Raw genomic sequence first — 40,508 nt, forward strand, 5'->3', positions numbered from 1 at the left:
TGCCGTTCGACTTGCATGTGTAAGGCATGCCGCCAGCGTTCAATCTGAGCCAGGATCAAACTCTTCAGTTTAATCTCTGTTACTTTGCCGTTTTACCGGCACCGTCATTGCTGACGGGTCGCTCACTCAAAAAACTGACAGGCCACTACTTGCGTAGCGCCTATTTCATTATTTCTTGTGAACATTTGATATTTTAAGTATTACGCTGCTTACGCAGCGCTGCACTTACATCAAATGCCCACACTTATCGACTGTTAATTGTTAAAGAACTGTATTCGGTTACTGCTTTCGCACTATCGACAAAGCGTTGTGTTTGTCAGCTGCGAAGAAGGAAGAGTATGAAGCGTTTAGATCGTTTCGTCAACCTTCTTTTTTCACCCTGCTTTACTCGGCATTTGCATGCGTCGTTCAGCGAGGGGGCGAATTATAGCCAAGGTGCCGCGGCTCCGCAAGGACCATTTATGGCATGACGAACGATTTCACCAGGATCAGCTCGCCAGCGGCCCGCATCGGCACCTGGAAGCTCTGCAGCTTTTCACGCGGCGTGCCTTCATTGGTGATGATCGAAATGCGGGCGACGGTCAGCATGGAGGTATTCTCGCCACTGCCGTAGTAATTGACATAGGCGTGATAGTTGCCCTTCAGGGGCGCCGCGCTGGAAAAGATTTCCGGCCCATAGCCGGTCGTCACGTCCACATCCAGCGCGCCGCCATCTTTCAAGACGCGGTTGCCATACCAGGCGTGGCCACCGTCCGGCGTGACCACATGCAGATCGAGGTCGGTGCCGGCGCTGTCCCAGGACAGCACGATACGCAAGCGCGCCTGCGTCTTGCCCTGGTAGCTGTCGACAAACTGGGTGCGTGCACGGCTCCTGCCGTCGGGCGAACGCACTTCCACGCTGTTCGAACCGCTGCCGAAACCATACGGCCGCCCATAGCTGCCGTCCTCGCCCACTTCCATCGGCATCGCCACGCCATTGACCACCAGGGTAGCGGGCTTGCCCTTGACGGCGCCTGCGATGCGCCCCCGTATCTGCGCCGTCTCGGCCTGGCCCGGCTGCAGGTTGACCGACGAGGCGGGATAATTGACCGCCTGCGTATAGTCCTCGCGCGCGCCGGCCGAATTGCGCCAGCCGCCCTTCGGTGCATCGATCGTGACCTGGGCCTGCGCCCAGAGTGGCAATAACATTAGCGGAATCGAGCAACGGATATAAAAACTCACAGGGCCTCCAGGTTAAGATCGACGAGCCGGCGGGCCAGCCGCTCGACATATTCCTCGTCCTGCCCGCTCGGATGGCGGCGCAGGCCTAGGTGTAAATATTCATGGGCCAAGGTGATGCGGTCTTCGCGCGTGGCCAGCGGCCGCATGAAGATGCGGTTGCGCGACTGCTCCGAATACGGCGCGCCGCTGGACAGGGCGCAGACCAGCGGCGCTTGCGGCGGCGCTTCGTAGCCGGCTTCGCGCAGCAGCACGCGCTGCCAGCGCGGCACGGACCGCGCCAGCCAATCCTCGTTCTGCGCCAGGCGCCGGCAACGCACACCGGTATTGCCAACGGTGCTCAGCGCGCCGCCGGGATAGGCCGCCGCCAGCAATTCATCATAGCGCTTGCCTTGCCTGGCCTGGCGCACCGCCTCGCTCCACGCCATCGTGCCCTCGGACGGCAAGTTGCCGTGATAGCGCACGGTGACGCCGTCGACAATCAACTGGTCCGTCCAGCGCGCAATGGCCAGCGCCGCCGGCGTGGCAGGGCTGGGACTGACGCGCTGGGTCGCGCTGCTGTCGGCAATCTGCTGGCAGCCTGCCACGGTTGCCGCGTTCTGCTGCAAATACGTACGCGCGGCAATCGCCAGCGCCTTGGCCGCTTCCGGCTCACTGGCACTCGCTTCGCGGTCGAGCACCCGTGCCACATATTCATTGACGCCGAAGCGGCCGCGCAACCGCGGGCGGCCACCCTTCTCCTGCAACAGCATCAACTCGCCCGTGCTGCGCAAGGCGAGGTTCTGGCCATTTTCGAATTGCACGTGGTAGCGGCCATTGAGCGGACCGGATGCCGCCACGCCACGCTCGCCGCGCACGGCACGGATCGGATAGCGCGTGAAGTAATCGACCACCACGCAGCCGCCATCGTCGGCCGCGCCCACGGGCGGCAAGCTGGCGGCCAGCTTGGGCGCCCACTGCTCGAACACATTGCTGCTGCCGCCCGCGCCGCCAAACCAGATGGGCGTGCCATCGGCCAGCCAGCCGGCCCCGCCGCCGATACGTTCCTCTGCCCGGCGCTGCGCGTGCCAGGAATACGTCTTCACGCGCAGCTGGCTGCCGAACCAGCGCGCCGTGCCGGCACCGCGCCCGTCCAGCACCACGCGCAGCAGGGCCGCTTCGGCGTCCGCGCGGCTGGCGGCCGGTATGCTGTCCAGCGCGCGCAGCAGGCTATCCAACCGAACCAGCCGCCCCGGCGTAAGCTGCGCGGGATCGGACAACCAGGCAAAGTCGCCCGCCGGCGCACTGCCCAGGCGGCCCGTCCAGTACTGGCGCCACGACGCCTTCGCTATCATCAAACGCCCGGGCGAGAAAAATGGGCCGCAGGACTGCGCCAGCGCCGCATCACGGCCGATGCTCTGGCCCGCATCGCAGCAATACACTTCGTCCGGATCGCGGCCGCCGCAGCGGTAGTCCGGCATCGCCACCTTGTTATCGGCCGCGTATACATACACAAACAGCTTCCACAGGCTGGCCAGCGGCACTTGCCGCGCACCGTCGAAGGACGGCGAGAGCGGCGACGCGGCGCCGCCCTGGCGCAGCTGCCGCACTTCGATCTTGCCATCGCGCCACCAGGCCACATCCAGCGATTTTGCCGATGGCTGCGCCCACGCTGGCGCGGCCAGTAGCAGCGTTGCCAACAAGGCGGGAATTGCCACGCGCATCACTCGACCTTCAGTGCGCGCGTGGTCTTGCCGCCGCCCTCGAACGCTTTCTGCTCCGGCTGGTACATGCGGTAAAAGCGCGCAGGCGGCAGCACATAGCTGCCCTTTTGCGCAAAGCGCAGCAAATGGCGCACCGTCACGTCGCCGGCCAAAGGCTCGATGGGCACCGCATAGCCGTCGCGGCGCTCGGTGTGGCGCGCGCGTTCCAGCGCGGCCGGCTTGTCGCCCGCCATGACCATGCCCCAGGTGGTCGATTCGACCATGGCGCCCGGTGGCAGCGTCACTTCCAGCAAACCAAAACGGTGCTTCGCGCCCGGCGCCGCCTTGAGCGTGATTTCATCGAGGTACAGCGCGTCCGTGCTCAGCGCCTCGCCCGGCTTGACCAGCTCCGTCGTGTAGCCGCCTTTGCCTTGCTTCATGCGCAGGATGCGCCGCTCGACGGCAACCGGCAAGGTTTGCGCTTCGGCCGCGTGGCTGTCGTACTGCAGCACGGCCACCGTGCCCGCAGGTGCCGGCGCAGCGAGACGCAGTTTGTCAGGCTGGCCCTTGGCATCGCTCCAGCGCCAGACCGGCTGGCCGCTGCGGCTTTCCCGTTTTTGCCATGCGCCGTCCGGTGCGACGACAGGCCCCTTGCCGAACGATGCGCCACCCAGCTTCTTTTGCACCCACAGCAACGTCATCGCGCGGTCCAGGGTCGGCATCTCGGCGCGCACGCCGGCCAGCACCGCGTCGGCCTGCGATGGCGGCACTTCGCCGGCCAGCATCAGCAAGGCTTGCGCTACCGGCGCCCTGGACTCGCGCAATACCTGCCAGGCGCTGGCCACCTGCAGCTGCAGCCCATGCGGCAAGGCGATGCCATTCTGGCTGGCGACCAGCGCCACCAGGCCCAGCCCCATCGCCTGCGCCTCGCGGTCAAGGGCACCGCCCAGCAGCAGGCTGCCGCTGTCGCCCGCCTGGCGCGGCTTGCCGCCCAAAGTGGCGCTCGCGCTGTCGTCCACCAGGCCGGCTGCCAGCGTCTGCGTGGGCAGGCCCATCTCGCGCGCCATCCACAGCACCAGCGCGCGGTCGCTCATCGCATCTTTCAAGCCATGTTCGCTGTAGACGGCCAGCAGCTTGTTCCAGTGTTCGGGCGGCAGCTCGATGCGCAGCGCGCGCGACGCGTACCAGTCCGCGTAATACGCGTACGCCGTCATCAATGCATTGCCATCCGTGGCGTTGCCCCACCAGCCGAAGACGGCGCTCGGCCCCGCCATGGACACCAGGCGCAGGCGCTGCGCCGTCAGCAGCGTTTGCAGGCGTTCGCCTGCCGCGCCGGCGTCCGGCCCCAGGCTTTGCGTGGCCAGCGCCAGCGGAATCAAGCGGCTCGCCGTCTGCTCCACGCAGCCATACGGATAGTCGATCAGGTCGTCGGCAATGCGCGCGAACTGGCTGGCGGCCCCCTGCGCAAACGATACGCGGATATTGCGCGCGTCCGCCGGCAGCTTGAGCGGAATATCACCCGTGGCGCCGTCGAGCGGCAGCACCAGGGTGCGCGGACTGCTCCAGGCGGCGGGCAAGGTTTGCATGGCGGTGTCGAGCGCGTCGACCAGTTTGCCATTCTGCTTCAGCTCCAGGCGCAACGGCCCGCTGCCTGCGGCCAGCGGGAACTCCACGTAGTTGACGCCCGGCCTGGCCGACAGTTTTTCCGTCTTCGCTTGCGTGCCGCCTGCGCCGCCCGAGAGCACCACGTCGAGCGCCTGCTCCTTGCCGGTCTGGTTGAACACGGCCACCGAGGCACGCGGCGCATCGCCGGCGCGCATCCAGTCCGGCGCCGTCCACTTCGCATAGAAATGCTTGTCCGAGCGCAGATAGGCGGTGCGCTGGCCCACGCGCCCCTGCTCGTCCATCGCCCGGCCAGTGATGCGCCAGCGGGTCAGCGCGTCGGGCATGGTGAAGCTCACGCGCGCCTGGCCATTGGCATCGGTCTTCAGCGATGGCGCCCAGTACGCCGTATCGATATTGTCGCGGCGCGGACGCTCGAGCACCTTGACGCCGCGCTCGTTGTAATTGTGGCGCGCGGGCGCGCCGGCAGTACGCCCCTGCGCCATGTCGTAGCTGATGAAGGACAGGCTGGCCGTCGTGCGCACATTGTTGCGGCGCGGATGGTAGAAGAAGTCGCCGATGTCCGGCGCGATTTCCGGCTGCAGCACATAGATCATTTCATCGACCACGCCCAGCGCCACCATCGTGCTCAGAGGCTTGCCGTCCAGGGTGGCCGTGACGTCCAGGGTCACCTTCTCGCCCGGCTGGTAGACCTCCTTGTCGCTCTTGAACTGCAGCGCGATGCGCGGCTCGATCACTTGCAGGCCGGCGTTCTCGAACACGAAATCGCCATTGCGCGTGTACGCCACGGAGAACGTCATGTTGGGGCCATGCTCCTCCTTGACCGGGATGCGCACGCGCCACTGCCGCGGCGCCACCTGCTTCGCCTGGTACCAGGTGGCGGCGCCCGCCATCAAGCCATATTGCTCCACCTTGTCGCGCTCGAGCGTCAACAGCGCCTGGTCCACCTTGTCGGAGAAGGTGACCAAGGCCTCGGCGGTGTCACCCGGGCGATAGCGGGCGCGGTCCAGCACGATCTCGATGCTGCCCGGCGTCGTCTGCACGCCATCGCCCGACACCCAGTGGCTGGCGGCGGCCAGCAGGTTGCCGCGCTCGTCGCGCAGCGCCAGCCGGTACGAACCCGACGCGGGGAATGTCACGTCCCAGCCCTTGGCGTTCGGATCGAACGCACCTTCGGTCCTGCTCTGTTTTTCCAGCTGCACCATCTCCCAGCGCACGGGCTTGGCCGCGCCCTGACCATCGGCCACCAGGTCGAAATGCACGGCCTGGCCCGGATCGGAAAACTGGCGCGTGGCCTTCAGCTGGTAGCTGCTGCTCGAGCGCTCGATCATCAGTTCGCGCGTCGCCTTGACGCGGTAGGCCGCGCCATCGGTCGCCAGCACGGTCAGGATGTAGCGCGAGGGATCGGCCGCGGGCGGCAAGGTGAAGTCCACATTGCCGCTGCCGTCGCTCGTCACCTCCTCGGTCTTCAAGGCCACGGGGAACAGGCCGCTGTAACGCAACTCGCCCTCGACCATGGTGTTTTGCTGGCCGCGCAGCGACAAGGTCATCTTCGCGTTTTTCACCGGCTTGCCATCGGGGTAGCGCAGCGCGATGCTGCCCTTGACCGCTTCGCCCGTCTTGAATTCCGGTTTCGCTGGCTGGACGTTGATTTCAAAGTGCGGCTTGACGTATTCGGCCACGCGGAAGGCCGCGCCATAGGCGCCGTCCTTGTAATTGAAGCGCAGTTCATAGCCGCCGGCGGTGGCTTCCACGGGCAGGCGGAAGCGCGTGTCGGCGCCCGTGTCGCTAGATAACTGCAGCGTCTGCGTCAGCAGCGGCGTGCCGTTCGGATTGAGCACGGTCAAGCTTAGCGGAGCACCAGCCGCCGCCTGCGAGTTGCGCGCCGACGTGAATTCGCGGCCCACAAACTTGACGTTGACTTCATCGCCTGGCCGGTACAGGGGCCGGTCCGTCACCGCATAAATCTTGGTGTTGTAGATCTCGCTGTCGTAGTAAAAATTCTCGGACACGAACACGCCGCCGGCGCGGTCCTGGCCCAGCACATACGTATGTTCGGGGCTGCCGCGCTCGAGCGAGGCGACGCCGTCGGCGCCCGTAATGGCCGACTGCAGCACGCCCGTGCCGTCGGTCCACGCCACGCTGGCGCCGGCCACGGCGGCGCTGTTGTCGCGCCGCGCCGTCCACACCAGCATCTGGCCGGACGATACCTTGGTGACGGCCACCGTATCCGACACGAACACCAGGGTGGTGGCGCGGTGTTCGCCGATGATCGCTTCGATCAGGTACAAACCCGGCTTGCGCTTGCCCAGCGGGATCATCACATTGCCGGCGCCGGCGACGATGAAGTCGCTGCTCGAGCCATCGAGCTTGACGCCTTTCGGCGGCGCGATGGCCTTGGCCTGCCAGATCGGATAGCGGAAGCTGTCGACCAGCTCCATGCCCTTGATCGGCTTGTATTGCGGATGGTTGGCGAACACGGTGCGCCGGCGGATCGCGTCATTCGTCGCCAGCTGCGGCTGTTCCTTGGTTACCGCGCGGCGCGCCTCGCCGGAAAACAGCTTGCGCCAGGCCAGGCGCGACTGCTTCCACCAGCTATCCCACAGAAAGCTCAAGGTGTTGGCCAGGCCCTCGCCCTGGTAATTGCCCTCCACCTGGATGCGGTGCAGATTGCGCTGTTTTTTCAGGAACTCCATCGGTTCGGGCACGCGGTAGACGACGATGTCCGCGCCGGAATACGCTTCCAGGTTCATGCGCCCCATGTCGCGGCCCGGCACCTCGAGCCGCACACGCGACTCGTCGCCGCTGCCGTAGCTGGCATCCGACAGCAAAAAGAAAGGTTCGCCCTTGAAGGTGGCGTAGTTGCTGGGCTCGCGCTCCTGCGCCGAGGCGCCATGCGTGAGCAGCAGCGCCAGCACGCCGGCAAATAACAGCTTCATGAGAAGCTTCATGACAAGAACGCCAGCCGGAACACACCGGCGAAATTCGGATTGTTGACCACAGGTTGCCACCGCGTGTCCTTCCAGCTCGTGAGTTCTTTGATATCGACGGTCCGCAAACCATTGTCGTCGGGGGTGACGGTGCCGGTGTGGTAGGCGATGCGCGCCCCCATCCAGACCATCAGGTGCTGTTCATCGCCCTGGTCGAAGAACAGCAGGTCGCCGGGCAGCGCCTGGCTGATTTCGCGGGCGATGAAGCGGCTGTTGTGCTGCACCAGCGCCAGCGCCGTGACGAAGTGGCCGACACTGCCGCCCGTCTGCACCCAGCGGTTGCGCAGGGCCGCCTGGGCCCCGTTCAGTTCCAGCTCGGGCGGCAGGCGCCGGTCGCTGACGATGCCGTTTGCGCGCAGCCACTTCGCGTCATGCACGGTGAGCGCTTCGTTGACGGCAAAGCGCACGAGGCCGGCGCAATCGCGGTGCGTCCAGCGCGGCGACGGTCCCCGTTCGATCTGTGCGTTGACGATGCGCAGCATCCAGGCCTGGAACGCGCGGCTCTGGGCCTGCGACAGCTGCACTTGCGGCTCGGCAGCCGCGCGCAGGGCCCACGCCCGGGGCGCCGCCACGGTGGCGGCGCAGGCCGCCAGCCAGCGCAAGGCGGCACGGCGCGCATGCCGCACCGTCATCGTGCAGTCTCCTGCCATTCCAGCGTTTCCCATGACGTGCCGCTGGCTGGCTGCCGCTTGAGCACCATGCGCAGCGGCGGATATTTTTTCAAGGCGTTCAGGCGCGGCACCAGGTGTTCGTTGGCGGCCGCGCGCAGTACCGGTTCGTTATTGGCCGGCAGGGTATCGAAGGCTTCCAGCTGGATCAGCCGGGCCAGCGACGCGGGCGCGATCAGGCCGATGGTATGCGCGCCATCGGGCAGCAGGTCGCTGGCCGCCGGGGCCTGCTTGCGGCGCACGGCCAGCACCTGGTCCACCAGCTTGCCATCGGCCGAGAAGACAACGGTATTGCCGGCCACGGCCAGCGCCGGCGTGGACTGGCCCAGGGCAGTGGCGACGCTGCGCTCCCAGCGTACGAACCCTCCTTTAGCATCCTTGCCGCTCGTCTTGCGCACGGGGTCCTTGCCGCCGATGGCTGCCTCGAACAGGCTTCCATAGACAGCGTCATCCCCGGCCTGCGCACTGCGCGTGGCGACAAACACCGGCGTATGCAGGCGCGACGTCCCGTACCAGCAGGCGGCGGCCGGGCCTTGCAAGTGCCCGGCCAGCGGCGCCACCGGCTCGGAGGTGTTGCTCCCCAGGCGCTTGAGCACGGGCTGCAGCGCGGTCCAGTCCACCGGCACGCTGAAGCAGGCGCTGGGACTGTGCGGCAGCACGGGCCACAGGGCGCTGCTGTCGTAGCCGCCGTTTTTTAGCTTGTCGGCATTGAGCAGCACCTTGGACTGCCAGGCGCCCTGTTGAAAATCGAAGCGCAGTGCTTCGAGCGCGCCGAAGAACGGCTGGTAGCCGAACGACAGGAAGTCCGCCTTGACGGCGATGCTGTGGCCCTCGGGCGCGGCGCCGTCGAGATGGAATTGCGCATGGAAGACGTTCTGCTTGGCCGCTTCCGGCGCCAGCAGGCTGGCCACGGTTTTCTCGGCCGTGCCATCGCCCTTCTTGCCGTCGGCGCCGCCGTACAGCATGCCCGGATGGGACAGGATGACCAGGCGCTGGCCATGCGCGGCAAACAGCAAGGTGCGCTGGTAGGCGTAATTGAGCGCATACACGGGCACCTGGCCGCCATCGACGCGCAAGCTGCCGGCCACGCGCATCTGCTTATCCTTCAAGGCGATCTTGCCCGCTTCCTCCAGCAGGCGCGTCAGCTGGCTGCGCGATACGGCGATGGCGAAATGCTTGAGCGAGCCGTCGGCGTCGCGCCACAGGGCCACTTCCGCGGGCTGGTCCAGCACCATACGCAGCAGCTGGTCGCCCCATCCCAGCGCATGTTCGTAGGCGATGCGGCGCAGGCTGCCCTTGAGTCCCAGGCGGTCTTCGCTTTGCTCGTAATAGAACAGGAAGTCCTCGCGCAGCACGTCGCGCGCCAGCGGCACCGTCAGCAAGTCGCGCGGCAAGGCCGATAGGCTTTTCGTCCGGACCAGCGCGTCGGGCCGGGACAAATCCAGCTTCAGGCCGTTGACCGGTCCCATCGCGCCCCAGCCGAAGACCCGGTAAGCGACCAGCGCGGCGGCCACCACTGCCACGCCGCCCAGCGCCCCGAGCAGGACTTTCTTGTTGAGTACTTTTTTCGCCAGCACCATGTATCCTTTTTACCCTGCCGAAGCATTGACAAGTTAGTAATTATTAACAAATGGTAACATGGCATTTGTGGCCGCAGCGCACAGCTGACGCGACAGCGTAAAATAGCGGTTTCGCCGTTTCAATCGCCTCCCATGACCATCCTGCTCTCCACTTTGAACGCCCGCTACACCCACGCCTCGCTGGGCTTGCGCTACCTGCTGGCCAATATGGGGCCGCTGCAGGCACAGACGCGGCTGCAGGAATTCGTCATCGGCACGAAAACCACGGAACTGGTCGAACGCATCCTGGCGAACAAGCCCCGCATCATCGGTTTTGGCGTGTATATATGGAACGTCGAGGAAACAACAAAGCTGGTGGCCATGCTCAAGCGCGTGGCGCCCGAAGTCGTCATCGTGCTGGGCGGGCCGGAAGTGTCGCATGAGGCGGGCGAGCAAGAAATCGTCAAGCTGGCCGACTACCTGATCACGGGCTGGGGCGACGTCACCTTCCCCAAGCTGTGCGGCGAGATCCTCCACGGCCCCAAGCCGCTGATGAAGATCCACGCAGGCGTGCAGGCGCCGCTGGCGGAACTGCAGCTGCCCTACTCCTTGTATACGGACGACGATATCCGCCACCGCACGATTTACGTGGAAGCGTCGCGCGGCTGCCCGTTCAAGTGCGAATTCTGCCTGTCCGCGCTGGACAAGACGGCCTGGCCCTTTGCCCTGGAGAATTTCCTGGCCGAAATGGAATCCCTGCATGCGCGCGGCGCCCGCCTGTTCAAGTTCGTCGACCGCACCTTCAACCTGAACATCAAGACCAGCCTGAAGATCATGCAGTTCTTCCTGGACAAGATCGAGGCAAATCCGGACGACCCGATCTACGCCCACTTCGAGCTGGTGCCCGACCACCTGCCCGACGCCTTGAAAGAAGGCATCAGCAAATTCCCGCCCGGCGCGCTGCAGTTCGAGATCGGCATCCAGAGTTTCAATCCGGACGTGCAGTCGCTGGTCAGCCGCAAGCAGGATAATCAAAAGGCGGCCGACAACATCCGCTGGCTGTGCGAAGAATCGAACGCCCACCTGCACGTGGACTTGATCGCCGGCTTGCCGGGCGAGGATGAAGCGAGCTTCGCGGCCGGCTTCAACAAGCTGGTGGCCCTGAAGCCGCATGAAATCCAGTTCGGCATCCTGAAGCGGCTGCGCGGCACGCCCATCATCCGCCACACGGAAAACTATGGCATGGTGTTCGACCCGCACCCGCCGTACACCATCCTGGCAAACAAGCAGCTCGATTTCATGAGCATGCAGCGCCTCGTGCGCTTCGCCCGCTACTGGGACCTGGTGGCCAACTCGGGCCGCTTTGCCAATACGGTGCAATGGATGCTGGGCGAGGCGCCATTTGAAAATTTCATGGACTTTTCGAACTGGCTGTACGCCCACACGGACGCCACCCACCGCATCGCCATGGAGCGCCTGGCCAAGCTGGTGGCGCAATGGCTGCAGACGCGCGGCATGAGCGCACTTGAAGCCAATGCCCTCGTGTCCAGCGACTATGCGGGCGGCGCGCAGGCGGCCGCGCACGCCAAGCCAAGCGAAGTGAGTACTAGCAATGCCAAGGTGCGCCCGGACGTCGCCCTGCCGCAGCGGCAGGCGCGCCACCTGGCATCCTGACGGGCCGGCGATTGAACAGCGGTGGCGGTCTGCGCCATTCTCCCTTAAACTGGCACGATGCCGACTGTACAATCGCCGAAACTGACCCTCTCCCAGACCAGCTCCCAACAGGGAGCCCTTGTCACTGCCAGCGGCACCTGGCAGGTGCATGCGCTGGCGCATGACAATGCCATCAAGGCCATCGATGCCCAGCTCAAGCCCCTGCAGGACGCCGCCGCCGTGCAATGGGACCTGTCGCAGATCGACAGCATGGACCATATCGGCGCCCAGCTGTTCTGGAATGCCTGGGGCAAGCGGCGTCCCGCGCAGCTGACCCTGGCGCCGTCGCTGGAAGAGTTTTTCCGGCGCATCGAAGAGACGGGCCCCCTGGAAACGCCGCCCTCGCGCGCCAACCGCCTCACGCCCGTGATGAAGCTGGGCATGGCCATCTTGCTGTTTTTCGAACATTTGAAGGGTTTCATTGCCCTCGTGGGCCAGGTGACGCAGGATATCGGCCGCTTCGCGCGCCATCCCATGCGCGGGCCGTGGCGTGAAATTTCCGCCAACATCTTCCATGCGGGCTTCCAGGCGCTGGGCATCACGGCCCTCGTGGGCTTTCTGATCGGCGTCGTGCTGTCCTACTTGTCCGCCCAGCAACTACGCGCGTTTGGCGGCGACATCTACCTGGTCAACCTGCTGGGCATGAGCATCATCCGCGAACTGGGGCCCTTGCTGGCCGCCATCCTCGTGGCGGGCCGCTCGGGCTCCTCCATCACGGCGCAGCTGGGCGTCATGCGCGTCACGGAAGAGCTCGACGCCATGCTGGTGATGGGCATTTCGCACGGTTTCCGCCTGATCATGCCAAAAGTGCTGGCCCTGGCCATTTCCATGCCCCTGCTCGTCATCTGGACGGACACGGCCGCGCTAATCGGCGGCATGGTGGCGGCCAAGGTGGAACTGAACCTGTCGGCGCGCTACTTCATCCAGAAGCTGCCCGACGCCGTACCGCTGGCCAACTACATGATCGGCCTGGGCAAGGGCGCCATCTTCGGCATGCTGATCGCCCTCGTCTCCTGCCATTTCGGCCTGCGCATCAAGGCCAACACGGAAAGCCTGGGACGCGGCACCACCACCGCCGTCGTCACGGCCATCACCGTGGTAATCCTGGCCGACGCCGTGTTTGCCATCGTCTTCAATGGAGTGGGATATTGATGGCGGACAACGATATCGCTTGCGGCACGGGCAAGGAAGGCCAGTTCAACCTGCACGGCAGCGCGCCCGTGGTGGAAATCACCAATCTGTGGACCAAGTTCGGCCGCACCGTCGTGCACCAGGACTTGAACCTGGAAATCGAACGGGGCGAAATCCTCTCCATCGTAGGCGGCTCCGGCACGGGCAAGACGGTGCTGCTGCGCCAGATGCTGGGCCTGGAACACCCGGCGCGCGGCTGCGTCAAGGTCTTTGGCGAGGATATCAACCAGGCCAGCTCCGACCAGCTGCAGCAATTGCGCAACCACTGGGGCATGCTGTTCCAGCAAGGCGCCCTGTATTCGGCCCTGACCGTGTTCGACAACGTGGCCCAGCCCATGCGCGAATTGCGCGTGCTGCCCGAGGCGCTGATACGCGACGCGGTACTATTAAAGATGAACATGGTGGGACTGGGTCCGGAACATGCGCTGAAAATGCCGTCGGACCTGTCGGGCGGCATGATCAAGCGCGTGGCCCTGGCGCGCGCCCTGGCGCTGGAACCGAAGCTGCTGTTCCTCGACGAGCCGACGGCGGGCCTGGACCCGGACTTGTCGGAAAGTTTCGTGTCCCTGATCCAGTCGCTGCACCGCGAGCTGGGCTTGACGGTGGTGATGGTCACGCATGACCTCGACACCCTGTTTGCCCTGTCCACGCGCATCGCCGTGCTGGCGGCAAAACACGTGATCGCCATCGGCCCCACGCGCGAGGTGATCGAAGTCGACCACCCGTTCATCAAGCAATTTTTCCTCGGCGACCGCGGCAAGCGCGCACTGGCCGTCCTCGATGAAAAACCGGCGGCAGACGGCAAGGCGGCGCAGCCAGGCGACGACGCCGGCACAGACAAGAAAGCGGAGAAGTAATGGAAAACAGATCACACGCCCTGATGACGGGATTTTTTACACTCACTTTGCTGGTGGCCGCCATTCTGTTCGGCGTCTGGTTCAACCGCGACCGCGTGGAAAGAGTCCCGTACCTGCTCGCCACCACCCTGTCCGTGCCGGGCCTCAATCCGCAGGCGACCGTGCGCTACCGTGGCCTGGAAGTGGGCAAGGTCGACGCCATCGATTTCGACACGCAAAAGGCGGGGCAGATCCTCGTGCACATCAGCGTGGCGCCCGATACCCCCGTCACCAACACCACTTTTGCCACCCTGGGCTACCAGGGCGTGACGGGCATCGCCTACATCCAGCTCGACGATGAGCACGTGGGTTCGACATTGCTGGGTACCAGCAAGGACAAGCCTTCGCTGATTCCCCTGCGCGCGGGCTTGCTGGACCAGCTGGAAAAGCGAGGCAAGCGCATCCTCGACCAGGCCGAGCAGATCACCAACAAGGTCAACAACCTGCTCAGCCCCGACAACCAGGCAGCCATGCTGGGCGCCTTCAATGAAGTGGGCAAGGCGGCCAAGGCCTTTGGCGCCATTCCGCAGCAGCTGGAACCGACCTTGACGCAATTGCCCCAGCTGACGGAACAGACGCGCCAGACCTTGACGGCCGTCAGCACGGCCAGCAAGAACGTGTCGGACTTGACGGCCACGTGGAAAAAGCTGGGCACCGATATCCAGGCGCCCGGCGGCGTGCTCGAAAAGGTCAACGGCACGGTCGACAGGGTGGGCAATTCGGTGGAAACGGTGGCCAATGGCGTGTCCCTGGAAGTCTTGCCGCAAGTCATAGAACTGAGCGGCGAGGCGCGTTCCTCGATGCGCGCCCTGAAAACCACCATGAGCACGCTCAACGAACAGCCGCAGAGCATCTTGTTCGGCGCCCCAGACATTCCGCCCGGCCCGGGCGAGCCCGGTTTTTCGGCGCCGGGCAAATAAGGAGAACACAGCATGCATATCCCTCGCAATCTCAGCGCACTGATGCTGGCCGGCGCTTTCCTGCTGGGCGGCTGCGCCAGCCGCGGCCCCGTCCCCACTTTTTATGATTTCGGCCCGGCCGCGCCCCAGGCGGCGGCACAGACGGCCGCGCCCGCCGTGCCCGTGCTGGTGATCGCCGACGCCAACGGCCCTTCCTGGCTGGACAGCCAGCGCATGTACTACCGCCTGCTGTACGCCGATGCGCAGCAATCGCGGCCGTACGCCTACAACCGCTGGAACACGCCGCCGCTGCAGCTGCTGAGCCAGCGCCTGAAGACGCGCGTGGCGCAAAGCGGCGTGAAAGTGCTGTCGACCACGGACGCGGCCGCCGGCATGCCCCTGCTGCGCATCGACGTCGATGATTTTTCGCAAAACTTCGATACGCAGACGCAAAGCAGCGGCCATGTGTCGCTGCGCGCCTCGCTGTTCCGCGGCCACCGCCTGATCGACCAGAAAACCTTCAGCCGCAGCGGCCCGTCCGCCAGCGCCGATGCGCAAGGGGGCGCGCAGGCGCTGGCGGCTGCCTCGGACGCCATCGCCGCCGACCTGCTGGCCTGGCTGGGCACGCTGACCATCCCGAAAGAGTGACCGCGACCGAATGACCGCCTCCGCAGCCCCTGCCAGCCCGCCCGCGCCACTGCCGCCCGCACGCCCGTCGCCCGTGTCGCGCGCGACCCTGCTCGCCTACGTCTTCCTGATCGTGTACGCCAGCTGGTTCCCGTTCACGGGCTGGCACAGCAACGGCTTGTCGCCGCTGACCTTCCTGGAAAACACGCGCATGCCCCGCTACTGGACGGGCTTTGACGTGGGCATCAACATCGTCGGCTACATCCCGCTGGGCGCGCTGATCGTGTATTCGCTGTTTCCAAGGATGACGGGTTTCCTCGCCGTCGTCGTCGCCAGCCTGTGCGGCGTCTTCATTTCCGGCAGCATGGAGGCGGTGCAAACCTATCTGCCCAGCCGCGTGTCGTCGAATCTCGACTTTTATACGAATTCGGCGGGCTGCCTCATCGGCTCCATCATCGGCGCCTTGACGGCGCGCAAGCTGCTGGACCACAGCCACTTGCTGCGCCTGCGCCAGCGCTGGTTTGCCCAGCATGCGAGCCAGGGCCTGGTGCTGGTGGCCCTGTGGCCGCTGGCGCAAATCTATCCGCAAGGCTATCTGTTCGGCCTGGGCCAGCTGCTGCCCATCCTGTCGGACTGGGCTTCCACCCTGATGGGCATGGAAATCGACCTGGCCACGTATCTGCGTCCCGACACGATATTAACGGTTGAGCAATACTGGCTATCGGAAACCATCATCACGGCCTGCGGCATGACGGGCGCCGTGCTCACCTTGCTATGCCTGCTACGCCGCGCCGCGCCCCGTGCCGTGCTGATGCTGGTCCTGATCGCCGCGGCCCTGATCGTGCGCTCGATGGCCAGCGCGCTGCTGTTTTCGCCGCAAAACGCCTTCGTCTGGATCACGCCGGGCGCCCAGGGCGGCTTCCTGATCGGCCTGATCATGCTGGGCGGCCTGGCCTTCGCGCCCCACGTGGCGCAGCGCCGCATCGCGGCCGCCACCTTGCTGCTAAGCCTGGTAATGGTGAATACGACGCCCATCAATCCGTATTTCATGTCCACCTTGCAAGGCTGGGTACAAGGCAAGTTCCTCAACTTCAATGGCGCGGCGCAATTCCTGGCCCTGCTGTGGCCTTTCATGGCCCTGTGGTTCCTGTGCCTGCCCTCGCACCGGCTGAACCGGCAGGACGATGTGCAGCGCCAGCGTCGCGAAGACCACCCATAAGCGCTATCATGGCGCATTGATGAATCAGCAGGAGCATAGTATGAGCGACGCACCGTATTTTGAACGCCACGTTTTTTTCTGCATGAACAAACGTGAAGACGGCCGCAACAGCTGCGGCGACCATGGCGCGGAAGCGGCGCAAAAGCATTGCAAGCGCCGCATCAAGGAGCTCGACATGAATGGCGCGGGCAAGATCCGCATCAACCAGGCCGGCTGCATGGACCGCTGCGAAGAAGGCCCGCTGCTGGTGATCTACCCGGAAGCGACCTGGTACACCTATGTCGACACCAGCGATATCGATGAAATCATCGATACGCACCTGGTGGGCGGCAAGGTTGTCGAACGCCTGAAAATCTAAGCTCCATATTTAATCTTAATTTAAGCGTAAGCCACCAGTATGAGCATCATGAACAGAAACTCGGAAAAATTTACCCTCGCCGGCCATGCAGGCAGCATGGAAGGCTTGCTCGATTTCCCGGCAGACACCCCGCGCGGCATCGCCCTCGTTGCCCATCCGCACCCGCTGTACGGCGGCACGATGGATAACAAGGTCACGCAAACCCTGGCGCGCGCGTTTGTCGCCCTCGGTTACGTGGTGGCGCGCATCAACTTCCGCGGCGTGGGCGCCTCGGAAGGCGTGCACGACCATGGCGCGGGCGAGACGGACGACATGCAATTGCTGTATGAACACATGCGCGGCCTGTACCCGGGCTTGCCCGTGGCCTTGTCCGGTTTCTCGTTCGGTACCTTCGTGCAATCGAAACTGCAGGAACGCCTGGCCGCCGCCGGCACGCCCGTCGAGCGCCTGGCGCTGATCGGCAGCGCGGCCGGCAAGTGGGCCATGGCCGACATCCCGGCCGACACCATTCTGATCCACGGCGAACTGGACGACACCATTCCCCTGTCCGCCGTCTTCGACTGGGCCCGTCCACAAGACATCCCCGTGATCGTGATCCCCGGCGCCGACCACTTTTTCCACCGCAAACTCAATCACATCAAGAACCTCGTGATTGCGCTGTGGCATGGTGACAAACCCGCAATCGCAGCCGATGATCATTGAAGTGTGGGCTTACTAGCGCTTCCACGGCTATAATTGATCCGTTTTTTCCACGCGGCCATGTAAGTAGCAACGACATGGCCCTCAGCCTTCATCTTTTTCTCGCAGACCAGCCTCCATGAAAAAACTTTTAGCGGCACTGGCCTCCAGTGTACTTTTCCTATCCGCCGCCTTCGCCCAGAGCGTTCCAGCCCCGACCATCGCCGCCAAGTCCTGGCTGCTGCTCGACGCCACCAGTGGCCAGATCATTGCTTCGCAAGATCCGGACGCGCGCATCGAACCGGCATCGTTGACCAAGATCATGACGGCTTACCTGACGTTTGCCGCCATCCGCGAAAAGAAACTGGCGCTGGACCAAAAAGTGAATGTCTCCGTGCGCGCCTGGAAAGTCGATTCGAGCAGCTCGAAGATGTTCATCGACCCGGCCACGCCCGTGTCGATCGACGACTTGCTGCATGGCCTGATGATTCAGTCGGGTAACGATGCCGCCGTGGCGCTGGCTGAAGCCGTTGCCGGCGATGAGGGCACTTTCGTCGTGCTGATGAACCGAGAAGCGCAGCGCATGGGCCTGAAAAACACGCGTTTTGCCAATCCGCATGGTTTGCCTAGCCCGGAAAACTATTCCACCGCGCAAGATCTGTCCGTGCTGGCCCAGCGCGTGATCGCCGACTACCCGGAATTCTACAAAATCGATTCCATCAAGAGTTTCACTTACAATAAGATCACCCAGCCTAACCGCAACCGCCTGCTGTGGCTGGACCCTACCGTGGATGGCATGAAGACGGGCCACACGGAAGCGGCCGGCTATTGCATGATCGCCTCGGCCCGCCGTCCAGGCGGCACGGGCGAGCGCCGCCTGATCTCCGTGGTACTGGGCACCACGTCCGACCAGGCCCGCACGCAGGAAAGCCAGAAGCTGCTGAACTGGGGCTTCCAGAACTTCGATACGGTCAAGCTGTACTCGAAAGGCCAGGCCGTGGCCACGCCGGAAGTGTGGAAAGGCTCGAAAGGCACCGTGAAAATCGGTTTCGCGCGCGACGTGCTCGTCACCGTACCAAAAGGCACGGCTGCCAAGATGAAACCTGTGCTGGAACGCAAGGACCCGCTGGTCGCGCCACTGGCTGAAAACGCCCCCGTGGGCAAGCTGAAAATGATGGTCGACGACAAAGTGCTGCTGGAACTGCCCGTCGTGGCCCTGGAAACCATCAACCAGGCAACCATCTTCGGCCGCGCTTGGGATTCGATGCGTCTGTGGATGAAATAAGCAGTTAGCACTCCCATCAAAAATGCCCGCATCGCTGCGGGCATTTTTTTCGTCTTGCGCTACGCCACATTACTTCAGCGGCGCATCCTTCAGATGCGGCTTGCGCGCCACGGGCGGGAAGGTGCCCGGACGGCCTGCCGCAAACGTCGCTTCCGTCTGCGATGCTTCCACCGGCACGGACAGCTTGCGCACCTTGGCCACCTGCGCCGCCGTTACCGGTGTGCCGCGGTTGCCCCAGCTGGTCTGGATGAAGGTCACCACCTGCGCAGTCTGCTCATCGTTGAAGATGTCCGCATACGGCGCCATCGTCAGCGCCGACGGCGCCGTGCGCGTGGCGGGCACGGCGCCGCCCGACAGCACGATGTTGATGGCCGAGGTCGGGTCATTCGTCTGCAGCACGGCATTGCCGGCCAGCGCAGGGAAAGCCTTGTCGTAGCCCTTGCCGTCGGAACGGTGGCAGCCGGCACAGCGGTCCAGGTACAGCTGGGCCCCCGTGGAATTGACGATGCCGCTGAACAATTGCTTGCCCAGCTTGTCGTCCGCCACGAAGGCGGGTGTGGCCGGATTCGATGGCGGCAACGATTTCAGGTATTTCGCCATGGCCGCCAGGTCGCCATCCGTCATGTGCTGCATGGAATGGGCCACCACGTCGTTCATGGCGCCAAACGACGCCGTATGGCTGTTGCGGCCCGTCTTCAGGAATTCGGCGATCTCCGCCGCGCTCCAGCGCGCCAAACCGCCGCCATGCTCATTGCGCAGCGAGGGCACGGACCAGCCGTCGATCACGCCGCCGCCCGCCAGGAAGGTGGTATTCCCCTCGTCCGTCAGCGATTTTTCCTGCATGCCCACGCCGCGCGCCGTATGGCAGGCGCCGCAGTGGCCCAGGCCCTGCACCAGGTAGGCGCCGCGCAGCAATTGCGCATCGCCCGTCGCCGGTACCTTGTACGGCTGCGGCGTGGGCGCGAAGGCCCAGCGCCAGATGGTCAGGGGGAAACGCATCGACAGGGGCCAGGGAATGTCGGCCGCCTTGTTCGGCGTCGGGTCCGCCTTCACGCCATGCATGAAATAAGCGTACAGCGCCTGCATGTCCGCTTCGCTCAAACGCGAGTACGAGGGATACGGCATGGCCGGATACACGGTGTAGCCGTGCTTGGTCACGCCGGTGCGCATCAGCTTGTCGAAATCGGCAAAGCTCCAGTCGCCGATGCCGGCCTTTTTATCGGGCGTGATATTCGTGGAATATACCTTGCCGATCGGCGTTTCCATGCCCAGGCCGCCCGCGAACGGATGGCCCTTCGTGCCGGCCGTATGGCAGGCGATGCAGTCGCCCGCGCGGGCCAGGTATTCGCCCTGGCGTATCAGCTGGGCGTTCGGGACGGTGGCGGCGGTGGCCGGGGTGGCAGACCAGGCGGTGCTCGAGGCAAGCGCCAGCAGCAGCGCGCCCACGGTATGGGTGAATGTGTTGTTCATCTTCTTGTTCTTTATCAGGCGACCAGGGGACGGGGATCTTTCAGGTATTGCTCGCGGATGGCCTTGGCCGACCAGTAGGTCAGCGCGCAAGCGAGGCCCGTCGGGTTGTAGCCGATGCCGACCGGGAACACGCTGGAGCCGACGGCAAACACGTTGTGCACGTCCCAGCTCTGCAGGTAACGGTTGACGACGCTGGTCTTGCGGTCCGCGCCCATGGCCGTGCCGCCCGCCCAGTGCGTGGTCTGGTAGTTGCGCAAGTCCAGGTGGTCGCCCACGTTCTTGACGGACACCTTGATCGATTCCGGATTCATGGCTTCGGCCACCTTCATCATCTTGTCCGTGACGAAACGGCTCATCTTGATGTCGTTTTCCTTCCAGTCGAAGGTAAAGCGCAGCAATTGCTGGCCATACTTGTCCGTGTAGGTGGGATCGAGGTCGACATAGCAGTCGCGGTAGGTCATGTTGGCGCCGTGGCAATCGAAGGACACCGTGTTCAGGTAGCTCTTCTTGACGGCCTTTTTCCAGGCCGAACCCCAGGCGGGCGTGCCGTCGGGCGTGGCGATGCCGGAAATGGGCTTGGAGCCGGCCGGGTTGCACCAGGCGGGCGAACCGCCCACAAAGCCCAGCGGGCCATGGTCGAAATTGTCACCATTCCAGTCATCGAGCGCGACGCCGGTGCCGCCGGCGCCGATGAAGGGGTTGGTGTTCGTGTCTTCCTTGAAGAAGGTCTGGATGGTGGACATCATCTGGTAGGCGATGTTGCGCCCCACCACGCCTTCATTGCTGACGGGGTCATACGGCTTGCCGATGCCCGACAGCAGGAACAGGTGCGCATTGTTGTAGGCAAAGGCGCTGGCGATGACCAGGTCGGCAGGCTGCTCGACGGCCTTGCCGTCCGCATTGATATAGGTCACGCCCGTTGCGCGCGCTTTGCCAACTTTGCTGCCGTCGAGGTTGATGCGCACCACGTTGCAGTTGGCGCGCAGCTCGAAATTCGCCACCATGCGCAGGGCCGGCATGATGTTGACGTTGGGCGAAGCCTTGGAATAATTGTAGCAGGCGTAGCCGGAACAGAAACCGCAGAAGTTGCACGGTCCCATCTGGCAGCCGTACGGGTTCGTGTAAGGGCCGGAGGCGTTCGACGACGCGTTGACAAACGGGTGGTAGCCGACGGACTTGGCCGCGCGGCGGAACAGTTCGGCCGTGTACGGCACTTTTTGCGGCGCCAGCGCGTAATTGTCGGAGCGGTCGCCCTCGAACACATTGCCGTCGCCGACGACGATGCCGTTGACCTTGTACGCCTGGCCCGAGGTGCCGAAAACTTTCTCGACGAAATCGAAGTGCGGCTCCAGCTCGGCGTAGGTCACGCCAAAGTCCTGGATCGTCATGCCTTCGGGAATGAATTTCTTGCCGTAGCGGCGTTCGTAGTGGCTGCGGATCTGCAGCTCTTCCGGCAGGACGCGCCAGTGCATGCCCGACCAGTGCAAGCCCGCGCCGCCCACGCCCGTGCCCGGTTTGAACGCGCCGATCTGGCGGTAGGGCACGGCCACGCCCGTGATGCTGTGGCGGAAGGTAAACGTGCTCTTCGACATATCCTGGAACAGCTTGCTGCGCTGGATATAGGTCAGCTCGTCGAGGGTCTTCGGATAGGCGCCGTCGGGATAGGTGTCGCGGTACTCGCCCCGTTCCAGCGCGACCACGTTCAGGCCCGCTTCCGTCAATTCCTTGGCCATGATGGCGCCGGTCCAGCCGAAGCCCACAATCACGGCGTCGACAGGCTTCATTTTCAAATCTGGTGTGATATCACTCATGATGGTTTTTCTTTTTCTTTGATCTGGTACAACAACAATGCGATGACAGGCTTAGGCGATGGAGACGGGCGGCAACGGGTATTTCTTGCCGTACTGCTCGACCCAATCCATGTAGTCGGCGCGGGCGCCAGGGAATCCCACCATCTTCCAGGCCAGCATGTCCTTGTTACCGCCATGCACGGGATCGCAAAAATATCCCTCGCGCGTGTTTTGCAACAGCTGGTTGAAGAAGACCTTGGCCGGCACTTCGCCGATGTCCAGGGTGCCCTTTTGCAATTGCGTGATGACGGCGTCGCGCTCGGCCGCATTCAACTGTACGAAAGGCTTGCCCGACTGTTTATTGACGGCTGCGTTCACGCCGGCCAGGGCGCTCTTGTACAGCTCGCGCGGCGCCATGTGGAACTGGTAACCGAACTGTTCGATCGACGGCACGAACGGTCCCTGCATGTACCACAGCGCGCCGTAGGCGTATGGCGTGTTCATCTGCAAATCGATGAATTCATGGGCGCCCGCTTCCAGCGCGCCCGGGCCTTCGCCATCGGCGGGGATCAGGCGGTCGACCAGCGCGCTCAAGGTGGCCCATTCGGTGGCGTCGAAGAAGCGGGGTTTGTAGGCAGGCTGGTCCTTGGAGACGGCCATGGCCAGGCCGCCGCCGGCGCCGGCCAGCAAGGCCACGGCCGGCGCAGCGCCGACGGCCTTGCGCAGGAAATTACGCCGATGGGGTGAAATCCCGATGATTTTCATAGGTTTTCCTCAGGCGGCACAAGCCGCCACAGTGATGGATGTGTGGATGTCAGACAGAAAATGCGGGCACGCGCCGCTGAGATTGCAGGTTTCACTAGAGATGACTGGGGTATCGGGGCGCGGCGCAACAACCTGTCGGTTAATTGACCAACATGATTGACAAGCAGTTGCTTTGCATTTACGGTGCGCATCGTACCATAATTAAAAGAAACATTCAGAGACAGGTATTACATGATTAAAAATGAGGCAGCGCCGCGCGGCCGCCCGCGCAAGGCGGGCGTGGAAGACGCGGTACTGGAAGGTATCGTCATGCTGGTGCGCGAGCATGGGCTGGACGCGGTGACGATACAGATGGTGGCCGACGCTGCCGGCGTGGGGCGCCAGACGATTTACCGGCGCTGGCCGCGGCGCGAAGACATGCTGCTCGACGCGCTCGTCAAGCGCACGGCGGAAAAACTGCAGCGCGCGCTCGACATGCCGGACGGCCAGGAAATCGAGGCGATCTGCGCGCGCATCTTCGACAACCTGAACGCGGACGGCCGCTTCACCTGCGATCTGTTGGTGCTGATCCACAACGATGCGGCCGCGCAGCTGCGCTTTCGTGAACAGATCGTCGCCCCGTGGATCACCCTGGTGGTGCAGCGCCTGCTCAACATCGGCGTGCGCGCCGACCTGGACCTGCGTTTGTTTGCCTTCATGCTGCAATCGGCGCTGGTGTACCAGATGCAACTGGGCGGCCAGCTGGACGCTGCCCTGCAGGAGCGTTGCTGCCGTTTTATCCGCAGCATGCTCTAGATTAGCTGGCTATAATCGTGGCGAGTTCTTCCACACACCACCAGAAAGCCAGCCCATGAGCCATGTATTTCCCGCCAGCCTGCAAGCGCCGCGCAGCCGTTTAAGCAGCAACGGTCCCGAACTGTCGCGCATCGTCGCCGGCATGTGGCGCATCGGCGAGTGGAATATGTCGGCGCAGCAGCGCCTGGCCTTCATCGAGCAATGCCTGGCGCTGGGCGTGTCGAGTTTCGACCATGCCGACATCTATGGCGATTACAGCGCCGAAGGCCTGTTTGGCGAAGCGCTGGCCCTGCGGCCGGGCTTGCGCGACAAGATGGAACTGGTCAGCAAGTGCGGCATCAAGCTGCTCTCGCCGCACCGTCCTGGCCATGCCATCCAGCATTACGACACGAGTGCGGCGCACATCACCAGTTCCGTGGAACACACCTTGCGGCAGTTGCACACGGACCGCCTGGACTTGCTGCTGATCCATCGCCCCGATCCGCTGATGGATTTCGACGAGATCGCCGGCGCATTCAGCCAATTGAAACAGGATGGCAAGGTGCTGCACTTTGGCGTGTCGAACTTCAGCCGCCACCAGTTCGAGTGCCTGCACCGGCGTTTCCCGCTGGTGACGAACCAGGTGGAATTTTCGCCGCTGCATGTGGCGCCCCTGTTCGACGAAACCTTCGACGGCTTGCAGGACGTGGCAGTGGCGCCGATGATCTGGTCGCCGCTGGCCGGCGGCCGCCTGTTCCAGGGTGGCGATGCGAACGTGGAGAACTTGCGCAATGTCATCAAGCAAATCGCCGACCAGCTGCAGCGCCCGTTTGCCAGCGTGGTGTTTGCGTGGATCATGCAACTGCCATGCCGCCCCTTGCCGCTGACGGGCTCGGGCCGCATCGAGGCCGTGGGCGTGGCCGTGGAAGGCACGCAATTTTCGCTCAGCCGCAGCGACTGGTTCGCCATCCTGCGCGCCGCGCGCGGGCACGAGGTTGCCTAAGATTTAATCAATCTCATCCGGGTCATTAAATACCTGCGGCAACGCAATGCCGCGCCAGCCCAGGTACCACGCCAGGTTGAGCAACAGGGTGGCGGCGATATACACGGCGAAGAACAGCGCGAAAAAGCTGGTCTTCAGCCACACCAGCAGGGCGATGGCCACGATCAGCAGCAGCAGCGCGGCCAGGCTTTTCTTTTGCTTGGAGCTGGGGAAGCGCAAGGTCGACACCATCAGGCTGCCCACGCCCACCAGCAGCAGCATCAGCAGATAGCTGTGCAGCATGGAATCGATGGGCGCCGGCCAAGCCACCACCACGGCCGCCACGCAAGCAGCACCGGCCGTGATCGGCATGCCGACAAAATACAGGGGATCGGTGCGGCCCACGTTCACATTGAAGCGCGCCAGGCGCATGGCGCCGCAGGCCACGAAGAAGAAGCTGGCCATGCCGCCAAAGCGCAGCAGCAGCGGATCGTGCACGCCCATCTGCACGAAACCGTAGCAGTACAGCAGGACGGCCGGGGCGCAGCCGAAATTCATCACGTCGGCGATGGAATCGAGCTGCACGCCGAACTGCGAGCTGGTGTTCGTCAGGCGCGCCACATAGCCGTCGAGCGCATCGAACACCCCGGCCAGCACCAGCAGCGCCGCCGCCAGCCGGTAGGCATCCGCGTCGCCCACGGCGGCGTTATCGACGGAAATAACGATGCTGGCAAAACCGCAGGCTATCGAAAGCAAAGTCACCATGCTGGGCAAGGCGTATTTGGCGCGCTGCAGGCGCGACTTGGGCAATGTGTTCAAATTTGTGGGCAATCAAAGAAATCAGGAATGAGGCAATGCAGCGGCAAACGCCGCACTATGCTCATTCTACCCTGCGCGGCAACGGCACCGTCCGCGCACGAGCGCGCAGCATATCTTTTCAGAGATGCTCTACGGCAGATCAAAATGCCTTAGAATCGTTTTACAGCCCCCCACCAGACAGGAGTCAGCTTGATTGCCTCGTTATCGCGTTGGACACACACCCTTCCCGCCCTCCTGACCGTTGCACTGCTGAGCGCCTGCGGCGGCGGCGATAGCGGCGGCAACACTGCGCTGAACAGCTCCACGGCGGCAAAACAGTTGACCGAGGAGCCGGGCGCCCCAGCCCTCAGCAACAATATCGCCACGGATGGCTTCAACTGGATCAATTACCGGCGCAGCCAGATCGGCCTGGGCCCGCTGGTGCGCAATAGCCTGATCGACAATGCGGCACTCGGCCATTCCAACTATCTGAACAGCAACAGCGTGGTGGCGCACAGTCAAATCAAGGGCAAACCCGGCTTTACGGGCGAAACCCCATTTGACCGCCTGAGCGCGTCAGGCTACGTCATCACGTCCACCTGGGGCGAAGTCATCGCGGGCATAACGAGCAACTCCGGTTTCTACATGGCGGAAAACCTGATCACGGCCGTGTATCACCGCTTCGTCATCTTCGAACCGGTGTTCAAGGAAGGCGGCGCCGGTTCTGCCGTCAACAACAGCGGCTACGCCTACTTCACCACCGACTTTGCGGGCAACAGCCGCTACGGTCCCGGTTTGCCGGCCGGACAGATCATCAGCTATCCGTTCAACGGACAGCTGAAGGTCGCCACCAGTTTCTCCAGCGATGAAGAAACGCCCGATCCCGTGCCCAACCAGGACGTGGTCGGCTACCCCATCAGCGTCCATGCGAACTTCGACGCCACCCTCGGCGTGACTGCGTTCACCGTGCGCCAGCGTGGCGCCAGTGCGGACCTGGCGGTACGCCTGCTCAGCAAGGAGACCGATGCCATGAATACATCACGCTCGGTGGCCGCCATCATCCCGCTGGCCCCCCTGCTGGCGGGCACTACCTATGACGTGAGTTTCATCGGCAAAGTCAATGGCGCGAACATCACGCGCACCTGGTCCTTCACGACACGCTAGGCGGCAGGCGGCTGCCAAACGGGCGCAGTGTCGAGGACGACTGGATGTAAAATAGCAGTTCCTGCTTTACTGCCATTGACACGTTTTGGGGCTCTGCGCACACCGGGCATGATGAAACCACACGCCACCTGCGATGATGATGCTGCCGTAGCGGCATCCGACATGGTCCGTATTCTCGATGTAGAGAACGGACTGGGCCGCATCATGGGCGACCGCCTCCTGTACCTGAAAATCCTGCGCCGCTTCCTGCATGACCACGGCACCACGCCGTGCCAGATCCGCGCCGAATTCGACGCGGGCAACTATGCCAGTGCGCGCCTGAAAGCGCATACCCTGAAAGGCGCCGCCGGCATGATCGGTGCGCGCCACGTGCACGGCCTGGCGGCAACCCTGGAGTCGGCGCTGCGCGCGCAGGCGCCCGATCTGGCCCGGCAGATGCTGCAGCTGGAACTGGCGCAGGATCAATTGCTGGGCGCGGTCAGCAGCATGCTGGGCACGCCGGAAGCCACCCATACGGCGGCGCAGGACGTGGCGCCCGATCCGGCCGCACCCGCCATCCAGCTGCTGCTGGCGCGCCTGGCCAGCCATCTGCGCGAAGGCGACGGCGCGGCCATCGACATCCTGGAAAACTCGGCCAGCCTGCTGGCCGCCAGCCTGGGCGTGCACGTCTACCAGGAAGTGGCGGCCGCTGCGCATGAGTTCGACTTTGACGGCGCACTCGCGGCGCTGCTGCGCCGCCGCTAGCCTCCAGGCTCAACGGTGGTATTGCGCCTCTTCCGCGTAAGCCATGCCGCAACTCTTGCCGCAAAAGCGGCGCACGGCGTCGAGCGGCTTGTCGCAATACCAGCACGCGCCTTTCGGCGGCAAGGTCGCGATCAATTCCGGCATGGCGGGCAATGGCCGCGCCACTGCCTCATCCTCGCATACCACGACGTCCGGCTGTTTGCTGTCCATGGCGGTTCCTTTCCTAGCGGCACTTCAAGGCCGCTCAGCAAGATTACGTCAGCGCTGTCCGGAGCCCATGACATTTCTCAACGGCGGCCACGCTTGCCCCATCCGCATACTGAAATTCCCAAACGACAACGTTGCCACTTAACACTACAATCAGTGTTCCGTTCACTTGCGCGCTTGCCATGAAACCCATTCCTCTGCTGCTCTCCTGCCTGCTGCTCAGCGCCTGCGCCACGCGCGCGCCCACGGCCTATACGCTCAACTCGGGCGCCGAACGCACGCCGGAACAATTGGCGGTGGTCTTCGAACACGCCGACCTGACCCTGCGCATCGATCCGGCCAGCCGCAGCATAGCCGGCGATGCCCGCCTGACCTTCCTGGCGACGCAGCCGATCACGCGTTTCGCGCTGGACCTGGACCGCAACCTGCCAGTCGATGCCATCGAAGTCGACGGCAAGGCGCTGCGGCCGCAGGACTATGCCAACCCGCAAGGCCAGCTCAGCATGACCTTGCCGGCCACCATCGCGGCAGGCGCGCGCACCACCATCCGCATCGTCTACCACGGCGTGCCGCACGTCGCCGTGAAAGCGCCGTGGGATGGCGGCATGGTATGGTCGAGCACGGCAGACGGCGCGCCATGGATCGCCAGCGCCGTGCAAGGCGAAGGCTGCGACCTGTTCTGGCCGTGCATCGACCATCCGATGGGCAAGGCCCAGCTGATCGACCAGCACATCCAGGTACCGGCGCCGCTGGTGGCGGCCGGCAACGGCATCGCGCTCGGCATGGACGAGGCCGACGGCTGGCGCACCTGGCACTGGCGCGCCAGGCATCCGAGCACCTATGGCATCGCCCTCAACGTGGCGCCCTACCGCAGCATGCAGGGGGAATATGTGAGCCGCTACGGCAACCGCATCCCCCTGCAATTCTGGTACCTGCCGGAGAGCGAAGCGAAGGCGGGCGCACTGTTCGCGGAGTTGCCGCCCATGCTCAATTTTTTTGAAAGCGTGATCGGCCCCTATCCGTTCGGCGACGAAAAAGTCGGCATCGCCGAAACCCCGCACAAGGGCATGGAACACCAGACCATCAATGCCTATGGCAACAAATTCGCCAAGACCAGCTACGGCTACGATGAATTGCTGCAGCATGAATTTGCCCACGAATGGTTCGGCAACCAGCTGACCAACAGCAACTGGGACGATATGTGGCTGCACGAAGGCTTCGGCACGTATATGCAACCGCTGTACATGCAGTATCTGCGGGGCGAACAGGAATATTTTGCTTCGTTGCAGCAGATGCGCGCCGGCATCGTCAACAAGGCGCCCATGGTCTCGGGCAAGCCGAGAAGCGAGGAAGAGGTCTACGACCTGAAGAAGGGCGGACCCGGCGGCGACATTTATGTGAAGGGGGCGCTGGTGCTGCATACCTTGCGCGGCCTGATCGGCGACGAGGCGTTCTTCCGCGCCGTGCGCCTGCTCGTGTACGGCACGGAACAGCCGCAGCCGGGCCAGTTCCAGCCCCGCTACGGCAGCACGCAGGAATTCATGGCCATCGTCAACAAAGTCACGGGCGGCAATTACGACTGGTTTTTCCAGGCTTATCTGTACCAGGCGGCACTGCCGGAGCTGGTGAGCGAGCGCACGGGCGACCAGCTGCGCCTGTCCTGGAAAGTGCCGGGTAATAGCGCCTTCCCCATGCCCGTCGAAGTGCGCGTGGGCCAGCGCGTGGAAACGCTGACCATGACGGGCGGTAGCGGCCAACTGGGCTTGCCGCCAGGCGCCACCGTCACCATCGACCCGCACTCACGCGTGCTGCGCCGCGCCGAGCATATCGAGGCCTTCCAGAAGTTCAAGGAAGAACAAGGCAAGGGCAAGAAGGGCTGAGCCGCCGCCAGCCAGGGCAGCAGCTATTTCCGGAAGCTGCGCACCGCGTCATTGGCATTGTCGGCAATGACTTTTTGCAACGCCGGCTGTCGCGCATACTTGGCGGACAGCCGCTTCCACTGGCGCTGCGCCTGGCCGCAGGAGCTGGCCACGGCTTGCGTGATTTCGCGCTGCCGCGCCTTGTCGTGGTCATCCCATTCGCCGGCAAAATGCTCGCACATTTGCGCCTGCTCAATGAATTGCGCCACGTCGCGCGGCAGTTTTTCCTCGGCCGTCGCCAGCAGGGGCAAACAGCACAGCACACCGGCGATCAGGATTCTCATCGCGGCCCCGCTTACTTGCCGATGCAGAAACGGCTGAAGATCACGCCCAGCAGATCGTCGGGAGAAAACTCGCCCGTGATGCTCGACAGCTGCACCTGCGCCAGGCGCAGCTCTTCCGCGAACAGGTCCAGCGACTGGTCGTCCTGCGCCGCGTGCGCGGCCGCGATATTCAAATGCTTGCCGGCCGACTTGAGCGCGATCAAATGGCGTTCGCGCGCCAGGAACAGCGATTCACCCGTCTGTTGCCAGCCGGCGATGCGCAGCAGCTCGGCGCGCAGCAAATCGATGCCGATGTGCTCGTGCGCCGACAGGTAGACGTGCGTGGCATCCGGCAAGCTGTCGACGCTGGGCTTGTGGCCCGAGAGGTCGATCTTGTTCCACACGCGCACCACGGGCACGCCTTCGGGGAAGGCGGCAACGATGGTTTCGTCGGCCAGGGTGGGGCCGTGGTCCGCATCGAGCAGGTGCAGGATGACGTCGGCCTTGCCGATTTCGCCCCAGGTGCGCTCGATGCCGATGCGCTCGACGGCGTCGATGGCGTCGCCCGCGCTGCGGATGCCGGCCGTGTCGATGATGTTGAGCGGAATGCCCTCGATCTGGATGGTTTCGCTGACCTTGTCGCGCGTGGTGCCGGCGATCGGCGTGACGATGGCCACGTCGGCGCCCGCCAGCGCGTTCAGCAGCGACGATTTGCCCACGTTCGGCTGGCCCGCCAGCACAACATTGAGACCTTCGCGCAGCAGCGCGCCCTGCGCCGCCTGTGCAAACACTTTATTCAGGGCTTCGATGACGGCTTTCAGCTGGCCGCGCGCATTCGATTTTTCCAGGAAGTCGATCTCTTCTTCCGGGAAGTCCAGGGTCGCCTCGACCAGCATGCGCAAGCCCGTCACCTGCTCCACCAGCGCGTGGATGGTGTTCGAGAACGCGCCCGACAGCGATTGCGAGGCGGACTTGGCCGCCGCTTCCGTGGAAGCGTCGATCAGATCGGCCACGGCTTCCGCCTGCGCCAGGTCCAGCTTGTCATTGAGGAAGGCGCGGCGCGTGAATTCGCCCGGTTCGGCCAGGCGCAAGCCGCTGTCCCGGCCCGCTTCCAGCACGCGCGCCAGCAGCAGCTGCAGCACCACGGGGCCGCCATGGCCCTGCAATTCCAGCACGTCTTCGCCCGTGTACGAATGGGGGCCCTTGAAATGCAGGGCGATACCCTGGTCGATGATGGCGCCGTCGCCGTCCGTAAACGGCAGGTAGGTGGCGTGGCGCGGTTTCAGCTGCTGCGCGCCGAACAGGGCCGTCATCAAGGGAGCGAGATTTTTGCCAGAGGCGCGTACCACGCCGATGCCGCCGCGCCCGGGAGCGGTGGCGATGGCGGCGATAGGGGAAGAGTCGAGTTTCATGGGGTAATTGTAGTGTATTCGGGAAGGCTGCAGGAGCCGCGATATTTTCAGCGACAGAGCGGGTGCACATGAAGGGGGAGGTCAGTGGAAAACCGGCAAAACCCACTTTTTTTGACATCGTAGCCATTGGGTACGATGTCAAAAAAAAGCCCGCGCGAGGCGGGCTTTCTGGTCGCTGGCCGGACTTATTTGACGGCTGGAGCGTATTTCTTGGTGATCACCCATTGCTGGCCGATCGACAGGACGTTGTTGACGACCCAGTAAAGTACCAGGCCCGACGGGAAGAAGAAGAACATCACCGAGAATGCCAGTGGCATGAACAGCATCATCTTCGCTTGCATCGGATCGGCCGGGGCCGGGTTCAGCTTGGTCGTGATGAACATCGAGATCGCGTACAGCACGGGCAGGATGCACCATGGGTCATGCTGGGCCAGGTCCGTGATCCAGCCGATCCATGGCGCGCCGCGGATTTCCACGGACGCGTTCAGGACCCAGTACAGCGCGATAAACACGGGCATCTGGATCAGGATCGGCAGGCAGCCGCCCAGCGGATTGATTTTTTCCGTCTTGTACAGCTCCATCGTAGCCTGGTTCATCTTTTGCGGATCGCCCTTGAAGCGTTCGCGGATGGCTTGCATCTTCGGCGTGACCAGTTTCATCTTGGCCATGCTGCGGTAGCCGGCGGCCGACAGCGGGAAGAACAGCAGCTTGATCAGGATCGTGAAGGCGATGATGGTCCAGCCCCAGTTGCCCAGCACGCTGTGGATCTGTTCCATGACCCAGAACATCGGCTTGGCGATGATGGTCAGCCAGCCGTAATCCTTGACCAGTTCCAGGCCAGGCGAAACGTTTTCCAGCAGGTGGGCGATTTGCGGACCCGAGTACAGCTTGCTGTCCATGCTGGCCGAGGCGCCAGGCGCCAGGGTAGGCAGGGGCAGCACGTTGCCGATGGCGTACAGGTTGGTGCCGACCTTCTTCGTGAAGATGTCGCGCTTGGCGTTTTCAGGCGGAACGAAGGCCGAGACGAAGAAGTGTTGTGAAATCGCAAACCAGCCGCCATTCGCCGTGGCCGGGTGCAGCGCCTTCATGGCGTTGTCGTTGCCCTTCTTCTCGTCTTCCACGGCCGCTTTTTCGATTTTCTCGAACGTCAGCTTCTGGTACTTGTCTTGCGGCGTGTACAGGGTCGGACCCGTGAAGCTGCTGTTGAAGAACGAGTCGCCGACGGGCTTGTTGCCGTCATGCGTCAGTTGCAGATACAGCTGCGGCGTGACGGGCGCAGCGCCCACGTTGGCCACGTCGTGGCGCACGTCGATGACGTAGTCGCCGCGCTTGAAGGTAAACGTCTTGGTCAGCTTGACGCCGCCTTCGACGGCTTCCATCACCAGTTGAATCTGCTTGCCATCGGCCAGGGTGCGTACGCCCGGCTGCACGGTGAAACCGCTCGCGTGCGTAGGGAAGGGACCGCCGACCAGGCCCGATTGCGCCAGGTAGGTATGGTTCGCACCTTCGTCGAACAGCACTTCGTTTTGCTTGCCGTCGTCAGGCTGGCACCATTTGAACAGGCCGAAGCAGCCGCCAAACCAGCCCGGATTGCCCGCGCCCTTGAATTTCAGCAATTCCAGACGCTTGACCTGGCCGCCCAGGGTGTCGATATCGACCTTGATGACGTCGGTGGTGATGGTAATCACTTCGCGCTTGAACGCGGCGGGATCGACGGCCTCACCCGGCAGGGCAGGCACGCCTGCCGCAGCCGACACGGCGGCCGTCTTGGCAGGGGTCGCAGGCGCCTTGGCGGTTTGTTCCGTGTTCGCGGAGAACATCGACGGCTTGCCGTTCGAGATCATCCATTCGTTCCAGAGAATTACCAGCGAGACGGAAAACACGATCCACAGGATGGTACGTTTATTGATATCCATTAGGGTATTTGTCAGGAGTGGTTGCAACCGCAAGCGGTCGTTGAAGATTGTTTACCGTCGGCCGGCGGCACCGGGTCGACGCCCCCTTCATTCCAGGGGTGGCAACGGCACAGGCGCTTGGCAGCCAGCAGGCTGCCCTTGGCAGTACCGTGCACGCGCAGCGCTTCCATCGCGTAATGCGAACAACTCGGATAGAAACGGCAATTCTGTCCCAGCATGGGGCTGATCAGCAACTGATAAGCGCGCAGCAGGAACAGCAGCAGGGTTTTCATGGCGCGGACGGTGGTGGCGCAGCAACAGAACGGGCCTGGGCGGCGATTTGCGCCGCGAACAGGCGGCTCAATTCTTCACGCAGCTCGGCTTTGAGCCGGGTCGTGGTGGCCGGGCCATCCTTGCTGTTGACGGCGCGCGACAAACGCACCACGCAGTCGACCGGCGGCAGCGCGCTGTTGCGAAACAGCTCGCGCGTGACGCGCTTGATCGTGTTGCGGGTCGCCGCGCGCGGCGCGAAACGCTTGGCCACAACGACGCCCAGCCGCGCATGCGGCAATTGATTGTGTCGGGTGTACAGCACAAAATGCGCTGTTTTTTGCGAAGGGCGCAAACGAAAAACGGATGAAAATTCATCCGTTTTAACGATACGCCGAACGCGCGCGAAGTCGTGTGAACCTTCGCGTTGATTGCCGACTGGAGTACAGCTAGCCACGCGATCAGCTGTCAACGACAAGCCTAGACGGCCAGACGTTTGCGGCCCTTTGCGCGACGTGCGTTGAGCACATCACGGCCACCACGGGTAGCCATACGAGCGCGGAAGCCGTGCGTACGCTTGCGGCGAACGACGGAAGGTTGGTAAGTACGTTTCATGTTGGTCTCGCTAAAAACAAAAAAAATGCAAAATCGGGTCTGACGTCCCGTCAGTTTTTGGTGCCAATGACAATCGCGCACTTATGCCAAGGCACAAGCTGGCCAATCTCATCGCCCGCTTAATCCACGCTTAGTCCATATTGTCGTTCCAAATGAATAAACACGGAATACGGGCGGGGAACCCTGAATTATTCAGCATATGCCCCCCTCTTGTCAAGGATTGCCGTGATCGCCAAGAAATTTGCGCGCCGGGCTCCGCCTGCCGGCAAGGCCCCGCCGCAGGCCGCGCCAGCACTGCCTGTGACGGGATAACCGGGGGATAAGTCGCCTCTTATACACACGGCGCCCCACCCCGCCACACAAAAATAACAGCCGTGCCTGTGGATAACTTTCGCAGTCGGGAGTAGAATAGCGTGTTACGTGTGGCGAGCCCTCGCGCGACGCCGGCCTTGCAACACGGTGACCGCAGGGCAGAATCGATACGCCCTCCCACACCTTTTCACATAGACATACATGGATAATTTCTGGCAGGCCTGTTCCGCGCAGTTGGAACTGGAGCTGACACCGCAACAATTCAGTGCGTGGATCAAACCGCTTATCCCTCTCGATTACGAAGAGGGCAAGCTGCGCATTGCTGCGCCCAATCGCTTCAAGCTCGATTGGGTCAAGACCCAGTTCGCCAGCCGCATCACTGCCCTGGCCATTCAGTACTTCGAAGCGCCCACGGAAGTGCAGTTCGTGCTCGACCCGCGCCTGGCCCTGCCGAAGAAACCCGTTGCCGCCAGCACCCCGGCCAGCGATCCGAATGGCGGCGCGCCCAGCGCGCGCGCCGCGGAGCCGCAGCCCAGCGTGCCGGAACTGAGCATCGGCGCCGCGCCGCGCCGCGAGCAGAGCCGCATCAACACCGACCTGACCTTCGACAGTTTCGTGACCGGCAAGGCCAACCAGCTGGCGCGCGCCGCCGCCATCCAGGTGGCCAACAACCCGGGCGTGTCGTACAACCCGCTGTTCTTCTACGGCGGCGTCGGCCTGGGCAAGACCCACTTGATCCACGCCATCGGCAACCAGGTGATGGCCGACAATCCGGGCGCAAAGATCCGCTACATTCACGCAGAACAGTACGTTCGCGACGTAGTGACCGCTTACCAGCGCAAGGGTTTCGACGACTTCAAGCACTATTACCACTCGCTCGACATGCTGTTGATCGATGATATTCAATTCTTTGGCGGCAAGAGCCGCACGCAGGAAGAGTTTTTCTATGCGTTCGAGGCATTAATTGCCGCAAAGAAACAGATCATCATCACGTCGGATACGTATCCGAAGGAAATCACGGGCATGGACGACCGTTTGATCTCGCGCTTCGACTCGGGCCTGACGGTGGCCATCGAACCGCCGGAACTGGAAATGCGCGTGGCCATTCTGCTGAAAAAAGCCAAGCAGGAAGGCGTGACCTTCTCCGACGACGTGGCGTTCTTTGTCGCCAAGCACTTGCGCTCGAACGTGCGCGAGCTGGAAGGCGCGCTGCGCAAGATCCTCGCGTACTCGCGTTTCCATGGCAAGGACATCACGATCGATATCGTCAAGGAAGCCCTGAAGGACTTGCTGTCGGTGCAGAACCGCCAGATTTCCGTGGAAAACATCCAGAAAACGGTAGCCGACTTCTTCAATATCAAGGTTGCCGACATGTATTCGAAGCGCCGCCCCGCGAATATCGCCCGGCCGCGCCAGATCGCCATGTACCTGGCCAAGGAATTGACACAGAAGAGTCTGCCGGAAATCGGCGAGCTGTTCGGCGGCCGCGACCACACCACGGTGCTGCATGCCGTGCGCAAGATCGCGCTGGACCGCACCAAGAACCCGGAATGCAACCATGAATTGCATGTGCTGGAACAAACATTGAAGGGTTAAGCGCCGCTTGGGCAAGACTGGCTCAAAACGTGCTTTACCCTTATTATCTGGGAGAGCGCCGCAGCTGGTCTGCCGGGGTTCCCCATGCAATGATTGTTAAATTACTACGTTAAACTTCATACCTATACATTGAGGATAAATATGCAATTGGTCAAAACCACCCGAGATACCCTTCTCCGGCCACTGCAGATCGTGAGCGGTATTGTCGAGCGTCGGCACACTATGCCGATTCTGGCCAATATCCTCATCCGCAAAGACGGTGAAAATGTCTCCTTCCTGTCGACCGACACCGAAGTGCAGATCACCACGCACGCGGAAATCGGCTCCGGCGCGGACGTCACGGGCACCACCGTGGCCGCGCGCAAGCTGCTGGACATTCTGCGCGCGCTGCCCGAATCGGGCGACGTCACGATGACCCTGCTGAACAAGCGCCTGACCGTGCAAACGGGCAAGTCGCGCTTCGCCCTGCAAACCCTGGCGGCGGAAGAGTTTCCAACCGTGCAACAAGCGGAAAGCTACAACGCCAGCGTCACCCTGCCCCAGAAAACCTTGAAGCACCTGTTCAACATGGTGCATTTCTCGATGGCGCAGCAAGACATCCGCTATTACCTGAACGGCTTGCTGCTGGTTCTGGATGGCAATAATGTGATCGCCGTGGCCACCGACGGCCACCGCCTGGCGTTTTGCCAGGTGGCCACCGAGCAGACGTTCGCGCGCCAGGAAGTGATTATTCCGCGCAAGACCATCATCGAACTGCAGCGTCTGCTGGAAGAAAACGATGAGCCGGTGCAACTGGACATCGCCGCCAACCAGGTGAAACTGACCTTTGCCGACATCGAGCTGATCTCGAAGCTGGTGGAAGGCAAGTTCCCCGACTACACGCGCGTGATTCCAAAAGGCTACAAGAACGACTTCACGATCGGCCGCGATGAGCTGCTGCGTTCGCTGCAACGTGCCGCCATCATGACCAGCGACAAGTTCAAGGGCGTGCGCTGCATCATCACCCCGGGCAGCATGAAGATCAGTTCGACCAATGCGGACCAGGAAGAAGCCGTCGAAGAGCTGGAAATCGACTACGGCGGCGACTCCGTCGACATCGGCTTCAACGTGACGTATCTGCTGGACGTGCTGAACAACCTGAAATGCGAATACGTCAACATCGCGCTGGGCGATTCGAACTCGTCCGCACTAATCTCCATCCCGGACAACGCAGACTTCAAGTACGTTGTCATGCCGATGCGCATTTAAGCCTTAGCCGCAGCATAAAACTGGGGTCAGACCCGACGGGTCTGACCCCAAAATCAGCAATCGTTATTTGAGAAAGCAGTCCATGTCCGAGAATCCACAAGACACCCCGATCCAGGCCAAAACGGAAGAATACGGCGCCGCCTCCATCCAGATCCTGGAAGGCCTGGAAGCCGTGCGCAAACGCCCGGGCATGTACATTGGCGACACCTCGGACGGCACCGGCTTGCACCACCTGGTATTCGAGGTGCTGGACAACTCCATCGATGAATCGCTGGCCGGCCACTGCACGGAAATCCACGTCACCATCCACAGCGACAATTCCATTTCGATCACCGACAATGGCCGCGGCGTGCCGACCGGCCTGAAAATGGACGACAAGCACGATCCGAAGCGTTCGGCGGCGGAAATCGTCATGACCGAGCTGCACGCGGGCGGCAAGTTCGACCAGAACTCGTATAAAGTATCGGGCGGCTTGCACGGCGTGGGCGTGTCCTGCGTGAATGGCCTGTCGAAATTGCTGAAACTGACCATCCGCCGCGACGGCAAGGTCCACTTCATGGAATTCGTGCGCGGCGTGCCGCAGAACCGCGAAATCGAAATGCGCGACGGCGTGGCCGTGTCCCCCATCAAGATCATCGGCGACACGGACAAGCGCGGCACGGAAGTGCACTTCTGGGCCGATGAAGAAATCTTCACGCACGTGGAATTCCACTACGAAATCCTGGCCAAGCGCATCCGCGAACTGTCCTTCCTGAACAACGGCGTCAACATCAAGCTGTCCGACCAGCGCACGGGCAAGGAAGAAGTGTTCGCCTTCGAAGGCGGCACGCGCGGCTTTGTCGAGTACATCAACAAGGCCAAGTCGGTCTTGCACCCGACCATTTTCCAGGCCACGGGCGAGCGCCTGTCGGACCAGGGCACGAACATCACGGTCGACGTGTCGATGCAGTGGAACGATGCCTACAATGAACAGGTGCTGTGCTTTACGAATAACATCCCGCAACGCGACGGCGGCACCCACCTGACGGGCCTGCGCGCGGCCATGACGCGCGTGATCAACAAATACATCGACGAGCAGGAATTCGCCAAGAAGGCGAAAGTGGAAATCAACGGCGACGACATGCGCGAAGGCCTGACCTGCGTCTTGTCGGTGAAAGTGCCGGAGCCGAAATTCTCGTCGCAGACGAAAGACAAGCTGGTGTCGTCCGAAGTGCGCGGCCCGGTCGAAGAGATCGTCGCCAAGACCCTGGCAGATTACCTGCAGGAAAAACCGAACGACGCCAAGATCATTTGCGGCAAGATCGTCGAAGCGGCGCGCGCCCGCGAAGCGGCCCGCAAGGCCCGCGATTTGACGCGCCGCAAAGGCATCATGGACGGCCTGGGCCTGTCGGCCAAGCTGGCCGACTGCCAGGAAAAAGACCCCGCCCTGTGCGAACTGTACATCGTCGAGGGTGACTCGGCAGGTGGCTCGGCAAAACAGGGGCGCGACCGCAAGTTCCAGGCGATTCTGCCGCTGCGCGGTAAAGTCTTGAACGTGGAAAAAGCCCGTTTCGAGAAAATGCTGTCGTCCGAGCAGATCACCACCCTGATCGCCACCCTTGGCACCTCGATCGGTCCGGACGAATTCAACGTCGAGAAACTGCGCTACCACCGCATCATCATCATGACCGATGCGGACGTCGACGGCGCCCACATCCGTACCCTGCTGCTGACCCTGTTCTACCGCCAGATGCCGCAACTGGTCGAGCGCGGCCACATCTACATCGCGCAACCGCCGCTGTACAAGGTGAAAGCGGGCCGCGACGAGCGCTATCTGAAAGATGACGCCGAAGAAGCGAGCTACATGATGATGGTGGCGCTGAACACGGCCGTGCTGGTGCCGCGCGAAGGCGCGGACGGCATTTCCGGCGACACCCTGACGGAACTGGTGCGCAAGTTCAACCTGTCGAACACCATCATGACGCGCCTGACGCGCGTCATCGACCGCGCCGCCCTGACGGCCATCATGACGGGCGTGCAGCTGGACCTGTCGACCCTGGACCTGGCGGAAACCTCCGCCCTGGCCCTGCAGACGGCCATCAACGACAGCGCCGTGCGCGTGCACGTGCGTTCCGACGACTTGTCGGAAAAACACAAGCTGCACATCGAGCGCATGCACCACGGTAACGTCAAAATCACGGCCATCGACGCCGACTTCGTACAAGGCCCGGACTACGCCGTGCTGAGCAGCGGCGCCGCCACCTTCGAAGGCCTGATCGGCGAAGGCGCCTTCGTGCGCCGCGGCGAAGGCGAGCGCATGAAGGAAATCGCCGTGGTCGACTTCCACCAGGCCATGCAATGGCTGCGCGACGAAGCCGAACGCACCGTCTCGAAACAGCGCTACAAAGGTCTGGGCGAAATGAACCCGGATCAACTGTGGGAAACGACGATGGACCCGACCGTACGCCGCCTGCTGAAAGTGCAGATCGAAGACGCCATTGCGGCGGACCAAATCTTCACCACCCTGATGGGCGACGACGTGGAACCACGCCGCAACTTCATCGAAAACAACGCGCTGCGCGCGGGGAATATCGACGTGTAAGCTGTCGGGTGACACAAATAGTGAAAACTGTGCCAAGTTAGTGAAAAAGGCAAACTGCTGAGGTTGGCCTTTTTCGTTTTGTATCGCAAATCGACGATTCAGCATTAGGTTAACTTATTACTATGGTCTACACGGTCAACGTCAGAGATATTGAATTTGCTTTGCAGCAACTAGGTGGCGAGGCGAGTACACGAGAAATTCAAGACAGGATTTTTTCGCACTATTGCAATGGAATCCTTCCTGAGAATTATCAAAGTGAACGAACGTTCAAACAGACAATTCAACGGAAGATGGAGGATTACTGTCCTCAGGCAGCCGGATTCGATCAATCGAAAAAAGAAGGGAAATTCCTAAGAATTGGCCATGGCCAATATCGCATCGCGCTTACTCACAATGCGAAAGAATACATTGCAATCGAAGAAGTGCTGGGCTTCGAACAATTCATAGAAGGCGCCACTAAGAAAATATTCGTTAATGCATATGAGCGTAACGCTGAAGCTAGGTCCAAATGTATTGCGTATTACGGATGCAAATGCTTCGCCTGCGGTTTTAACTTTGAGAATACCTACGGTGAAATTGGGAAAGCATTCATTCATGTTCACCATATTGTGCCGCTCTCAGACATAAAAATATCGTACGCAATTAATCCCATTCGGGACCTCCGGCCGCTATGTCCTAACTGTCATGGCATTATTCATCGAACAAAAATCCCGCTTTCTGTCGAGGCATTAAAAGCAATTGTAGATGCAAATAAGAAGTAATCTCCCTGCTTACAAGTACTCGTGCCGACGCAATCTTAAAACCACTCAAGCACGGTCAGTGTAGAAGCCGAAATCTCCATGATTTAGCTCCGCTCCCTATGGCAATATCGTTGTCAGTCTCTCAATTTTATTACTGAATTCGCAAGAAGATGGTCCGGTCAGTTAATTCAACGACTGTTGGAAAACTTCGACAAAATGTTGGTAAAGTGGTAAGCGTCGCCTCACCACCGTCTTCCCTTAATCGCCGCAGATCCCGATGATTGAATTTGGGACGCAAATTGATTGTGTCCACAAATTTATTTATGGACACAATAATTCAACCAGTCACAACCAGGG

Annotated in this window: 34 protein-coding genes and 1 rRNA gene; 18 read left to right on the plus strand and 17 right to left on the minus strand. The window is 62.5% G+C overall.

Annotation, left to right across the window (positions count from 1 at the left end):
- The 6 genes from GCN74_RS24180 to GCN74_RS24205 form a co-directional block, all read right to left on the minus strand.
- Window positions 1–71 (minus strand): 16S ribosomal RNA (locus tag GCN74_RS24180); the annotation flags it as partial.
- A gap of 388 nt (window positions 72–459) precedes the next feature.
- Window positions 460–1,188 (minus strand): YfaP family protein, encoded by a 729-nt coding sequence (locus tag GCN74_RS24185; RefSeq protein WP_152259030.1) that lies wholly within the window; start codon window positions 1,186–1,188, stop codon window positions 460–462.
- A 29-nt stretch (window positions 1,189–1,217) separates the two neighbouring features.
- Complete coding sequence (locus GCN74_RS24190; protein ID WP_226939199.1) at window positions 1,218–2,921, minus strand: DUF2300 domain-containing protein; 1,704 nt, start codon at window positions 2,919–2,921, stop codon at window positions 1,218–1,220.
- Window positions 2,921–7,462, minus strand: a complete 4,542-nt coding sequence (locus tag GCN74_RS24195) for an alpha-2-macroglobulin family protein (protein ID WP_226939197.1) — start codon at window positions 7,460–7,462, stop codon at window positions 2,921–2,923. The genes GCN74_RS24190 and GCN74_RS24195 overlap by 1 nt, the downstream gene beginning before the upstream one ends.
- Before the next feature lie 8 nt (window positions 7,463–7,470).
- Window positions 7,471–8,145, minus strand: a complete 675-nt coding sequence (locus GCN74_RS24200) for a DUF1175 family protein (RefSeq protein WP_152259033.1) — start codon at window positions 8,143–8,145, stop codon at window positions 7,471–7,473.
- Window positions 8,142–9,761, minus strand: a complete 1,620-nt coding sequence (locus tag GCN74_RS24205; protein ID WP_152259034.1) for a DUF2138 family protein — start codon at window positions 9,759–9,761, stop codon at window positions 8,142–8,144. Before GCN74_RS24205 ends, GCN74_RS24200 begins: the two co-directional genes overlap by 4 nt.
- A 132-nt stretch (window positions 9,762–9,893) precedes the next feature.
- Here GCN74_RS24205 and GCN74_RS24210 point away from each other — a divergent pair, with 132 nt between their 5' ends.
- The 9 genes from GCN74_RS24210 to GCN74_RS24250 all read left to right on the plus strand — a co-directional run bounded on the left by GCN74_RS24210 (window position 9,894) and on the right by GCN74_RS24250 (window position 18,606).
- On the plus strand, window positions 9,894–11,414 hold the full coding sequence (locus GCN74_RS24210; protein WP_152259035.1) for a B12-binding domain-containing radical SAM protein: 1,521 nt from the start codon (window positions 9,894–9,896) through the stop codon (window positions 11,412–11,414).
- A 57-nt stretch (window positions 11,415–11,471) separates the two neighbouring features.
- Entirely contained in the window at window positions 11,472–12,605 is a 1,134-nt protein-coding gene (locus tag GCN74_RS24215) for an MlaE family ABC transporter permease (protein ID WP_152259036.1), read from the plus strand.
- The gene (locus GCN74_RS24220; protein ID WP_152259037.1) at window positions 12,605–13,501 is read left to right on the plus strand and encodes an ABC transporter ATP-binding protein; all 897 of its coding nucleotides are present in this window, start codon (window positions 12,605–12,607) and stop codon (window positions 13,499–13,501) included. Before GCN74_RS24215 ends, GCN74_RS24220 begins: the two co-directional genes overlap by 1 nt.
- Window positions 13,501–14,460, plus strand: a complete 960-nt coding sequence (locus GCN74_RS24225; RefSeq protein WP_152259038.1) for an MlaD family protein — start codon at window positions 13,501–13,503, stop codon at window positions 14,458–14,460. Before GCN74_RS24220 ends, GCN74_RS24225 begins: the two co-directional genes overlap by 1 nt.
- Before the next feature lie 12 nt (window positions 14,461–14,472).
- Entirely contained in the window at window positions 14,473–15,087 is a 615-nt protein-coding gene (locus GCN74_RS24230; RefSeq protein WP_152259039.1) for an ABC-type transport auxiliary lipoprotein family protein, read from the plus strand.
- 10 nt (window positions 15,088–15,097) lie between these two features.
- Window positions 15,098–16,285 (plus strand): VanZ family protein, encoded by a 1,188-nt coding sequence (locus tag GCN74_RS24235; protein ID WP_152259040.1) that lies wholly within the window; start codon window positions 15,098–15,100, stop codon window positions 16,283–16,285.
- Between the two features lie 40 nt (window positions 16,286–16,325).
- Window positions 16,326–16,643 carry a (2Fe-2S) ferredoxin domain-containing protein gene (locus GCN74_RS24240; RefSeq protein ID WP_070310269.1) on the plus strand — a complete coding sequence of 106 codons (318 nt, stop codon included), beginning with the start codon at window positions 16,326–16,328 and terminating at the stop codon, window positions 16,641–16,643.
- A 48-nt stretch (window positions 16,644–16,691) separates the two neighbouring features.
- The gene (locus GCN74_RS24245) at window positions 16,692–17,345 is read left to right on the plus strand and encodes an alpha/beta hydrolase (protein WP_035828394.1); all 654 of its coding nucleotides are present in this window, start codon (window positions 16,692–16,694) and stop codon (window positions 17,343–17,345) included.
- Window positions 17,346–17,460: 115 nt separating this feature from the next.
- Window positions 17,461–18,606, plus strand: coding sequence for a D-alanyl-D-alanine carboxypeptidase family protein (locus GCN74_RS24250; protein ID WP_152259041.1), 1,146 nt, complete (start codon window positions 17,461–17,463; stop codon window positions 18,604–18,606).
- Between the two features lie 69 nt (window positions 18,607–18,675).
- Here the strand turns inward: GCN74_RS24250 and GCN74_RS24255 are convergent, their stop codons facing one another.
- Genes GCN74_RS24255 through GCN74_RS24265 form a run of 3 tightly spaced genes read right to left on the minus strand, consistent with a single transcriptional unit; the run spans window position 18,676 to window position 22,631 of the window.
- Window positions 18,676–20,076 carry a cytochrome c gene (locus tag GCN74_RS24255; RefSeq protein WP_152259042.1) on the minus strand — a complete coding sequence of 467 codons (1,401 nt, stop codon included), beginning with the start codon at window positions 20,074–20,076 and terminating at the stop codon, window positions 18,676–18,678.
- 14 nt (window positions 20,077–20,090) lie between these two features.
- Window positions 20,091–21,887: a GMC family oxidoreductase gene (locus tag GCN74_RS24260; protein ID WP_152259043.1), complete on the minus strand. Its 1,797-nt coding sequence runs from the start codon at window positions 21,885–21,887 to the stop codon at window positions 20,091–20,093.
- 51 nt (window positions 21,888–21,938) lie between these two features.
- Window positions 21,939–22,631, minus strand: a complete 693-nt coding sequence (locus GCN74_RS24265; protein WP_152259044.1) for a gluconate 2-dehydrogenase subunit 3 family protein — start codon at window positions 22,629–22,631, stop codon at window positions 21,939–21,941.
- A 231-nt stretch (window positions 22,632–22,862) separates the two neighbouring features.
- On the opposite strand from GCN74_RS24265, the gene GCN74_RS24270 reads away from it, so the two are divergent.
- On the plus strand, window positions 22,863–23,426 hold the full coding sequence (locus GCN74_RS24270) for a TetR/AcrR family transcriptional regulator (protein WP_226939198.1): 564 nt from the start codon (window positions 22,863–22,865) through the stop codon (window positions 23,424–23,426).
- Window positions 23,427–23,481: 55 nt separating this feature from the next.
- A complete protein-coding gene (locus GCN74_RS24275) occupies window positions 23,482–24,408 on the plus strand; it encodes an aldo/keto reductase (protein WP_152259045.1) in 927 nt (308 codons plus the stop codon).
- A gap of 3 nt (window positions 24,409–24,411) precedes the next feature.
- Here GCN74_RS24275 and pssA read toward each other — a convergent pair whose 3' ends face one another.
- Window positions 24,412–25,152, minus strand: coding sequence for a CDP-diacylglycerol--serine O-phosphatidyltransferase (gene pssA, locus GCN74_RS24280; protein WP_226939200.1), 741 nt, complete (start codon window positions 25,150–25,152; stop codon window positions 24,412–24,414).
- A gap of 243 nt (window positions 25,153–25,395) precedes the next feature.
- On the opposite strand from pssA, the gene GCN74_RS24285 reads away from it, so the two are divergent.
- Entirely contained in the window at window positions 25,396–26,349 is a 954-nt protein-coding gene (locus tag GCN74_RS24285; protein WP_319633486.1) for a CAP domain-containing protein, read from the plus strand.
- Window positions 26,350–26,457: 108 nt separating this feature from the next.
- Window positions 26,458–27,093: an Hpt domain-containing protein gene (locus GCN74_RS24290; RefSeq protein ID WP_152259046.1), complete on the plus strand. Its 636-nt coding sequence runs from the start codon at window positions 26,458–26,460 to the stop codon at window positions 27,091–27,093.
- A 9-nt stretch (window positions 27,094–27,102) separates the two neighbouring features.
- On the opposite strand, the gene GCN74_RS24295 is transcribed toward GCN74_RS24290, so the two are convergent.
- Complete coding sequence (locus tag GCN74_RS24295) at window positions 27,103–27,303, minus strand: hypothetical protein (RefSeq protein WP_152259047.1); 201 nt, start codon at window positions 27,301–27,303, stop codon at window positions 27,103–27,105.
- A gap of 179 nt (window positions 27,304–27,482) precedes the next feature.
- Between GCN74_RS24295 and GCN74_RS24300 the strand changes: the two genes are divergently transcribed.
- Entirely contained in the window at window positions 27,483–29,180 is a 1,698-nt protein-coding gene (locus GCN74_RS24300; RefSeq protein ID WP_152259048.1) for a M1 family metallopeptidase, read from the plus strand.
- A gap of 23 nt (window positions 29,181–29,203) precedes the next feature.
- Here GCN74_RS24300 and GCN74_RS24305 read toward each other — a convergent pair whose 3' ends face one another.
- From GCN74_RS24305 to rpmH, 6 genes are all read right to left on the minus strand, one after another.
- Window positions 29,204–29,503, minus strand: a complete 300-nt coding sequence (locus GCN74_RS24305; protein ID WP_152259049.1) for a hypothetical protein — start codon at window positions 29,501–29,503, stop codon at window positions 29,204–29,206.
- Window positions 29,504–29,514: 11 nt separating this feature from the next.
- On the minus strand, window positions 29,515–30,894 hold the full coding sequence (gene mnmE / locus GCN74_RS24310) for a tRNA uridine-5-carboxymethylaminomethyl(34) synthesis GTPase MnmE (protein ID WP_152259050.1): 1,380 nt from the start codon (window positions 30,892–30,894) through the stop codon (window positions 29,515–29,517).
- A gap of 185 nt (window positions 30,895–31,079) precedes the next feature.
- Entirely contained in the window at window positions 31,080–32,810 is a 1,731-nt protein-coding gene (gene yidC / locus GCN74_RS24315; protein WP_152259051.1) for a membrane protein insertase YidC, read from the minus strand.
- Window positions 32,811–32,821: 11 nt separating this feature from the next.
- Window positions 32,822–33,082 carry a membrane protein insertion efficiency factor YidD gene (gene yidD / locus GCN74_RS24320; protein ID WP_034754335.1) on the minus strand — a complete coding sequence of 87 codons (261 nt, stop codon included), beginning with the start codon at window positions 33,080–33,082 and terminating at the stop codon, window positions 32,822–32,824.
- Window positions 33,079–33,531 carry a ribonuclease P protein component gene (gene rnpA, locus GCN74_RS24325; protein WP_083412080.1) on the minus strand — a complete coding sequence of 151 codons (453 nt, stop codon included), beginning with the start codon at window positions 33,529–33,531 and terminating at the stop codon, window positions 33,079–33,081. The genes yidD and rnpA overlap by 4 nt, the downstream gene beginning before the upstream one ends.
- 8 nt (window positions 33,532–33,539) lie before the next feature.
- Entirely contained in the window at window positions 33,540–33,674 is a 135-nt protein-coding gene (gene rpmH, locus GCN74_RS24330; RefSeq protein ID WP_010401996.1) for a 50S ribosomal protein L34, read from the minus strand.
- Between the two features lie 513 nt (window positions 33,675–34,187).
- Here rpmH and dnaA point away from each other — a divergent pair.
- The 4 genes from dnaA (at window position 34,188) to GCN74_RS24350 (ending at window position 40,172) form a co-directional block, all read left to right on the plus strand.
- Complete coding sequence (dnaA, locus tag GCN74_RS24335; protein WP_034754339.1) at window positions 34,188–35,582, plus strand: chromosomal replication initiator protein DnaA; 1,395 nt, start codon at window positions 34,188–34,190, stop codon at window positions 35,580–35,582.
- Between the two features lie 141 nt (window positions 35,583–35,723).
- Window positions 35,724–36,830: a DNA polymerase III subunit beta gene (dnaN, locus tag GCN74_RS24340; protein WP_034754341.1), complete on the plus strand. Its 1,107-nt coding sequence runs from the start codon at window positions 35,724–35,726 to the stop codon at window positions 36,828–36,830.
- Window positions 36,831–36,912: 82 nt separating this feature from the next.
- Window positions 36,913–39,411: a DNA topoisomerase (ATP-hydrolyzing) subunit B gene (gene gyrB / locus GCN74_RS24345; protein WP_152259052.1), complete on the plus strand. Its 2,499-nt coding sequence runs from the start codon at window positions 36,913–36,915 to the stop codon at window positions 39,409–39,411.
- A 122-nt stretch (window positions 39,412–39,533) separates the two neighbouring features.
- Complete coding sequence (locus tag GCN74_RS24350; RefSeq protein WP_152259053.1) at window positions 39,534–40,172, plus strand: HNH endonuclease; 639 nt, start codon at window positions 39,534–39,536, stop codon at window positions 40,170–40,172.
- Window positions 40,173–40,508 lie beyond the last annotated feature (336 nt).

Origin of the sequence: Janthinobacterium sp. FT14W (genome assembly GCF_009208755.1) — a bacterium.
GTDB lineage: Bacteria > Pseudomonadota > Gammaproteobacteria > Burkholderiales > Burkholderiaceae_D > Janthinobacterium > Janthinobacterium violaceinigrum.

Excerpts from the sequence above, each read along its gene's own strand:
- pssA (WP_226939200.1), bottom strand. The coding sequence starts at position 25,152 with ATGGTGACTTTGCTTTCGATAGCCTGCGGTTTTGCCAGCATCGTTATT.
- GCN74_RS24195 (WP_226939197.1), bottom strand. The coding sequence starts at position 7,462 with ATGAAGCTGTTATTTGCCGGCGTGCTGGCGCTGCTGCTCACGCATGGC.
- GCN74_RS24305 (WP_152259049.1), bottom strand. The coding sequence starts at position 29,503 with ATGAGAATCCTGATCGCCGGTGTGCTGTGCTGTTTGCCCCTGCTGGCG.
- GCN74_RS24290 (WP_152259046.1), top strand. The coding sequence starts at position 26,458 with ATGATGAAACCACACGCCACCTGCGATGATGATGCTGCCGTAGCGGCA.
- dnaN (WP_034754341.1), top strand. The coding sequence starts at position 35,724 with ATGCAATTGGTCAAAACCACCCGAGATACCCTTCTCCGGCCACTGCAG.
- yidC (WP_152259051.1), bottom strand. The coding sequence starts at position 32,810 with ATGGATATCAATAAACGTACCATCCTGTGGATCGTGTTTTCCGTCTCG.
- GCN74_RS24350 (WP_152259053.1), top strand. The coding sequence starts at position 39,534 with ATGGTCTACACGGTCAACGTCAGAGATATTGAATTTGCTTTGCAGCAA.
- GCN74_RS24245 (WP_035828394.1), top strand. The coding sequence starts at position 16,692 with ATGAACAGAAACTCGGAAAAATTTACCCTCGCCGGCCATGCAGGCAGC.
- GCN74_RS24250 (WP_152259041.1), top strand. The coding sequence starts at position 17,461 with ATGAAAAAACTTTTAGCGGCACTGGCCTCCAGTGTACTTTTCCTATCC.
- GCN74_RS24255 (WP_152259042.1), bottom strand. The coding sequence starts at position 20,076 with ATGAACAACACATTCACCCATACCGTGGGCGCGCTGCTGCTGGCGCTT.
- GCN74_RS24230 (WP_152259039.1), top strand. The coding sequence starts at position 14,473 with ATGCATATCCCTCGCAATCTCAGCGCACTGATGCTGGCCGGCGCTTTC.
- GCN74_RS24205 (WP_152259034.1), bottom strand. The coding sequence starts at position 9,761 with ATGGTGCTGGCGAAAAAAGTACTCAACAAGAAAGTCCTGCTCGGGGCG.
- GCN74_RS24225 (WP_152259038.1), top strand. The coding sequence starts at position 13,501 with ATGGAAAACAGATCACACGCCCTGATGACGGGATTTTTTACACTCACT.
- GCN74_RS24275 (WP_152259045.1), top strand. The coding sequence starts at position 23,482 with ATGAGCCATGTATTTCCCGCCAGCCTGCAAGCGCCGCGCAGCCGTTTA.
- dnaA (WP_034754339.1), top strand. The coding sequence starts at position 34,188 with ATGGATAATTTCTGGCAGGCCTGTTCCGCGCAGTTGGAACTGGAGCTG.
- GCN74_RS24220 (WP_152259037.1), top strand. The coding sequence starts at position 12,605 with ATGGCGGACAACGATATCGCTTGCGGCACGGGCAAGGAAGGCCAGTTC.
- gyrB (WP_152259052.1), top strand. The coding sequence starts at position 36,913 with ATGTCCGAGAATCCACAAGACACCCCGATCCAGGCCAAAACGGAAGAA.
- GCN74_RS24260 (WP_152259043.1), bottom strand. The coding sequence starts at position 21,887 with ATGAGTGATATCACACCAGATTTGAAAATGAAGCCTGTCGACGCCGTG.
- GCN74_RS24200 (WP_152259033.1), bottom strand. The coding sequence starts at position 8,145 with ATGACGGTGCGGCATGCGCGCCGTGCCGCCTTGCGCTGGCTGGCGGCC.
- mnmE (WP_152259050.1), bottom strand. The coding sequence starts at position 30,894 with ATGAAACTCGACTCTTCCCCTATCGCCGCCATCGCCACCGCTCCCGGG.
- GCN74_RS24240 (WP_070310269.1), top strand. The coding sequence starts at position 16,326 with ATGAGCGACGCACCGTATTTTGAACGCCACGTTTTTTTCTGCATGAAC.
- GCN74_RS24210 (WP_152259035.1), top strand. The coding sequence starts at position 9,894 with ATGACCATCCTGCTCTCCACTTTGAACGCCCGCTACACCCACGCCTCG.
- GCN74_RS24185 (WP_152259030.1), bottom strand. The coding sequence starts at position 1,188 with ATGTTATTGCCACTCTGGGCGCAGGCCCAGGTCACGATCGATGCACCG.
- GCN74_RS24295 (WP_152259047.1), bottom strand. The coding sequence starts at position 27,303 with ATGGACAGCAAACAGCCGGACGTCGTGGTATGCGAGGATGAGGCAGTG.
- GCN74_RS24190 (WP_226939199.1), bottom strand. The coding sequence starts at position 2,921 with ATGCGCGTGGCAATTCCCGCCTTGTTGGCAACGCTGCTACTGGCCGCG.
- GCN74_RS24215 (WP_152259036.1), top strand. The coding sequence starts at position 11,472 with ATGCCGACTGTACAATCGCCGAAACTGACCCTCTCCCAGACCAGCTCC.
- yidD (WP_034754335.1), bottom strand. The coding sequence starts at position 33,082 with ATGAAAACCCTGCTGCTGTTCCTGCTGCGCGCTTATCAGTTGCTGATC.
- GCN74_RS24265 (WP_152259044.1), bottom strand. The coding sequence starts at position 22,631 with ATGAAAATCATCGGGATTTCACCCCATCGGCGTAATTTCCTGCGCAAG.
- GCN74_RS24300 (WP_152259048.1), top strand. The coding sequence starts at position 27,483 with ATGAAACCCATTCCTCTGCTGCTCTCCTGCCTGCTGCTCAGCGCCTGC.
- GCN74_RS24270 (WP_226939198.1), top strand. The coding sequence starts at position 22,863 with ATGATTAAAAATGAGGCAGCGCCGCGCGGCCGCCCGCGCAAGGCGGGC.
- rpmH (WP_010401996.1), bottom strand. The coding sequence starts at position 33,674 with ATGAAACGTACTTACCAACCTTCCGTCGTTCGCCGCAAGCGTACGCAC.
- GCN74_RS24235 (WP_152259040.1), top strand. The coding sequence starts at position 15,098 with ATGACCGCCTCCGCAGCCCCTGCCAGCCCGCCCGCGCCACTGCCGCCC.